Annotated in this window: 49 protein-coding genes, 1 tRNA gene and 4 pseudogenes (1 of these 54 only partly in view); 28 read left to right on the plus strand and 26 right to left on the minus strand. The window is 46.3% G+C overall.

Annotation, left to right across the window (positions count from 1 at the left end):
* Nucleotides 1–470 precede the first annotated feature (470 nt).
* From EYB58_RS21505 to EYB58_RS24945, 3 genes and pseudogenes are all read right to left on the minus strand, one after another.
* Nucleotides 471–1334 (minus strand): annotated as a pseudogene (locus EYB58_RS21505) (IS1634 family transposase); the annotation flags it as partial.
* 18 nt (nucleotides 1335–1352) lie between these two features.
* Nucleotides 1353–2492, minus strand: coding sequence for a transposase (locus EYB58_RS24330; RefSeq protein WP_242637443.1), 1140 nt, complete (start codon nucleotides 2490–2492; stop codon nucleotides 1353–1355).
* 531 nt (nucleotides 2493–3023) lie between these two features.
* Nucleotides 3024–3158 (minus strand): SUMF1/EgtB/PvdO family nonheme iron enzyme, encoded by a 135-nt coding sequence (locus EYB58_RS24945; protein WP_111960683.1) that lies wholly within the window; start codon nucleotides 3156–3158, stop codon nucleotides 3024–3026.
* A gap of 98 nt (nucleotides 3159–3256) precedes the next feature.
* On the opposite strand from EYB58_RS24945, the gene EYB58_RS21520 reads away from it, so the two are divergent.
* The 3 genes from EYB58_RS21520 to EYB58_RS21530 all read left to right on the plus strand — a co-directional run bounded on the left by EYB58_RS21520 (nucleotide 3257) and on the right by EYB58_RS21530 (nucleotide 7275).
* Complete coding sequence (locus EYB58_RS21520; protein WP_131072133.1) at nucleotides 3257–3469, plus strand: hypothetical protein; 213 nt, start codon at nucleotides 3257–3259, stop codon at nucleotides 3467–3469.
* Nucleotides 3470–3694: 225 nt separating this feature from the next.
* Nucleotides 3695–6715, plus strand: a complete 3021-nt coding sequence (locus EYB58_RS21525; protein ID WP_111960676.1) for an eCIS core domain-containing protein — start codon at nucleotides 3695–3697, stop codon at nucleotides 6713–6715.
* On the plus strand, nucleotides 6712–7275 hold the full coding sequence (locus EYB58_RS21530) for a hypothetical protein (protein WP_111960674.1): 564 nt from the start codon (nucleotides 6712–6714) through the stop codon (nucleotides 7273–7275). Before EYB58_RS21525 ends, EYB58_RS21530 begins: the two co-directional genes overlap by 4 nt.
* A gap of 113 nt (nucleotides 7276–7388) precedes the next feature.
* Here EYB58_RS21530 and EYB58_RS21535 read toward each other — a convergent pair whose 3' ends face one another.
* The 4 genes from EYB58_RS21535 to EYB58_RS21550 all read right to left on the minus strand — a co-directional run bounded on the left by EYB58_RS21535 (nucleotide 7389) and on the right by EYB58_RS21550 (nucleotide 10463).
* Nucleotides 7389–8156, minus strand: a complete 768-nt coding sequence (locus EYB58_RS21535) for a sulfite exporter TauE/SafE family protein (protein ID WP_207309103.1) — start codon at nucleotides 8154–8156, stop codon at nucleotides 7389–7391.
* Between the two features lie 90 nt (nucleotides 8157–8246).
* Complete coding sequence (locus EYB58_RS21540) at nucleotides 8247–9374, minus strand: sodium ion-translocating decarboxylase subunit beta (protein ID WP_111960672.1); 1128 nt, start codon at nucleotides 9372–9374, stop codon at nucleotides 8247–8249.
* 63 nt (nucleotides 9375–9437) lie between these two features.
* Entirely contained in the window at nucleotides 9438–9902 is a 465-nt protein-coding gene (locus tag EYB58_RS21545) for an OadG family protein (RefSeq protein WP_111960670.1), read from the minus strand.
* Nucleotides 9903–10022: 120 nt separating this feature from the next.
* The gene (locus tag EYB58_RS21550; protein ID WP_111960668.1) at nucleotides 10023–10463 is read right to left on the minus strand and encodes a Crp/Fnr family transcriptional regulator; all 441 of its coding nucleotides are present in this window, start codon (nucleotides 10461–10463) and stop codon (nucleotides 10023–10025) included.
* Between the two features lie 409 nt (nucleotides 10464–10872).
* Here EYB58_RS21550 and proV point away from each other — a divergent pair, with 409 nt between their 5' ends.
* The 12 genes from proV to EYB58_RS21605 all read left to right on the plus strand — a co-directional run bounded on the left by proV (nucleotide 10873) and on the right by EYB58_RS21605 (nucleotide 23005).
* A complete protein-coding gene (gene proV / locus EYB58_RS21555) occupies nucleotides 10873–12132 on the plus strand; it encodes a glycine betaine/L-proline ABC transporter ATP-binding protein ProV (RefSeq protein WP_111959234.1) in 1260 nt (419 codons plus the stop codon).
* 14 nt (nucleotides 12133–12146) lie between these two features.
* A complete protein-coding gene (locus EYB58_RS21560; protein ID WP_111959236.1) occupies nucleotides 12147–12977 on the plus strand; it encodes an ABC transporter permease in 831 nt (276 codons plus the stop codon).
* A 182-nt stretch (nucleotides 12978–13159) separates the two neighbouring features.
* Nucleotides 13160–14194, plus strand: a complete 1035-nt coding sequence (gene proX / locus EYB58_RS21565; protein ID WP_111959238.1) for a glycine betaine/L-proline ABC transporter substrate-binding protein ProX — start codon at nucleotides 13160–13162, stop codon at nucleotides 14192–14194.
* A 174-nt stretch (nucleotides 14195–14368) separates the two neighbouring features.
* Nucleotides 14369–14695, plus strand: coding sequence for a hypothetical protein (locus tag EYB58_RS21570; protein WP_111959240.1), 327 nt, complete (start codon nucleotides 14369–14371; stop codon nucleotides 14693–14695).
* A gap of 286 nt (nucleotides 14696–14981) precedes the next feature.
* Nucleotides 14982–16217 (plus strand): BMP family ABC transporter substrate-binding protein, encoded by a 1236-nt coding sequence (locus EYB58_RS21575; RefSeq protein ID WP_111959242.1) that lies wholly within the window; start codon nucleotides 14982–14984, stop codon nucleotides 16215–16217.
* A gap of 6 nt (nucleotides 16218–16223) precedes the next feature.
* Nucleotides 16224–17771 (plus strand): ABC transporter ATP-binding protein, encoded by a 1548-nt coding sequence (locus EYB58_RS21580; RefSeq protein WP_111959244.1) that lies wholly within the window; start codon nucleotides 16224–16226, stop codon nucleotides 17769–17771.
* Between the two features lie 21 nt (nucleotides 17772–17792).
* Complete coding sequence (locus tag EYB58_RS21585) at nucleotides 17793–18872, plus strand: ABC transporter permease (RefSeq protein ID WP_111959247.1); 1080 nt, start codon at nucleotides 17793–17795, stop codon at nucleotides 18870–18872.
* An 85-nt stretch (nucleotides 18873–18957) separates the two neighbouring features.
* Nucleotides 18958–19878, plus strand: coding sequence for an ABC transporter permease (locus tag EYB58_RS21590; RefSeq protein WP_111959249.1), 921 nt, complete (start codon nucleotides 18958–18960; stop codon nucleotides 19876–19878).
* Between the two features lie 94 nt (nucleotides 19879–19972).
* Nucleotides 19973–20518, plus strand: a complete 546-nt coding sequence (locus tag EYB58_RS21595) for a DUF3334 family protein (protein ID WP_111959251.1) — start codon at nucleotides 19973–19975, stop codon at nucleotides 20516–20518.
* Nucleotides 20519–20550: 32 nt separating this feature from the next.
* Nucleotides 20551–21960 carry a M48 family metallopeptidase gene (locus tag EYB58_RS21600; protein WP_111959253.1) on the plus strand — a complete coding sequence of 470 codons (1410 nt, stop codon included), beginning with the start codon at nucleotides 20551–20553 and terminating at the stop codon, nucleotides 21958–21960.
* A gap of 386 nt (nucleotides 21961–22346) precedes the next feature.
* Entirely contained in the window at nucleotides 22347–22490 is a 144-nt protein-coding gene (locus tag EYB58_RS23405; RefSeq protein WP_165477791.1) for a hypothetical protein, read from the plus strand.
* A gap of 149 nt (nucleotides 22491–22639) precedes the next feature.
* Nucleotides 22640–23005 carry a pyridoxamine 5'-phosphate oxidase family protein gene (locus EYB58_RS21605; RefSeq protein WP_111959255.1) on the plus strand — a complete coding sequence of 122 codons (366 nt, stop codon included), beginning with the start codon at nucleotides 22640–22642 and terminating at the stop codon, nucleotides 23003–23005.
* 213 nt (nucleotides 23006–23218) lie between these two features.
* Here the strand turns inward: EYB58_RS21605 and fusA are convergent, their stop codons facing one another.
* Nucleotides 23219–25252, minus strand: coding sequence for an elongation factor G (gene fusA / locus EYB58_RS21610; RefSeq protein ID WP_111959294.1), 2034 nt, complete (start codon nucleotides 25250–25252; stop codon nucleotides 23219–23221).
* A gap of 202 nt (nucleotides 25253–25454) precedes the next feature.
* On the opposite strand from fusA, the gene EYB58_RS21615 reads away from it, so the two are divergent.
* The 5 genes from EYB58_RS21615 to EYB58_RS21635 are packed head-to-tail and all read left to right on the plus strand — an operon-like array spanning nucleotide 25455 to nucleotide 29740.
* Nucleotides 25455–25826, plus strand: a complete 372-nt coding sequence (locus tag EYB58_RS21615) for a DnaJ family domain-containing protein (RefSeq protein WP_111959257.1) — start codon at nucleotides 25455–25457, stop codon at nucleotides 25824–25826.
* On the plus strand, nucleotides 25823–26314 hold the full coding sequence (locus EYB58_RS21620) for an SHOCT domain-containing protein (RefSeq protein WP_111959259.1): 492 nt from the start codon (nucleotides 25823–25825) through the stop codon (nucleotides 26312–26314). The genes EYB58_RS21615 and EYB58_RS21620 overlap by 4 nt, the downstream gene beginning before the upstream one ends.
* Nucleotides 26315–26343: 29 nt before the next feature.
* Nucleotides 26344–27303 (plus strand): D-alanine--D-alanine ligase family protein, encoded by a 960-nt coding sequence (locus EYB58_RS21625; protein WP_111959261.1) that lies wholly within the window; start codon nucleotides 26344–26346, stop codon nucleotides 27301–27303.
* Nucleotides 27300–29063, plus strand: a complete 1764-nt coding sequence (purD, locus tag EYB58_RS21630) for a phosphoribosylamine--glycine ligase (RefSeq protein WP_111959263.1) — start codon at nucleotides 27300–27302, stop codon at nucleotides 29061–29063. Before EYB58_RS21625 ends, purD begins: the two co-directional genes overlap by 4 nt.
* A 35-nt stretch (nucleotides 29064–29098) precedes the next feature.
* Nucleotides 29099–29740, plus strand: coding sequence for an L-threonylcarbamoyladenylate synthase (locus EYB58_RS21635; RefSeq protein ID WP_111959265.1), 642 nt, complete (start codon nucleotides 29099–29101; stop codon nucleotides 29738–29740).
* Nucleotides 29741–30230: 490 nt separating this feature from the next.
* Here the strand turns inward: EYB58_RS21635 and EYB58_RS21640 are convergent, their stop codons facing one another.
* A complete protein-coding gene (locus EYB58_RS21640) occupies nucleotides 30231–30824 on the minus strand; it encodes a toxin-antitoxin system YwqK family antitoxin (RefSeq protein WP_111959267.1) in 594 nt (197 codons plus the stop codon).
* Nucleotides 30825–30912: 88 nt separating this feature from the next.
* Nucleotides 30913–31407, minus strand: a complete 495-nt coding sequence (locus EYB58_RS21645) for a hypothetical protein (RefSeq protein ID WP_111959269.1) — start codon at nucleotides 31405–31407, stop codon at nucleotides 30913–30915.
* Between the two features lie 340 nt (nucleotides 31408–31747).
* Here EYB58_RS21645 and EYB58_RS21650 point away from each other — a divergent pair, with 340 nt between their 5' ends.
* Nucleotides 31748–32164, plus strand: coding sequence for a transposase (locus EYB58_RS21650; protein WP_111959271.1), 417 nt, complete (start codon nucleotides 31748–31750; stop codon nucleotides 32162–32164).
* Between the two features lie 616 nt (nucleotides 32165–32780).
* On the opposite strand, the gene EYB58_RS21655 is transcribed toward EYB58_RS21650, so the two are convergent.
* The 6 genes and pseudogenes from EYB58_RS21655 to iscB form a co-directional block, all read right to left on the minus strand.
* On the minus strand, nucleotides 32781–33785 hold the full coding sequence (locus tag EYB58_RS21655; protein WP_111959273.1) for a phosphotransferase: 1005 nt from the start codon (nucleotides 33783–33785) through the stop codon (nucleotides 32781–32783).
* Nucleotides 33769–33969, minus strand: coding sequence for a hypothetical protein (locus EYB58_RS21660; protein WP_111959275.1), 201 nt, complete (start codon nucleotides 33967–33969; stop codon nucleotides 33769–33771). Before EYB58_RS21660 ends, EYB58_RS21655 begins: the two co-directional genes overlap by 17 nt.
* Before the next feature lie 3 nt (nucleotides 33970–33972).
* Entirely contained in the window at nucleotides 33973–34227 is a 255-nt protein-coding gene (locus tag EYB58_RS21665) for a hypothetical protein (protein WP_111959277.1), read from the minus strand.
* Nucleotides 34228–34549: 322 nt separating this feature from the next.
* Nucleotides 34550–35095 carry a rhomboid family intramembrane serine protease gene (locus tag EYB58_RS21670; RefSeq protein ID WP_111959296.1) on the minus strand — a complete coding sequence of 182 codons (546 nt, stop codon included), beginning with the start codon at nucleotides 35093–35095 and terminating at the stop codon, nucleotides 34550–34552.
* Between the two features lie 89 nt (nucleotides 35096–35184).
* Complete coding sequence (locus EYB58_RS23665; protein ID WP_207309104.1) at nucleotides 35185–35649, minus strand: hypothetical protein; 465 nt, start codon at nucleotides 35647–35649, stop codon at nucleotides 35185–35187.
* 51 nt (nucleotides 35650–35700) lie between these two features.
* Nucleotides 35701–36477, minus strand: a pseudogene (gene iscB / locus EYB58_RS23670) (RNA-guided endonuclease IscB).
* Nucleotides 36478–37118: 641 nt separating this feature from the next.
* On the opposite strand from iscB, the gene EYB58_RS21680 reads away from it, so the two are divergent.
* The 3 genes from EYB58_RS21680 to EYB58_RS21690 are packed head-to-tail and all read left to right on the plus strand — an operon-like array spanning nucleotide 37119 to nucleotide 41121.
* The gene (locus tag EYB58_RS21680; protein WP_170299820.1) at nucleotides 37119–38603 is read left to right on the plus strand and encodes an HD domain-containing phosphohydrolase; all 1485 of its coding nucleotides are present in this window, start codon (nucleotides 37119–37121) and stop codon (nucleotides 38601–38603) included.
* Nucleotides 38596–39519, plus strand: a complete 924-nt coding sequence (locus tag EYB58_RS21685) for a DUF362 domain-containing protein (protein WP_111959280.1) — start codon at nucleotides 38596–38598, stop codon at nucleotides 39517–39519. Before EYB58_RS21680 ends, EYB58_RS21685 begins: the two co-directional genes overlap by 8 nt.
* On the plus strand, nucleotides 39520–41121 hold the full coding sequence (locus EYB58_RS21690) for a 4Fe-4S binding protein (protein WP_111959282.1): 1602 nt from the start codon (nucleotides 39520–39522) through the stop codon (nucleotides 41119–41121).
* Here the strand turns inward: EYB58_RS21690 and EYB58_RS21695 are convergent.
* The 8 genes from EYB58_RS21695 to EYB58_RS21735 form a co-directional block, all read right to left on the minus strand.
* Nucleotides 41101–41994 carry a cation diffusion facilitator family transporter gene (locus EYB58_RS21695; protein ID WP_111959283.1) on the minus strand — a complete coding sequence of 298 codons (894 nt, stop codon included), beginning with the start codon at nucleotides 41992–41994 and terminating at the stop codon, nucleotides 41101–41103. The genes EYB58_RS21690 and EYB58_RS21695 overlap by 21 nt on opposite strands.
* An 87-nt stretch (nucleotides 41995–42081) precedes the next feature.
* Nucleotides 42082–42885 carry a DUF3108 domain-containing protein gene (locus tag EYB58_RS21700; protein WP_111959300.1) on the minus strand — a complete coding sequence of 268 codons (804 nt, stop codon included), beginning with the start codon at nucleotides 42883–42885 and terminating at the stop codon, nucleotides 42082–42084.
* Nucleotides 42886–42910: 25 nt separating this feature from the next.
* Entirely contained in the window at nucleotides 42911–45010 is a 2100-nt protein-coding gene (locus tag EYB58_RS21705; protein WP_242637479.1) for a DNA translocase FtsK, read from the minus strand.
* A gap of 812 nt (nucleotides 45011–45822) precedes the next feature.
* Nucleotides 45823–47163: an N-acetylmuramoyl-L-alanine amidase gene (locus EYB58_RS21715; RefSeq protein ID WP_111959289.1), complete on the minus strand. Its 1341-nt coding sequence runs from the start codon at nucleotides 47161–47163 to the stop codon at nucleotides 45823–45825.
* A 180-nt stretch (nucleotides 47164–47343) separates the two neighbouring features.
* Nucleotides 47344–49329: a CHASE2 domain-containing protein gene (locus EYB58_RS21720; protein WP_242637480.1), complete on the minus strand. Its 1986-nt coding sequence runs from the start codon at nucleotides 49327–49329 to the stop codon at nucleotides 47344–47346.
* Between the two features lie 21 nt (nucleotides 49330–49350).
* Nucleotides 49351–49941, minus strand: coding sequence for an OmpA family protein (locus EYB58_RS21725; protein WP_111959290.1), 591 nt, complete (start codon nucleotides 49939–49941; stop codon nucleotides 49351–49353).
* A gap of 14 nt (nucleotides 49942–49955) precedes the next feature.
* Nucleotides 49956–50396 carry a FecR family protein gene (locus tag EYB58_RS21730; RefSeq protein WP_111959292.1) on the minus strand — a complete coding sequence of 147 codons (441 nt, stop codon included), beginning with the start codon at nucleotides 50394–50396 and terminating at the stop codon, nucleotides 49956–49958.
* 323 nt (nucleotides 50397–50719) lie between these two features.
* On the minus strand, nucleotides 50720–51097 hold the full coding sequence (locus EYB58_RS21735; RefSeq protein WP_111959293.1) for a pyridoxamine 5'-phosphate oxidase family protein: 378 nt from the start codon (nucleotides 51095–51097) through the stop codon (nucleotides 50720–50722).
* 245 nt (nucleotides 51098–51342) lie between these two features.
* Between EYB58_RS21735 and EYB58_RS21740 the strand changes: the two genes are divergently transcribed.
* The 4 genes and pseudogenes from EYB58_RS21740 to EYB58_RS24955 all read left to right on the plus strand — a co-directional run bounded on the left by EYB58_RS21740 (nucleotide 51343) and on the right by EYB58_RS24955 (nucleotide 55637).
* Nucleotides 51343–51429 (plus strand) — tRNA-Leu (locus tag EYB58_RS21740).
* Nucleotides 51430–52253: 824 nt separating this feature from the next.
* Entirely contained in the window at nucleotides 52254–53870 is a 1617-nt protein-coding gene (locus tag EYB58_RS21745) for an integrase catalytic domain-containing protein (protein WP_111960835.1), read from the plus strand.
* Between the two features lie 1398 nt (nucleotides 53871–55268).
* Nucleotides 55269–55454 (plus strand): annotated as a pseudogene (tnpA, locus tag EYB58_RS24950) (IS200/IS605 family transposase).
* 78 nt (nucleotides 55455–55532) lie between these two features.
* Nucleotides 55533–55637, plus strand: a complete 105-nt coding sequence (locus EYB58_RS24955) for a transposase (RefSeq protein ID WP_423201848.1) — start codon at nucleotides 55533–55535, stop codon at nucleotides 55635–55637.
* A gap of 184 nt (nucleotides 55638–55821) precedes the next feature.
* Here EYB58_RS24955 and EYB58_RS21760 read toward each other — a convergent pair whose 3' ends face one another.
* On the minus strand, nucleotides 55822–56832 hold the full coding sequence (locus EYB58_RS21760) for a virulence RhuM family protein/type II toxin-antitoxin system death-on-curing family toxin (RefSeq protein ID WP_111958877.1): 1011 nt from the start codon (nucleotides 56830–56832) through the stop codon (nucleotides 55822–55824).
* An 89-nt stretch (nucleotides 56833–56921) separates the two neighbouring features.
* Nucleotides 56922–57671 (minus strand): annotated as a pseudogene (locus EYB58_RS24960) (IS4 family transposase) (its annotated part continues 119 nt past the right edge of the window); the annotation flags it as partial.

Genomic DNA, 57671 nt, shown 5'->3' on the forward strand with positions numbered 1-57671 from the left:
GCCCTATGGGCCAGGTCAGAGTGCAGTGGCTTTGCCATCTGTACGACTCAATGTTACTCAATGATCAAGTTGTCCTCACAACGAAGATCAAGGAATAACAAATGAGTCGATTTCGAAAACTATCACAAACGATATGGCATTGCCAATATCACATTGTTTGGGTACCAACTATACCCCTTTTAGGGGCAACCGAAAGCCTGGCCCTCTGGGCCAGGATTCTTTACTCAAAAAATCTTATAGTTTAAGACAGAATCCTTTCTTTTGCTCGTCCCTCGGTCCCTTGCCCGGCATCCGGCCGATGCCTCAGCCTGACCAGTCTTGAGGCCCTCGGGCAAAACGCAGGCCGAAGTAGTTGAAGCGCACGTCATGGTGCCAGTAGCGGCGGAAGACGCGATAGGCACTATTACCATCCTCCCAGCCCAACTTTTCGACTATAGATTGTAGAATGTTGTAATCACAAGGATTATCACTCACGCATCTCTTGTTATGACACTACTTTTGTTTAAAATTGTTTTAATCACCTCGCCTGGATGTAAACTTATCTCCAAAGCTTTATAAATTTTTTGTTGTCTGGGTTCTGGGCGTGTACTTTTTCTGATATGGAGGGTTTGGCCATCCTTGCATTGCATTGAAACAGTCACCCGATTTTGGCCTTCGAGCTGATTTCTTAATTGAGCCCAGCTACTGGTAATCTGTGATTTTTTAAGCCGATATCGAACGCTGTGAACCAGATGATAGGCCAGAACACTTATAAAAAGATGCCCGGTGACACGTTCAGTCACCTGATGGAATACCGGCCGAATGCCCAATTCCGATTTCAATGAACGAAATACGGCTTCCAGGTCGGTCAACATTGTATAGGTATGCCACAGCGTTTTCTCGTCCAGATCTTTATGGGACGTTCTCAGGCAATATACACCCGGCAGGTCCTTCCGAGTGCCCTGGTCAGTTCGGCGTTGCCAGTTCAGTTGGACGACGTTGCCGGTCTGTTCATCTTTGACGACATCAATCTGGTATTGACCTGAGACCCGTGAATACCTTTGCTTAAGGCGGTCGATTTTTTCCAGAATTTTATCGTATTTTTTCATGCGCCGTTTGATATGAAGACCTGATGCCAGATACGTGAGAGCCTCCTCAAAGTCTGAGATAAAACGTTCATGGATTGACCGCTTTTTTTCTTCGCGCTTTGCAGAGTGACAGTACAACAGCACCTCATTGCTTTCAGGGTCAATCACCTTTTGTACCTTGACACTACCGTTTTTATCCTGTTTGACGACCACGGACTCTTCCTCGAAAAAGTCCCTGTGGCGCTTGCGGCTGACAACGATATATTGATATCTCTTTTCTTCTGATTATAACGGATTTGGGGGACCCGTCCGTAAGCCTCCCAATGAACCCGAAATCAAAAGGTTCTGAAGCCAGTTTTCGTGGTACTGAAATCCGTTAATTCTTTCAAAAGAACTCACATGGCCTTTGTGCTTTACCGTCCATGGATTGAGCGGGGCAAAATTTTGGATAAGCGCCCAGGCACGTATGCTGAGATTGGCAGATTTCATAGTGCCGTGAAAATATTTGGTACTGAATAAATGACGATCCATCCGTTGCATCAGCCGGTCAACCATGTTGCTCGTTCTATGTGCGCCAGGAAAATCATAGGCTTGGGAAAACTGTGGAAGATTATCCCTAAGCTTCTTGATTTTAACTGAAATGACGTCTGGAACTTCATTCTCCGTATTTCGACACCATTCGGAAAGCCTCCGAACTCTTTGTGAGAATGATCTTTTGGACTCTGCCCTGAAGCAATCCCATAATCTGGTAGCCGCATCCAGGAAATGCTCCTTGTATTTTTTGCGTGAGCGATCACGTATGCCAATAAAAATGTGCAAAAAGCAGGATAGCACGGCTATCTTGGGAAACAGCTTTTTCCAGGCCTTCTGCGTTGACCGCCATCCGTCGGTATTGACAGTATCCGGCTGATATTCCGGATTAATGCATTCAGCCTCCTCTTTAAAAACACCGTATGCTTTTTGAAGATCTTTACCGGATGCTGTTTCCGAAACACTGGCTCCTAAAATACAGTTATTTCCGACCGTCGTGGCAATATAGGTCTTTTCTCCCAAAAGGCGGGTATGTTTTTCATCAGCAGAAAGGTGCTGGGGTAATTTCTCTGGGGACTTGATAGTGGTTCCTACGAGGCTGTACCGGCCAATAGTTGCTTCAAGACGATACCAATACATGGGATTTTTCCCGAAACAGTGGCTCAGAGCCCAAAATGGAACAGCAAACTTACGCAAAAATAACGGTTTTTCAACATCTTTCACAAATCCAGTCATATACGGCATGGCAAAAGACGGCCTTATTGTGTAACTGACACCAGCTATGACTATCCTTCTGATTTTTAATTTCAGTTTTTTTGAGACTCTGATCTCCTTCATTGTGTATCCGCAGGCGATTTCAGGCGGAAAAATATTAGGATGCTCCTTGATTACCATGTCTAATATTATCCGAAATTGGATGGCATGTTTAATGATGCTGTAATATTGTGCTTGACAAACGTGCATACAAATAGTTCGATTCAGTCGGGGAGCGATGTTAGAGGCAGGAGTCATAATTTTCCTTAGTTGTTATAGTTGCTGTTCGCACTTCAACCATAACTCAGGAAATGAATTTTTTCAGCCTATTTCATCGCTCCCCGACTCAGTCCCCCAAATCCGTTATAATCAGCTTTTCTTTAATCCACTTGATATTATCTTCAGACGCAATCGCTGCATCCATAACAATTGTGGTTTTTGGGGTAACAAACATATTCGATGATATCCGTCCGGCGTCCATGGTGCTAATTATTTTAGATAGGGTGCCAGCCTCACTAACATTGCCCTCAAAGACTTTGCTACATCTTGGAAAACCGCTACTGTCAAGCACCAGGGCCAAGATTACCAGAGGACAATCAGAGCGTTCGAACTCACTGAATTTATGGTAATAAATTTTTCGTAGGGCCATAAAATATGGACCGAATAGTTGCTTTAAAGCCTTTTTTTCGAAAAGATGGGCCAGGCACTCCCGTCATCCGAGGCGCCATTATAACTATCATGCCAACAGTTTTGGCACCACTCCCAGACATTGCCGTGTATCTGGTACAGGCCCCAGGAATATTGTATATATAACCTTTTGTACTTAAATGTTTAATAATTTTTCATGGGATTATATTGTCATCCTTCATACTTTTCTTGACAAAAAGGAAGTTCCTATCCTAAATATGAAAGAATCCTCGGTGGGAGGGGTAGAGCATCCCGATGAGATGACCCATGACTACGATCCGTCGTTGCCTGGGTTCGAAGATATCTTGGACAAAAATCCGAAGCATGTATATTTCATGGATGAAAGCGACGCCATGATTTCGAAAAGCCGGGAATCGTTGGAGGCATTTTCAGATTTTTTAAGCATGAACGCACTGCCCTTTCCCTATTGAGGTGGTCGGTTTCAGCAATGAGAAAGAAAATGCTCAAAGGCTTTCGAGGCTTTCCGACAGACAGGCGGATGCGGTGTCTGACATTATATCAATTCGGTTTCTTTTCCTCCTCCCTGCATGTTCATAGTGTTGACGGGGCTGGCACCGGCCCTCAATGGCGAAATGTTGAAATCGATGCGGAATAATTCAAACAATAGCCCAATGGCCCGTTGACGGAAAAAAAATATGCAGAAAACACTTCAAAATACGAACAATGAGCAAAAAACCGATACGGCTGTTCCAGCTCCCAGGGAAAACAGCAAGGATACCCATGCCGAACGGACCTATCAGGCCGGAGTGCCGTTGTTCCTTCAACGTTTTGCCGCTTCATCATCTCTTCCGCAGTTTCAGAGGGATGTAGTGGAAAAAAAAAAGCGAGAAAAGGAAACGCCGGAAGTTCTGCCAAAACTGACAGTAGGTACTTCCGATGACGAGTATGAACGGGAAGCGGACCGGGTGGCGGACACGGTGATGCGGATGTCGGATATGAATGGCATTCATCCATCGCAAACACCAAATCCCGGCCTTCAAGCCCATGCCGTTAATCCAAAACTCTCGCCCCTTATCCGGCGTAAAGCCGACGAGGCAAACCCGAAATATCACACTGCAGTTGAGTCGGATATCCAAAGCTTATGGGGCCGAGGTCAATCTCTGTCACCGGACACTCAAGAATTTTTTGAAACCCGTTTTGCTGCTGATTTCAGCCAGGTACGAGTGCATACAGGCTTGCAGGCGGAGAATGTCACACAGGCAATTCATGCACGTGCCTTCACCCACGGAAACAATATAGTCTTCGGGGCGGGGGAATATGCACCGAGGACAAACTCGGGCAAGGTTCTGTTGGCACATGAATTAACCCATGTCGTTCAGCAGCGCCATCGAAAACCAGCCGGGCAAATACAGCGCATGCCAGGTGAACTGCAGCAGCAAATCCGAAGAATTATTGCAGATGAGGATACGGCAGCGATTAATTCGATTTCAGCAGAATTACTTAATGCCACATCACCGGGGCAACGCGCGGGAATGGTAAGAATACTGACGAATCAGTTGTGGGTCGGAAGCGGCAGCGAGGCCACAATTGTTCGATTGATTGGCCATAACCGCCAGCATCGCCAAGTCATTGAGGTGCTAAATATGATTGGTTATTGCCGGCGTGTAGTTGATGCCGTGGATGATGACGAATTGAGCATGACATTGCGTGTTTACGGAATGGATGCCGGCACACCGACAGCTCCGCGCGGTGATGAATCGGTTGCAACGGCCATTGAGTCTGACCAGTCCTCACAGATCATGCAACTTGAAATGACCAGTATCCGCAATGCCGGCGATTCACAACGGCTTGGGATGCTGAGAATCCTGTTGGGCATGTCATGGTCCAATGCCGCGGAGGAAGGCCGCATAATAGATATTCTCGGGACGTCGCAGGGCTTGGGTAGTGTGATGCATGATCTGTCCTCGGTTGGTTTAAAACAGTCACTTTTTAACCATATCGATTCACAGGTTAATAAAAACCGCCTAACAACGTTACTGGCCCGCTTAGACGATCCAACCATAAACGAGGATTTGCGCGTATTTAACCAAAGTTTTTGGGAAAATTTGGGAGAAGGCATCCTCGGAGGCCTCTCGCTTGCCTTGAGTCAATTTTCATTGGGCGCCATAATCATGGGAATGCTGCACCCAATCATTCATCCGATTGACAGCATCGGTAATATCCTCGATCAATTCCTCGGCATATTTCAGGATTTCAGTATCGACAGGCTCCTTACTTTTTGTCGGGATATTTGCGGGTTTGTCGGCATGTGGCTACTTGTGGCGACAGGCATTGCATGGGGTGTTGCCGGTTTGGCGGCGGCTGGTGTCATTACTCTGCCCGCTTCTGTGCCGATTGCGGCAATCGCGACCGGTTTAACGGCCTGGGCCGCCACGGTAGGTATTTGTTTTATTGCTTTTGCGATTATCAAGACCGTCTGGGATTTAATTCAAGCCGGTTCGGCGACAACCGCACGCGGGCTGGAACGTGAAGAAGAGCATATCGCAGAAGATGTCACTTTGTTGGCAGTTGTAGCGATGTTTGCCGGTTTGGTACGAGGGCTCAAAGCTATAATTCGATCTGTACGCGGACCGGCTGTGGAGCCTGAAGCGGCGGAGCCGGGGCGTTTGAATGAAGCGGCAGAGCAGGTGCGTGACGGCCAAGCTGAAGCACAGCGTACAGCCGAGCAAATCCGAGATACATCCACCGAAGCCCGCGAAACCCAAGCCCGACCACCCGAACGCTCTTTGTTTGATAGAAACGCTCTACCCGAAGACATGCAGCAGGCTTACGATGGCCTGAATAGTGATTTGGCTCGCGCCGAATTCGAGCGACTGGCTCAACGATTTGCCAATGACCAAGTGCCTTACGAACGCTTGCGTAGGGCAGTTAAGGGTATGCGCCGAAATGGCGGCGATTTACAAGGGCGTCTGGAAACCGCTGCGCGCCGTGCAACGGCAGAGCCCCCAGTAGAAACGCCTCGCGGGGAAGTAGAGGCCGCCCGGGAAGTAAAGCATGATGCCGAGGGTTTGCGCGAACAGTTGCAGCAGAACACTGAAATCGAAGGGACTGATCGGCTTATCGACCGATTGAATCAGATGATAGACGGCCCTCTACGACGCATGACCGGTGATGAACGCGGGCATGCGCCAGATGTTGCGACGCCGGAACGCGTTCAAGGTGCACGCAACAATATTGAGTCCATACGTGCAGAGTGGCGTGCAGCGCAAGAAGCGACCGGTGTTGAAGCCGTATCCCGTGATGTACCCTATACAAACGAAGCTGGCACCCAGACGCATGTGGATGTCGATGTGGTCGCTGAAAACGGTCGCACCTGGATTGAAGTAAAAAACAAAGCGCCATTTGGTTTGCGTCACCCGGAAACAGCGCCCCGGCATAGAGGTGCCCTGCATAGGGGTTGGATAGACCTGGCTAATCAGGTACGCCGTCTGCAACGAGCGGCCCGGCAAAATCAGGTGGACGGCCAACCGCCGAGAATCCGCGTCCGTTTCCCAAAAGGGGTCTCCTTTGGTGTCCGAACAATGTTAAGAATAATGGGGGTCGAGGTTGAAGCTGCGCGGGTGGTCGACATTGGAGATTTGCCAAGTGGCGAACTGATTCCCCAGGGGCCGATTCCGGATGAAACGTTAGAAGAGACGGAGGGACAAATGGAATGAGTCAAGAGAACATCGGCGGCTGGGTCTTAATTCCACGCACGAGAACAGAAAGTTCCGAACTGATAATGAACAGATTGATCGAAATCTTCCGGCCGCAATGTGCAAAAATTGATCAAACTGCGACATCTGCCTGGACCCTATATCTTTATTCGGGATTGAATTTATTTGTCATGACCCGACAATCTGACTTCAAAGCCCCGCATAGGGCTATAACGTTCCGGTTCTGGCGGGATGAATTTATGCGTCTAACAAAACAGGCAGGCTGGGCTGATTTCCGTAAAATATGGTTTGAAGTTTGTCGAGCACTACAGGTTGAATACGGTTATATAGCGCTTTGGGACTATGAAGCACAGGAATCCTTTTTATCAAAAGAAATCGAGTCGGCATTATACTATGGTGATGCCATGGCCCTGATCAACAACACTTTTGCATTGGTCTATCTTGATGTCAATTGGTCGCGTGATTTAAGACCGCGTCCATCGTTGGATAAAGATAGGAAGTGGTTTGAATTTGACGATGGTGCAGCGGGAATAAGCCTGATAACAGACGAACAAACGTAATTGGCAGCAAAGCACCACTTGCTGCCAATTAATTCAAATCGCTGGCTGGGGGTCACAGAGACCTGACCTTTCCTTTCTCCGTTTGCCTACCACTATATCTGTTATTGTGCGGATCAGGTAAAAAACAGCAGCTTAAGCGCAAAGACCAGCACCGTGAGATTGACTACCTTCTTAATCCAGTCATGGCCTTTGGTAATGGCAAGTTTTGGCCCCAGTGCCCCGCCAATGGAGTTGCCCGCAGCAAGGCTTAGACCTATAAAATAGTTCACTTCGCCGTGATAGATAAAAACCCCTAAGGCAACGGCCGTATACACAAAAATCACAAAGACTTTAACCGCGTTAATGCGCACCAGATCCATGCCATGGGCAAGCAATACGGCAATGATGATAAACCCCACGCCGGCCTGGACAAATCCTCCGTATACACCCACAAAGAAAAAAGAAAACGCCAGCACAATTTTGCGCAATGTGCTGAATTGGATATCCTGTCGGCGTAGCCGTTTCATGGGATCCACAACCGTAAAGATCAAAACGCAGAGCATGATACCGGCCAGGACCCGATTAAACAAGGCATCGTCCATGCTGATGGCAAGACTTGCCCCAAACCAGCTACCGATGAGCGCTGGCGGGGTGCACAGCAATACCAGGTCAACCGGGAAATAACCGCGCTTCTTAAATCCCCGTATGGCAAAAAGATTCTGGCAGAAAATTGCGATCCGATTGGTGCCGTTGGCCATGGCACTGGGAAGCCCCATAAAAATAAGCAAGGGCAGGGTCAACAAAGATCCGCCGCCTGCCAGGACATTGAGTATTCCTGCCACAATGCCCACCACAAAAAGAAGGGGTATTTGCCATAACTGCATCAAGCTTAAATGTTCCATACCCATGTTTCCCCTGGGACACTACAGTTGTGGGTTGAATATGGGTGTAGATACACCAGGCCAGCCCTTGGCTTTTATAAAATATCCGGGTTAAATCATCAGGCTCCAAAGCACGCCTGCGGCAATGGCCGAGCCAATAACGCCCGAAACATTAGGAGCCATGGCATGCATGAGCAAAAAATTTGAAGGATCTTCCCGCTGCCCCACAACATGTACTACCCGGGCGGAATCCGGCACAGCCGAAACACCTGCAGCACCGAGTAGTGGATTGATCTTTTTTTTCAAAAACAAATTCATGAACTTGGCAAATAACAGTCCGCAGGCAGTTGCAATGCCAAAGGAGAGCGCACCTAAGACAAAAATTTTCACGGAATTCTGTGTCAAAAATACATCCCCTTGTGTGGATGCCCCCACGGTAAGGCCCAAAAGAATGGTGGCAATATCAATCAATGCCGTTCGTGCTGTAACAGCCAGACGTTCCGTAACCACAGCCTCTTTAAGAAGATTGCCAAAACACAGCAGGCCCAAAAGTGGCAGGGCTGCAGGTGCCAGAAAACAGCAAAGCAAAAAGGCGATGACGGGGAATATTATTTTTTCACGCTTGGTGACGTGGCGCGGATCTTCCATGCGGATAAGTCGTTCCTGACGCGTGGTTAATAGTCTCATGATGGGCGGCTGGATTACCGGCACAAGGGCCATGTAACTGTAAGCCGCAACGGCAATGGGCCCGATAAGATGTGGGGCCAGTTTGGCTGTCAGAAAAATGGCCGTGGGTCCGTCGGCCCCGCCGATGATACCGATGGCTGCTGCCTCCTTAGGCAGAAAACCTAAAGCCAGGGCTCCCAGAAAAGTAATAAAGATACCGGCCTGGGCCGCAGCACCCAAAAGCATGAGGACCGGTCGTGCCAGAAGTGTTGAAAAATCCGTCATGGCACCGATGCCAAGAAATATCAAAGGCGGGTAAATGCCCTGGGTTACCCCAAAATACAGGTAGTGCAAAACAGAATTACTTTCATAAATGCCAAGGCCCAACCCCTTGAAAATAGGAATATTCCCCACGAGCATGCCAAATCCGATGGGAACCAGCAACAAAGGCTCATAATCCTTTGCAATGCCCAGGTATATAAAAATCATACCAACGATGATCATGATAATGTTTCGGTAGTCGCACAGATAAAACCCGGTGTTCTGAAAAAATTCTAAAAATAAAGTATCCATTGATTTCGGTTTCTTTCAATTTCCCATGGTCATCAAAAAATTAACGGCCAGTCTTAATTAAACTTAAGAAGTGGTACGGATGAATATATCCTCATCCCATGTAAAATACCCCTGTTTATCGGCACACAGAATGCCGGATTTAATCAGGAGGTTTATATTGGCATGGGGGTCATTAAGACCGGAAAGTTCGGCCATACGCAAAAACTTTGGCAAAGAAATCGCATCATCCATGGTCTGAGCCAAAAGGTTATATTGCCGGCATATCTGTTTTTGAGCCTCGGTGAGAACCATGTACTTTTTAGGAGTACCCGCCTTGGCAGCAGATCCAGACTTTGAAGCAAACAATTTTTTTATTCTTCCGGGGTTATCATACAAGGCCACCAGCTTATGAAGCTGGGAAATCAGGGCGGACAGGGCAACAAGCCCTGTGAACACAATAGTGACACCCACAATAGAAATTGCCCACCCGTTGTGGGCGTTTATGGCCTCAAGTCCATAAAGAACGCCAACAGCGTCAACTCCATTCAAGATACACCTCTTTTTTATTAATTTTTAATATGAAATAACCTGTTGAATTACTTTTTCATTTTCTTGTGGGTTGGCCCTGGATGTTGATAGGCCAGGTCAGCCCATAGCAGTTATTAAGTCTTAGATAACGCCTGTTTCGGCAAGATTTGAACAAAAGGGGGCTTTTTCCCTACAGAACTGTTGCCATCCATCCATAATTGTGGCCGCCACGTGGGTGTCAGGATCGGTCAAATCAAGGATATTTCGGCAGGGCACAACCCAAACCGCTCCTTTTTCCAGCACCGTAATTGTGGCCGTATTTGTGCCGGACAGGCTCACCATTGAAAATCCTGCAAAATCCCCTCGGCTGTTAAGCACCACAGCCCGGCCTTCGTCCATACTCACAAGCAGTGCCCCTTCTTCCAAAAGAAAAAAAAACTGAGCATAATGACCAGCGCAGGCCAAAAGTTCACCAGGCAGAACAGACCTCCTTGAAAAAAACGGTACAAGACTTTCAATCTCCTGGGTATCAAGGCCTTTAAAAATAATAGATTCTGATAAGCATGCTGCAGAACTGTCCATACGCCTCCTTAAATTATCATTGGAGTTTGAAGCAAGCCACTTTTGAAAATAAATATTCAAACATATTTTATAAATTCTGTCGAGCGCAAAAAATCTGATTCAAGACAATCATATGTAAAAGTATTGTCGGAGACTTAATATTCATATCGCACAAATACGGACCCCTAATTTATTTAGATCCGGAAAATATTCAAACAAGAGAAGACATTCAAAAATAATACAAAGTATTCTCAATATTAAATTATTGTTATTTTTTTTCTTTTCTGAAAATCTTCGTTTAATTTAAATTAGTTACAAGTTCAAGCACATTCTAATATTTGACAAAACACATCGAATACTATATATATAATAAATAAAAGAGACACTTAAATATAGCGCGAGCTCTTTAGCTCAGAAAGAAGAACTATCTATGGATCAAATCATTATTAAGAATATATTTAAAATATTCGGCCCGGATCCCAAAAAAGCACTATCCCTTATTGATCAGGGTTTGACAAAAGAAGAAGTCCTTGAAAAAACCGGCATGACCGTTGGCGTAAACAATGCGGATTTTTCTATTAAACGCGGAGAAATTTTTGTGGTCATGGGCCTGTCCGGATCAGGTAAATCCACGCTGGTCAGGATGTTCAACCGGCTGATTGAACCATCGGCAGGAGAAATTCATATTAACGGCCGGAACATTACGGCCATGGAAAATAAGGACCTTGTAAAATTTAGACTTAAACATATGAGCATGGTGTTTCAATCCTTTGCCCTGATGCCCCATCTCACAGTCCTCGAAAATGCCGCATTCGGTCTTGAATTGGCCGGGGAGTCCAAAGCCATTCGGAGAGAACGGGCTGCAGAAGCCTTAAGCCAGGTAGGCCTGGAAGGCTGGGAAGACCAGTATCCCAAACAACTTTCCGGGGGCATGCAGCAGCGCGTCGGCCTGGCCAGGGCGTTGGCCGCAGACCCGGATATCATGCTTATGGACGAAGCGTTTTCCGCCCTGGACCCATTGATCCGCACGGAGATGCAGGATGAACTGCTCAAACTCCAGGAAGACAGTGACAGGACCATTGTTTTTATTTCCCATGACCTGGATGAGGCCCTTCGTATTGGCGACCGCATCGCCATCATGGAAGGGGGACGTGTTGTCCAGGTGGGCACGCCCGAAGAAATTCTCCAGAACCCGGCCGACGATTATGTCCGGGCCTTTTTCAGAGGTGTGGATCCCACAAATGTTATTTCAGCCGGAGAAATTGTCAACACCAATTACCCCACAATTATTAAGACCAAAAAAGGCGACATCCGCACCTCCTTAGAGCTGTTAAATGCCAGGGATTTCAACCATGGATATGTACTTAATGCCAAACGCCAATTTTTAGGGATTATATCCATAGACTCCCTTCAGGAGGCCGTTGAAAAAGGCCGGTCCGGAGAACCACTTGAGACCTGTTATCTGCCGGAAGTCAACCCGGCCAATATCAATGACAACATGCAGGATATTCTTCCTGAAGTGGCTTCCAAGGGTTTTCCCATCCCGGTACTTGATGACAACAATGTATTTAAAGGTGTGGTATCAAAAAACAGGTTCTTGAAAACCCTTCATAAATCAGAAGTTAACGGCCATAATGGATCCGAAAACGAATATGACGAACCGGCCCAACCCCTTCAAATCGCTCTTTAGCAGGAAAATCAATTATGTTTGACGAAAAAGTACTCCCCATAGATATATGGATCACCGCGTTTGTTGACTGGCTGGTCAATAATTACCGTGATATATTTCAGATGATAAAATGGCCAGTTGAACAAATTTTAACCGGATTGGACATTGGCCTTAACGCCGTCCCCCCCATCATTATAATAGGTCTTCTGGCTTTCTGTGCATGGCGCTTTTCAGGATGGGGTTTAGCTGTTTTCAGCATTGTGGCAATGGTCTTTATCGGACTGATCGGGTTCTGGGCAGACACCATGACCACCCTCGCCATGGTTTTAGCCTCGGTTTTGTTTTCCACCATTGTCGGGGTTCCCGTCGGTATTGCCGCCGGGCGCAGTGACCGGGTGGAAACCATTGCCAGACCTTTTTTAGATGCCATGCAAACCACCCCGTCCTTTGTATACCTGGTTCCCATTGTCATGCTTTTTTCCGTGGGTAATGTGGCCGGGGTTCTTGCCACCATTATTTTTGCCATGCCCCCCATAGTCCGCTTAACAAGTCTTGGTATCCGAGGGGTACATCCGGAACTGGTGGAAGCGGCCACCGCCTTTGGTGCCACCCGTAGCCAGGTACTGTTCAAGGTTCAGATTCCTCTGGCCATGCCCACCATACTGGCAGGGCTGAACCAGACCATTATGATGGCCCTTGCCATGGTGGTGATTGCCGCCTTGATCGGGGCCGGCGGTTTGGGGTCTCCTGTAATTCAAGGACTGAATACACTGGATATAGGCCTTGCTGTGATGGCGGGTTTAAGCATTGTTCTGGTGGCAGTGGTGCTGGATAGAATTACCCAGTCCATGGCCGGTAAAAATTAGTGTTTGGACAGAAAGTCACCCATCTGCGGCGTTGCACCTGGGCAACTTTGTGAGCATATGCTCCTCTATCGAGTTGTCCAAACACGGTCTTTTGTTCAGGTAAGAATTAAAGAAAGGAATGGGCGGAGCTGTTCGGGCTGGTCATCCCAAACGATAGATTTAACAAAAATAAAGGAAAAATTATGAGCGTCGCAAAAAACATTTGCTTTTTTCTATTCGCAGTTTTCATGATCACAGCCACCCCAGGCTGGGCATCTTCAGACAAACCCGGAGAAGGCATCACCCTTAAACCGGCACGTGCCACCTGGAACACAGGCTATTTCCAGGAAGCGATTGTCAGCCGGGCCTTGACCGAGTTGGGTTATAAAGTAAACAAAGCCAAAGACCTGAAAAACCCGATTTTTTACAAAGCATTGACCTTTGGTGATTTAGACTATTGGTGCAATGGCTGGTTTCCCATGCATAACAGCCAGCTGCCCAAAAACTTTAACGACCAAGCCCAAAAAATCGGATATGTGGCTAAGTCAGGTGGACTTCAGGGATATCTGGTATCTAAAGATGCGGTTGAAAAATACAACATCAAGTCATTGGACGACTTTAAACGCGAAGAGGTTAAAAAGGCCTTTGATAAAAACCATGACGGCAAAGCCGATTTAACCGCCTGCCCTCCGGGCTGGGGGTGTGAAAAAGTAATTGCCCATCACTTAAAGGTTTATGATCTGGAAGATGACATCAATCCGGTAAAAGCCTCTTATGAAGCAGGCATGGCATCTGCCATCGGCGCATACAAAGCCGGTGAACCCATTTTCTTTTATACCTGGACCCCGAACTGGACCGTATATAAACTCAAACCGGGGAAAGACGTGATGTGGGTCAACGTACCAAAAATCCTGCCCACCGAAGCCCAGGCCGTGGCCGTGGACAGAATGACTCAGTCCGGTGTTGAGGGCGCAGTGACGGATCCTGTGAAACTGGGATTTGTTGTTTCAGATATCCGTATTGTGGCCAACAACAAATTTTTGGCGGACAACCCTGCTGCCAAAAAATTTCTTGAACTATTCACCCTTCCCCTTGCAGATATCAATGAGCAGAACACCCGCATGAATGCGGGTGAAAAATCCGCCAAAGATATCCAAAAGCATGTCACTGAGTGGATTGCTAAAAATCAGGCCCAATGGAACGACTGGCTTGCCCAGGCCCGGGACGCTGCAAAATAGACCGTTTTTTTTCGACAGATAAGCCCCCCCCTGCAGGGATACTCCACTGCAGGGGGGGGGGGGCTTATTTTTTGGTGTTCGTATCCTATGTTTAAATAGTTGACGGAAGACCTGTAATAGTCGTATGCTCCTAAAATATTCATTAACCCCCAACTACAAATAAAGGAGAGAACGATGAAAATCAAGATGAGTGTACTGATTGTCAGTGTTGTTTTTCTTTTCGCAATGATCTTTGCCGGCTGCGGAAACCAGGACAAGCCGAAACAAGCACCTGAAGCTGAAACTCAAGCGGTTGAGGAAATCGAAACCCAAGCACCTGAAGCTGAAACCCAAGCAGTTGAGGAAGTTGAAACTCAAGCACCTGAAGCTGAAACCCAAGCAGCTGAGGAAGTGGAGACTCAAGCAGCTGAGCTTGGAAACCAAGTCGTTGACGAAGTTAAAACCCAAGCAGCTGAAAAGGCTGCGGAGGCAAAAGAAGCCTCGGCTGCAGAAAAAAACTGAAAGCCGATTCTATCTATGACGCTTCGGGGTGATTACGGGTGGGTCCATACCCACGAACCGGGCAAAAAAAGAAATTGCTAAAAATCAGGCCCAATGGAACGATTGGCCAGCCCCTAACCGCTGCAAAAGAGACTTGCTTTTTTTCACGACAGTTAAGCCCCCTATCTGCAGGGGGCTTATTTTTTGGTGTTCGTATCTTGTATTTAAATAGTTGACGGCAAACCTGTAGCTATCGTATGATTCTGAAAATTTCTTGATACCCATATTATAAATATTGGAGATAACGATGAAAATCAAAATGAGTGTGATGATTGCCGGTTTTGTTTTTCTTTTCGCAATGATTCTTGCCGGGTGTGGAGAGCAGGACAAACCGAAACAAGCCTATAAAGTCCCTGAAAAAGCAGCGAAGCAGCAGGAAGCACCGACTGCAGGAAAAAAGCTGAAAGCCGGTTTTCTCTATGTGGGACCTGTGGGTGATTACGGGTGGTCCCATGCCCATGACTTAGGTAAAAGGCATGTTGAATCCCTGTACCCCTGGTTAGAAACTGTTATTGTGGAATCCGTTGCCGAATCCGATTCCTTGCGAATTATGGATCGTCTTGTCCAACAGCAAAAATGCGATGTGATATTCACTACCAGTTTCGGTTACATGGATGACACTGTTAAAGCCGCAGAAAAATATCCCGATACAAAATTCATGCACTGCTCCGGGTTCAAGCAAAGTGCCAACCTGGGTACTTATTTTGGCGATCTGTATCAGATGTACTACCTCAACGGTATGATGGCAGGGGCGTTGACCAAGTCCAATAAACTTGGTTATGTTGCGGCCTTCCCCATTCCGGAACTGATCCGTCACATTGACGCCTATGCCCTCGGCGCCAAGGCCGTCAACCCCGATGCCACCGTAAACGTAAAATGGATTTATGCCTGGTATGGTCCGGATAAAGCCAAGGAGGCGGCCGAAGCACTTATTGCTGAAGGCTGTGACGCACTGGCGTTCACCGAGGATACCCCGTCGGTCATTGAAGTGGGTCAGTCCCATTGTGAAAAAGGCAAACAAATTTACACATTTTCCCATTATTCCCCCATGCAGGCCTATGGCAAAGATTCCGTGGTTTCCGGACAGCGCATGGACTGGGGCGGAATGTATGCCAGAATCCTGAAAGATATTTATGAAGGCAACTGGGATCCAAGCCGGGACATCTGGTGGCTGGCCAAGGAAAAGGCTGCCATTCTGGGCGGCAGCCCTGATGACGCCATCAACCCTGAGTTTATTGAACCCTTACAGCAGGCCATGATTAAGACTGAACAATATGGTGAAATCAGCGCCTATGACCTGGTCATGAAACGTTATGAGCAGATGAAACAGGGCGTTGACGTATTTGATCCGTTCATGGGTCCTATTTCAGACAATAAGGGTGAGATCAAAATCAAGGCCGGGGAACGTGCCTCTAAGCAAGACCTGCTTTCCATGATGTATTATGTGGACAATGTAGAAGGTGAAATCCCCAACAGTAATTAATGTCTGATGATTAAAATACAACGCCTTGAAATGAAGGATATTTGCAAGTCGTTCCAGGGTGTCCATGCCAACAAGGATATCAACCTTGAAGTCAATTCCGGGGAAATCCTGGGATTGCTCGGGGAGAACGGGGCCGGTAAGACGACACTGATGAATATTCTTTATGGCATTTACCAGCCGGATTCGGGCAGCATCCTGATCAACGACAAGCCTGTTCGGATATCAAATCCGCTGGAATCCATCAATCTTGGCATTGGGATGGTTCACCAGCACTTCATGCTAATCCAGAATCATTCCGTAATTGAAAACATTGCCTTAGGGTATAAGGCCACCCCGTTTCTATTTCCCCAGAAAGTGTTGCGTAAAAAAATAAAAGCATTTTCAAGCCAGTTTGACTTCCAGATTGATCTTGATCAAAAGGTATGGCAGCTTTCCGCCGGAGAGCAGCAGCGGGTTGAAATAATAAAAACCCTTTTAAACGGGGCAGACCTGCTCATCCTGGACGAACCCACATCCGTTCTGACTCCACAAGAGATCAAAGAGCTCATTGAAATTCTTCGCAGGATGAAGGCCGACGGTCACAGTGTTATTTTTATCTCCCACAAACTCGATGAAATCATGGATATCTGTGACCGGGTTAGCGTACTGCGCAAGGGACGGATTGTGGGTGGCGCCCGGACCAAAGATACGGACAAAATGGGGCTCGCCCGGATGATGGTGGGCAAGGATGTCACCCTTACCACGTTCAGGGAAAAACTACCCAGGGGAGACCGGGTTCTCAGTGTACAGAATATCCATGTCACCGGGGACAAAGGACTTGCCGCAGTTAAAAACGTATCCTTTGAGCTATACAAAAATCAAATCTTCGGTGTGGCTGGTGTGGCCGGAAACGGACAACGGGAGCTGGCCGAGGCCATCACCGGCATCCGGGCCATTGACTCTGGAAAAGTGCTGATTAACGACCGGGACATTACCAACCTGTCACCCCGAAAAATATATGACAACGGGGTATCCCACGTCCCCGAGGAACGCATCCGTTTCGGCATTGCACCGGGCCTTTTCCTGTATGACAATGCCATTTTAAAACAGCATCATCTCAAAAAATTTTCCAAGCGGTATTTTCTTAATTATGAAAGCGTCAAGTTGCACGCAAAATCCATCATAACCGAATTCCGGGTGGCCACACACTCCATTAACAACCAGATCAGAAATCTTTCCGGCGGCAACATCCAGAAACTGATCCTGGGCCGGGAAATCAGTGAGCAACCCCAGTTACTGGTGGCCTCTCACCCCACCTACGGGCTTGATGTGGGCGCCACCCACTTCCTGCGTGAGCACTTGCTGAAACTGTGTCGCCAGGGCAGCTGTGTGCTGCTGTTTTCAGAGGACCTGGATGAAATTTTTGAGCTGTGCGACCGTGTGGCCGTGATTTTTGCAGGTGAGTTCATGGGCATTCTGGAGACGGACGATGAGCGCGTCAATGATATCGGACTGATGATGGCCGGCTCAAAACGCATTGACACAAAGCCGGTTAAAGCAGATCGTGCAAATTAACTAAAACGGCAGCTATTTTCTATGATACGGATTACCACAAGCGACCGCTACAATATCACCCCTTTGAGGTCCTTTATGACCAATGTCGTCGCCCTTGGGGCAGGGATTGTGGCCATCAGCTTTATTTTCCTCGCCTCAGGCGTTAACCCGTTGTATGCGGTCTCCCAAATTTTTATTGAATCCTTTGGGTCTGTTTACGGCATCAAGGAAACCATTACCAAGGCCATTCCCTTGATCCTCATCGGCGCAGGCCTTACCCTTGCGTTCAGGGCCAAATTTTGGAATATCGGAGCCGAGGGGCAGCTGCTCATGGGCGCTATTTTTGCCACATGGACGGCCCAGCATCTGGGCAGTGCCCTGCCCTCTGCAGTTATTGTTCCTTTAATATTTACAGCCGGTTTCATCGGCGGCGCATTATGGGGTATAATCCCGGCCATACTAAAAATTAAATATGCCATCAACGAAGTCATCACTACGCTGATGCTCAACTATATCTGCGCAGAATTTTTGACTATGCTCATTGTGGGACCATGGAAGGGAAAAACCCGGTTCGGATTTCCGGGCACGGATGCCCTGCCCGATGCTGCCATTTTAGGTGTACTGCCGGGATCGCGTATTCATTATGCCACCCTGATCCTGGCCATTGTCTGTTCGGTGGGGCTGTGTATTTTAATTTATAAAACCCGATTCGGATATGAAGCCCGGGTGGTGGGAGAAAACCCGGATGCCGGTAAATATGCGGGTATTGATTTTCTTAGAACAAGTCTCATTCTCATGGCCATTTCAGGGGGACTTGCCGGTTTTGCCGGTGTGGGTGAGGTGGCAGGCATCCACCATTACTTAGGGTATCCGGCCTCGGTATCATCGGGATATGGATTCACCGCCATCATTGTGGCATGGCTGGCCAAGCTGAACCCCTTGTTTGCCATTGTGTCGGGTCTGTTTTTTGCCGGCATTATCGTGGGCGGAGACGCTATCCAGATCTCCTTGGGACTGCCTGCGGCCACAGTTGAAATTGTCAACGGTCTCCTGCTCATCTTTCTAATCATGGGGGATTACTTTTTACATAACAAGATTCAGGTCCGCTCATCCCGAGCATAACAGCGAATAGCTGATAGCTATCAAATATCATCCCGCCCGAAGGGCGATAATTTAAAAATTTATTTGGACTTACAGATAAAACATCATGGAAGAAATTATCATCTCAACAATTCAAAGAACCATGGTGGCAGGCACTCCACTGCTTTTGGCCACAACCGGCGAAATCATCTGCGAAAGGGCCGGCATCCTTAACCTTGGCGTAGAAGGCGTCATGGCCGTCGGTGCCGTCACTGCCTTTATTGTTACCATGACTACTGGGCATCCCTGGCTTGGTGTACTGGCTGCCATGGCAGCAGGCTTTGCCGTCTCCCTGATTCATGCCTTTACGTCGGTCACGCTGCAGGCCAATCAGGTGGTTTCAGGTCTTGCGTTAACCATGCTGGGTTTAGGATTGTCCGGGATGATGGGGAAACCTTATGTGGGAAGGCCCCTGGCTATTAAAATGGATGATCTGGCCATCCCCTTGCTATCGGATCTGCCCTGGATCGGCAAAGCCCTTTTCTACCAGAGTCCCTTTCTTTACCTGGCCATTGTTTTGGCCATCGCCGCTTGGTTTTTCCTGGAGCGTACCCGCATGGGCATTCAGATCAGATCCACCGGAGAAAACCCCAAGGCCACGGAAACCCAGGGAATTAACGTCTCCTTGATTCGATATGCCTGCGTTCTGATGGGGGGTGTGTTCTCCGCCCTTGCCGGTGCCCATCTGTCCATTTCCTACTCATCTTCCTGGGTGGAAGGTATGACTGCCGGTCGGGGGTGGATTGCCATTGCCCTGACCATATTTGCCCTGTGGAATCCGGGTCGGGCCATTTTTGCCTCATTTATCTTTGGCGGCATTTTTGTACTCCAATATCTGCTCCAGCCCCTGGGAATTTCCCCAAATTTTCTTGCCATGCTGCCCTACCTATCCACACTGGTCATCCTTCTGGCCATCTCCTTTAGAGACCCAAGACGGCTCAACGCCCCGGCCTGGTTAGGTGCGGCTTATAAACGAGGTGAACGATAAAAATTTGACTTTTCAATCTATTTTGTCCATAATTTTAAAATTGTCAAAACATCACCCAACCGGATAACCCGACGCGATACAGGAAGGAACCACAATGGAAATCTCAAACAATCAGTCCATTGACAGCATTGCCAAAATTTTCCTGAACACCACCCAGAAAATGCTTGCAAACAGCACAGGCAAAGAAATAAATTACGCCAACACCATCCAAAAAATAACCAGGGTGTCCATGATGCCGGACCTGACCTGCTTTGTTCAGTTCTACGGAGACTATATGGGCCTTGTGATTTTCAATTTCAGTGATGAGGCGGCCTTTGAGATTTACAGGCAATACATGATCAACATGGGCATGCCCGAAGATGAACTGGCCCTCTCTATTTCCGACCCTGAAGTGGCAGATACCATTGGGGAAATCACAAACCAGCTCATGGGGCAGCTAATAAAATCCGTGGAAGAAAAATACGACCTGAATGCCAGTTACGGCCAGCCCAAGGCATTGACCATAAGTTCGGCCATCTCCTTGTCCATTAACGATACGTACACGGAAAACCGCCGACTCTCCTTTAGAATCGATAACTATATCTTCCGCATTGAAATAGCCATGGAGGATTCTGAATTTATTGATGCATCCGGCCTCTGACAAAACCGTCCCCAAAAGCGTTATGAGTAAATATGAGACGATTTAAACAGGCTATAAGCCTCATTATATGCATTGTACTATTATTCCCTGGCAGCACCTTTGCCATCTCCATTCCCGATGAACTCAAGCTTGGCAAAGAATATTTACAACAGCTGAAAAACAAAGGCGTAATTCTTCATGATCCCGTCGCCCAGAAGATGATCGATATTGTGGGTAACGCCATTGTCAAACCATTGCCGCCCCAGCCTTTCCATTTTGATTTTTTCATGATCAATGACGATTCCTTTAATGCCTTTGCCACGCCGGCTGCCAATATTTTTGTGCATCGGGGATTAATTGCATCTCTGGATAATATGGACGAACTTGCAGGCATTCTGGCCCATGAAATCGGCCATGCCGTGGGCAGGCATGTGTCCCAGTCCATTGACCGATCCAAAATAGTGGCGACAGGCAGCTTGGCCGGGATGCTGGCCGGAATCCTGGTGGGTGCCGCAGCCGGCAGTTCAGAAGCGGGCCAGGCCCTGACCATTGGCTCCATGGCTGCCGGACAGTCGGCCATGCTGACTTATACCCGGGAAAATGAAACCGAGGCAGATCAAAAGGCCGTTCTTTTTCTTGAGAAAACAGGATATTCGCCAAAAGGAATACTGGACAGCCTGCTGAAAATCAGGCAGACCGATTACCAAGGAATTGAAAATATTCCCGATTACTTTAAAACCCACCCGGGCACAGCAACCAGGGTATCCCATTTATCCGGCATTCTTGCAGATTACAAACCACCTGTTAACAGCCCCCTACCACCAAAAAATTTTGACTATAATATGGTTAAATACCGGGTGATCGGACTTTACGGAGACACGGACACGTACATCCCAAAAATAGAAATTGCCCTGCAAAACGATCCTGACAATGTGGCCTTTCACTATGGTTTAGGCCTTTTATACGGCCGGGACACACGAATGAATGAAGGAATTGAACAACTCAATAAAGCCCTGGCAAAAGATCCGTTTGAGCCCATGATCCTTTTGGAATTAGGTCGGCTGTACATCCGCAACACTGAATACACTCGTGCCATAACGATTCTGGACAGTATGGCAGATGATCCACTGCTGGGGGATTGGGCCATCCTCAATCGCTCTGTTGCCCAGATCCAAACCGGCAATCTGCCGGCAGCCCAAAGGGGACTTGAACATGTCCTTGGCAACAGCAAACCCGGATTTGAAGAAGCCAACTACCACATGGCCGAAATCATGTCCAGACAATCAAAACAGGCCCTGTCCAACTACTATCTCGGGGTGTATTATGCCCGGATTCATGACGAACGAAATGCGGCCCGCCAGCTTGAGCGTGCCCTTGACACCCTGGATGACGAAAAGATGCGGGAAAAGGTCGAAAAAGAACTGGAAAACCTAAAAAGAACGGGCAAAAAAAGTGCGCATTAGGCCAATCCCATATAACTTACCTTCAGTTTAATTATTTTTTATCGAGTATCTCTCTTATATTTCATAACTATATCTATTCTTGAGAATGGTTTATTTGTGAAATTCAAACCTTCGCCCAATAAGCCCCCTATGGGCAATTACATGACTCGTATATCCTTACATATACAGGCATTTTATGTTTGGGCTACTTTAAAAATTGTTTGGCCAGCTCACGTCCGTTAATTGACGGCATCACAACATCGGTTATCAGCAAGTCTTTTTCCCGGTTTTGAATAAAAATATTTTCTAAACCTTGAAAAAAGTAAGTGGGGACTTATAATATTGACTAAAGACAAGACATAGTCTTTTAAACAAAAAAAGATTACAATCATAAATGAGGTGATAAAATGACTGAAAAAAAAGTTGAAGATTACGTTGAAAACGATCAGGATAAAAACGAAGGTCATGTAGATACCCGCCACCACAACTTTGAATGCGAGAACCCCGACAAACATTTAGGATGCGATCCTGGAATTGATGTAGCCGGGTAGCGCACTTCATATCTAAACTTCAGGGCGGTAAAATTGCCGCCCTGATTTTTGGGATACAGTCATCGGGGTAGGCGACTAAAACATACCTGACAGCCTCCACACGATCCGTTCATCACTTTTAATAAAAACTACATATGGAGATTTTGAACATGTCATTGAAAGATTATTTTGAATCCACTGCCGGAACAGGTATATTGTCCACCGCCAACGACCGTGGACAGGTTAACGCTGCCATCTACTCACGGCCCCATTTTCTTGATGACGAAGTGGCATTTATTATGCGCGACAGACTGTCCCATAAAAATCTTGAATCCAATCCGTCAGCGGTTTATCTTTTTACAGAACAGTCGCCTGAATACCAGGGTAAACGACTGTATATGACCAAAGTCAGAGAAAAGAAAAATTCACCGCTGATTGAATCTCTCAAACGTAGAAAACGCGATACAGACCCAAGCGAAGATCAGTTTCTTGTGTATTTCAAAATTGACCGGGAGCGCCCTTTAATAGGCGGATAGACTTGAAACAACAAGCAACTCACAAAACCAACACGGCATTGCAGATGCCTGTGCAACAAAGAGGTATATAACAATGTCGTGTAAACGCTAAAGCAGCCTAACCTAAGGAACGGGTTTTAAAGAACTTACCCATTTTGCTATATCTGGGGTGCGGGCGTCTCGCCCGCGCTCTCCCAGGTTAAATTAGCTCGAACGTATTCCTAATAAATTGTATCACACGGTATCAAAACTTTTAAACTGCATGGTAAAGGTGCCCCGGCCCTGGGTGGCCGAACGGAGGGCTGTGGAGTAGCCAAACATTCTTGACAGAGGAACCACGGCTTTAATGACCTGGATGTTGGATTTCGAGTTTATGGATTCCACCCTGCCCCCCCTGGCATTGAGATCTGCAATGGCGTCTCCCATATTGGCATCCGGTACAAACACTTCCACATCCATAATGGGTTCAAGCAGGGCCATTTTGGCATTTTTTAGCGCCTCTTTTACGGCCATGGCCGCACAGACCCCAAAACCCAGCTCCGAAGTCTTTCCTTCCTCGCTGAATCCGTCAGCCAGCACTATTTCAACATCCACGATGGGGTACCCTTTAAGGAACCCGCCATCCAGACTCTCCCTGATTCCGGTCTCAATATTCGGAATATACTGGGGTGCAATTTTTTCTTCGGGTACAAGAGACTTAAAGGCAACCCCCTGACCCCGGCCCAGAGGATTAAGTCCCACCGTAACGTTTGCATAGTGGGATTTACCTTGAATCTCCCGCTCAAATACGGCCTGACCGGTTGCAGGTGCTGTAACGATTTCCCGGTAAACCACCTGGGGTTTGCCCACATTCACACTGGTGTTGAACTCTTTGACCATCCTTGAAATAATAATTTCAAGGTGAAGCTCACCCATGCCCGACAAAATGGTCTGGCCGGTCTCCTCATCCTTGCTCACTTTAAGGGTGGGGTCCTCAATCATAAATTTTGCCAGCACATCATCAAGCTTTTCCTGATCTGCATGGGTTTTGGGCTCAATGGCAATGGAGATAACCGGCAGTGCATATTCCATTTTTTCCAGAAACACGGGATGGTCCGGATTACAAAGGGTATCTCCGGTACCGGAGTCTTTAAGTCCCACAATACCGATAATGTCGCCGGCGGAGGCCTCATCCAATCGCTCGCGCTTGTTGGCGTGCATTCTTAAAATTCTGGACAATTTTTCCTTGCGGTTCAGGGTAGGGTTAAACACATCCCCACCCGAAGCAATCTTTCCTGAATAGATCCGGGCAAAAGAGAGTTTGCGGCCCTCAATCATGGAGACCTTGAAGATAAGGGCCGCCAGAGGGCCGTTTTTTTCCGGCTTGAATTCAAGGATCTCATTGGTTTCAGGGTGCTCACCTTTGACCGGGGGAACGTCCTTGGGGCTTGGCAGGTAATAGTCAATGGCGTCTAAAAGCGGCTGGACCCCTTTATTTCTTAGGGCAGATCCGCAAAGCACAGGCACCATGTCCCGGCGAATGGTGGCGGCCCGAATGGCGGCTCGAAGCTCATCCACTGAGATCTCTTCTTCACCCAGGTATTTTTCCATGATGGCATCATCAAGTTCAGACACCGCTTCAAGCAGTTTATCCCGATATTCTTCGGCCAGTTCCCGGAACTCATCTTCAATGGGCCCGGCGGTGTATTCAGCACCCAGGCTCTCATCATTCCAGGCAATCTGCTCCATGGTCAAAAGATCAATAACGCCCTGGAAACGGTCCTCGGCCCCGATGGGCACCTGGATTATCACAGGATTGGCAGACAGCTTCTCCTTGATGGAATCACAGGCGGCAAAAAAATCAGCGCCGGTGCGATCCATTTTATTGATAAAGGCCATTCTCGGGACCTTGTACCGGTCTGCCTGGCGCCAGACAGTTTCAGACTGGGGTTCCACCCCGCCCACGGCGCAAAACACACCAATGGCGCCGTCCAGAACCCGCAAAGCCCGTTCCACCTCCACGGTGAAATCAACATGGCCCGGGGTATCTATAATCTGAATGCTGGCCCCTTTCCACTGGCAATAGGTCACGGCCGAAGTAATGGTAATCCCCCGGTCCTGCTCATCCTGCATCCAGTCCATGGTGGCCTCGCCGTCATGGACTTCGCCTATCTTATGGGACCTTCCCGTGTAATAAAGAATGCGCTCCGTCACTGTGGTCTTGCCCGCATCAATGTGGGCCATAATCCCGATGTTTCTAATCTTTGATATATTTTTTGGCTTGCTCATAGGTATCATATCTATATTAATAATAAGCTCAATAATTCGCATAGTGGTGATACAGTATTGCCCTTTAGGTGTCAAGAAAATAGCTTGCAAAACACAGCCTGGTTTAATAGAATTGGTGTCTTGATGCAGATTTGTGCAAGGCCTGCATTACGCAGCAACCAATCCATCGGAGGCGTCCATTAAGGTATTATGGTCATCTGTTATGATTCCCGGATTTGAATCCATAGTTGAAGAACGTATAAAAGCTGCCCAGAAACAGGGCCGGTTTGACAAACTTGAGGGCCAGGGCAAACCTTTAGTATTTGAGGACAGCCATGTCCCCGATGAGCTTCGCATGGCCCATAAGATCCTGAAAAACTCAGGGTTTCTGCCCCCTGAAGTTGAAATCAGAAAGCAGATGACCCATGTACGGGAACTTATGGACCAGGCCGAACAGGCATCTGCGGATCAGGCAAAGCTGCACAGAAAACTAAATTACCTGATGGCCAAGCTTGATGCGGTCCGTTCAACCGGACCCGTTAGTACCCTGGCCCGGGACCAATACAGAACTTCATTATTGAGAAAAATCAAATGAGTATACGCAAAAAAGATAAAGACGGATTATTTAAAAATATTTTTGTTGCCTATTTTATACTGCTGCTCCACGTTTTTCTTCTGGCCGGCATCGGCCTTACCGTGGTGCTGTTCAAGGGCGTTTACCACTATCTTCCATGGATCATGGCCGGTATTGCCATCCTGGTGCTCGCCATTGCCTGGTTCATTTACGTTAGAATGAGAAATACCTCTTCTTCTCTAAGCGAGGTGCTGGGCACCCCGGAATTTCAAGACAGGGCTGTTGAGATACGACTACTTGGCGGCCTTGCGTCATTTGAAATTAAAGCCAAAGAGCAGCCCTTGCTGCCGAGCCACACCAGCCTTTCCCCCTATTCAGATGCCCGACTCATCGAAAGTGCGGGTGACAGGGCGGAACGAAAAATGCTGGAACTTAACGGGCTGTATGAAAAGGACCTGATCTCCAAAGAAGAATTCGAAAAAGCCCGTCAGAACATCATCCAGGGCTGATCGTCCAATCAATACCAAAGGAAAGATGTATGAAAAAAATCAGGTTGGCGCTGTTGTCAGGCGGGGTATCCACAGAGCGGGAAGTCTCTTTAAACAGTGGAAATCAGGTGTTTGAGGCCCTTGATAAAAAAAAATACGATATTAAACGGTATGATCCCAAATTTGATCTGGCAAAACTTGTAACAGATGCACCGGATATTGATGCGGCCCTGATTATTCTCCATGGACCCTTTGGGGAAGATGGTACGGTTCAAGGACTTTTAGATCTTTTAAACATTCCTTATCAGGGGGCAGGTGTTTTGGGATCAGCCGTTGCCATGAACAAACTGATTGCCAAAAGACTTTACCGCCAAGCCGGTATCCCAACACCCGACTATTTATCCATTTGCACCCACGCGCCGGTCCCGGATCCTGACAGGTTAAAGGCCCTTGGACTTCCCCTTGTGGTCAAACCGGTCTGCGCCGGTTCTTCGGTGGGCATGAGCATTGTATCGGATAAAAACGATCTGTCACAAGCCATTGACAAAGGGTTTCAAAACGATGACACCTTGATCCTTGAGCAATATATCAAGGGCACGGAACTGACCTGCGGGGTTTTGGGCAACCAGGACCTTGAGGCCCTGCCTGTCATTGAAATAGTCCCTGGTGACGGCCATGAATTTTTTGATTACCATGCCAAATACGTGGCAGGAGCAACCAATGAAATATGCCCGGCGCGCATTGATGAACACACCACAAGGAAGGTACAAAAATTAGCTATTGAAGCCCACAGGGCCCTATTCCTTAAAGGCTATTCCAGAACAGACATGCTGCTTTTGGACGGTGAACTGCATGTCCTTGAAACCAACACCATCCCCGGCATGACAGCCACCAGTCTTTACCCCCAGTCCGCAGCCAAGGCGGGCTATGAATTTGGCGTCCTCATGGACAAACTCATTGAACTTGCCATAGAAGAAAATAAAAGAACGAATTTAAGGAGAGCCCGATGAAAATTCTTGTAGTCGGCAGCGGCGGCCGGGAGCATACCCTGGTTTGGAAAATCGCCAAAAGCCCGCTTGTAGATAAAATATACTGTGCCCCGGGAAATGCCGGCACCGCCACCCTGGCCGAAAATGTAAATATCAGTGCTGAAGATATTGACGCCCTGGTAACTTTTGCGGAAAAAAACCAAATTGATTTGACTGTTGTGGGTCCCGAAGGGCCTCTGGTAGCGGGCATTGCAGATATTTTTGAGCAAAAAGGACTGGCCGTGTTCGGTCCATCCGGCGCCGCAGCACAGCTTGAAGGCTCAAAAGTCTTTTCCAAAAATCATATGCTCAAGTACGCGATCCCGTGTGCGGCAGGCAAAGCCTTTACCGATCCTGAGCGGGCCAAGCTTTATGCAAAAGCGTTGGGTGCACCCTGCGTTGTCAAGGCGGACGGGCTTGCTGCGGGCAAGGGAGTCATTGTCTGTACAAGCCTTGAAGAGGCAAACACCGCCATTGACGACATGCTGGAAGGCAACAAATTCGGTGATGCCGGCGCCGTGGTGGTAGTGGAAGAGTGTCTTAAAGGCGAAGAAGCCTCCTTTATTGTCTTTACAGACGGCAACACGGTGCTTGCTCTGCCTGAATCCCAAGACCACAAACGCATATTTGATGATGACAAAGGTCCCAATACCGGCGGCATGGGCGCATACTCTCCGGCACCTGTTTTAGATCACCTGCTGCGCACAAAGGCCATGGAAGAGGTGATGATCCCGGCGGTGAAAGGTATGGCCAAGGAAGGCACGCCCTTTAAAGGGGTACTCTATGCCGGATTAATGGTAGACAAAGACAACATCAAGGTGTTGGAATTCAACACCCGTCTTGGGGATCCTGAAACCCAACCCATACTTATGCGTCTGAAAAACGACATAGTGCCTTTGATGGAAGCCTGCTGCAACGGCACCCTGCACAACCATACAATTAATATCGATCCACGAGCGGCCATGTGTGTGGTCATTGCTGCCGGGGGATACCCGGGGCCTTACGAGAAGGGCTATGAAATCACAGGGATTGATCAAGCCAACCGCGTCAAAGACACTGTGGTATTCCATGCCGGCACTGCCATGAACAACGACAAAGTAGTGGCATCCGGAGGCCGGGTGCTTGGGGTGACATCCCTGGGTGATACGGTTGAAGACGCCATTAATACGGCCTATGAAGCCTGTGACAAAATCAATTTTAAAGACTGCTTTAAAAGAACGGATATTGGGGCCAAAGCATTAAAGCGCATGGCCATCCCGCCCCAGGTGGGTGTGATTATGGGATCCGACTCTGATTTTTCGGTGATGAAAAGCGCCCTGGTCATGCTCAAAAAATTCGACATCCCCTACTATGTCACTGTGGCCTCTGCCCACAGGACCCCGGACAAGGCCGTGAAGCTGGCAACCCAGGCCCGGGAACAGGGGGTCAAGGTGCTCATTTGCGGCGCAGGGCATGCGGCACATCTAGCCGGTGTCATTGCCGCCCACACCACCCTGCCTGTTTTGGGTGTTCCCATTGACTCCAGTGCCCTTCAAGGCATGGATGCGCTTCTGGCAACGGTGCAGATGCCCCCCGGCATTCCGGTTTCCACCATGGCCATTGGTAAATCCGGGGCCCAGAATGCCGGCATCACAGCGGCCCAGATCATCGGGGTTTCTGATCCGATGGTGGCGGAGAAACTGGCTGCATTTAAAAAGGAAATGGCCGATAAGGTGGAACAAAAAGCGGCATCTTTTGCTTGATCCTGCTTTAGGCTTTCTTCAAAAAAAATCAAAAAATGGTCCAAAATAAAACCATCCGGGTGGACAAAGACCACCCGGATCCTGATATCATAAACCAGGCCGCCGGCATTCTTAAAACCGGCGGCCTGATTATTTTTCCGGCTGCCTGCCTTTACGGGGTGGCGGCCAACGCCCTGTCCGCCGATGCCGTTGAAAAGGTATTCCAGCTCAAACAGCGCCCCCGCAAAAATCCGATTCTGGTACTGATAAAAAATACGGACCAGCTTGACGGCCTTGTTAAAACGATTCCGGACAAGGCCCGGATACTCATGAACCAATTCTGGCCCGGCGGCTTGACCCTGATCTTTGATGTGACAGACAGTATTAACCCCAAACTTACCGCGGGATGCAGAAAACTGGGCATCCGCCTGCCCGGACACCCTGTGGCCAAGGCTTTGGTCAACAGTGTTGACTTTCCTGTCACCGGCACCAGCGCCAACCTGTCCGGCCGGCCCGGATGCACCAAAACAGATATGCTATGTCCCGAAATTATAGAAAAAGTCGACCTGGTTCTGGACGCAGGTCCGGTTAAAGGCGGTGCCGGTTCAACGGTTGTTGATATAACCTGCACACCGCCCAGAATCCTGCGCCAGGGAGCGACCCCCGCCAAAGACATTTATGCATGCCTGAAAAATTGATCTAAGAGCCTGTTTGGTAATTAGGTGAGATTACCGTTTGATAATTTTGGTGTCATGTTCGGGTTAAAATCATATGGTACAAAGAATTTACCGTTGGGAGTGCTCAATTTGCCAGGAGCACAAAATACCCAACTTTACATAACCTTCTCTCCTTTTTAACCGGACTGTCCATTATGGATGGTCCGGTTTTATTTTGGCCAAAACAAAAAAAGCCGAGCCATTGCTGACCCAGCCTTTTTAAAATCATATGAAGTTTAGATTTAGCTTTTTCTTCTGGATAAGGGTACCGTCCAGATTCGTGCGTAAATGCACTCTAATAGAATCCCCTGATCTTAACTTTTAGTATAAAGTTAAGATTAGGGGGGGGGGGGCTTGCCGAAATCCAAAGAACTGGCAGATGAAGTCAACGCCTTTTTGGGAAGGCGGCTTGATGACACATAATACCATGATTGTTCACCTTGTTATCAATCATCATCAGATCTCTGATGGCCTATTCTATATCACCACCATCATTTATTTTTAGAAGATGGGCCTTTGTCATTTTCCTCTTGGTCTTACCATCTTCTGAAAAAATAAAACCCGAAACTACTTTGCCTTGTTCAAAAGTCATATCTTTGTGAATAGGACCTGACTTATAAAATATTTTATAAGCGCCATTTAGCTTGCCATCTACAAGTTGAAAACTGCGCTCCAAATTACCATTTTTATGATATACTTTTTGAAGGCCGTGTTTTACGCCATTTTTATATGGCATATTAAAATGTAACTTACCTGACTCAAAATAAAATTTATAATCACCTACGGTCTTCCCATCTTTATATTTTCCTTCACCTTTTAAATAGCCCGATGGAAAATACTGTTCAGCAGGGCCATGAAGCCTGCCATTTTTATATGACACGATGGATTCTAATTCACCTGAATCATAGTACATGTAATAAGTACCATTTAAAGGTTGTTTTGAAGCCTTATCGTACAAAAAATCATCTACAAATAAAACTTTACTATAATCAAGAATTTTACGCTCATCACAAATACCAGTCGCAGAAACAAATAGCACAAGAACCCCAACTAAAAACTTTTTCAATAATTTAACTCCTTCGGTAGTAATTCAATACTCTCCTCATGACCTACCAGATCTCAAAGCAAGTCTGAGCTTATAGATTTGTTATCTGTTATTTTTTATATTTACATTCACCTGTTACTCGGTCGTCTGCCATTGAAAAGCCACATTCAAATTCTATAAACTCATGATCTATGTCACCATATTCATGAACTTCTGAAAAATATTCTCTTTTTTCTATTGGTGACTTACAATGGGGACAGAAATACTCAGATGCGATTTCTTTAATTTCAGATAGTTGGTTTTCTAACTGTTCTAATTTCTCTTCTTTTTCACTGATTGTCTTTTGAGTGTATTCTTTATCTTCTGACAATCTCGATAGTTCATCTTGAAAAATATTGATTCGCTCTGAAAGTCTTTTTGCAAGTTTATCAGGGGTGTTGTTTTGTGCGATTTCGATTTGTTTTGAAAGGAAATCGTTCTTTTCTTTTAACAACTCAATTGTTGCATCTTTTTGTTTAACCAAGAGCCTATATAATGAGAACAAGGCGATTAAAAAAGAAAAAATGGTCGCTAATTGTGTATAAAATATGGTGTCTATAGTCATTGTGATGCTATTTCATCCAGATAAAGGTAGAGCGTTCAGAGGCCTTCGAGCTAAGCAAGGGCGTCAAGGATTTTATTTTAATTGTTCTTTTCTGCATAAAACATCATCTATACAAAAATCCTTCACCGTTAGGATTTGTTTTCAATTCCGGCATATATTTCATATTTATAATATTTTTCCATATACTAAATAAGACTGTAGTCATAACTGCATCCGTTTTATGATGTTCAAGGTCGATGTTAACAACATCTAACCCGAATAATTCATAAAAAAGAGGCAAAATCCTCTAAAATAGTTTATAATTCAGTTGCTTACACTCAACTATAAAGAGAGTTTTGCCATGACTGAATGTACCACGAACCACATAGAATTCACAAGATGTAACGGGCGTAAAATTCAAGCAAATTTTAAGGGCGGAGAAATTACTTCAGATGCCGGTGTTCTGCTTTTGAAGCAAGCAGATAAAATGATCGGATTGACAAAACGTATCTCGATCAACGATTCTCGTTGTAAAGGTAATATTGACCATAAAGCTGGCGATATGCTTCGCCAAAGGATTTATGGACTTGCCCTGGGGTATGAAGATTTGAATGACCATAGTTCTCTGCGTAAAGATACAGTTATCCAGACTGCTATCGGCAGCAGTAAGGATCTGGCCAGTAGTTCCACTTTATGCCGGTTTGAAAACTCGGCAGATCGCCAACTCTGCTGGGAAATCAATAAGGCGTTTGTCGAGATCTTCCATATTGATCGTTGATTTCGGGTCTTAATTTCAGGTCGGGCCGCACCAACAGATTGAAATAATAATAAATACCCTATAAAAACGCCCTGATTTAGTATCTATTTCCCACTTTTCCAGACCAAAAAGAACGATATAAAATAAATTGGAAAGATAAAACAACATTTTCAACGATCAAAATGCTGACGGGCAAGCCGCAGATTTTTAAATGTTAAATGCAAAGAATTGAGCTATCGCAGAGCGACACATATGTCTATTATGTGTCGCCGAGAACATTGTGAATAAAGGCGTTGACTACTTATTATATTGATAATGTCAGTTCAAATATTATTAACGTATAAATAGATCCCGGATTAAATTATTCCGAGCCGCGACATGTAATTGTGCCTAAAAAAGTGGCTTATTGGAAATAATGTTACATGGTTTTGAATGATCTCATTTGACAAAACTTTCAATGGAATAATTTTTATAGTCCATATTTTCCATTACAAATTTTTCCACGCATTTTTTCTATAATTTTACGATAAAACTATAGATTGCTAATTATTACAGCACCATAAAGTTGAAATAGTTTTACCGTTCCGATGTATCTCGTCCATAAAAGGGCTATTCTTCTTAACCGGGGGGTTGCCGGCTACTGGCCGCCGGTCGGCCCCTTGTTCCAAATGCTTCTCAACTCGTCCATGTGGGTCATCAGGATTTCCATATACCGGGCTTCCAGATCCAGCATCTCGGTATCGTTATTCCGGAGCCATTCAGACAGCCAGGCAAAGCGCAGGGCCAAGATATACTCCGGGAACAAGTTCCAGCCTTTTGGGGAAATGATGTTGGCATTTTTTAACTCCCTGACAAAGGTCATGACCATGGGCATACCCAGGCCTTCAGGGTCTTCGATGCCAGCGCAGCCCACCAGGTTGGCGGCATCAAAAATTTCGGGCTTGAATCCGGAGAACTCCCAGTCAATTACCGCTTTGATTCGGTTTCCGTTCCAGATCACATTGAGCGGGTGAAGGTCCCCGTGGCAGAAAGAGGTCGGAATCGTATCGTGCTCGGGCATAAACCGGATTTCAAGAAATTTGACAAAGGGCAGATAATGGGCATGGACCCCTGGATTGTTGTCTTTAACCTGGTCCATCAGAACGGAAATATAATCCGGCAGGGAAAATAATGTCCCGGGAACAATGGATTGGATACCCATGGAAGCTTTATGAAGCCGAATTAGAAAATCGGCAAAATTTGCGCCCATCTCCCCGGATGATAGGTAATCGGGCCGTTTGAGTTCTGTGCTGTCCAGGAAGGCAGAAACCTGAAAGCAGCTGTCCTCGTAAAAGGGCAGGCTTTGTCCGGATTGGTTCGGTTTGCAGGCCAAGGCCTGAGTCAGCCCGTTTTGATTGAGGAAATCCACGGCCCGGGCAACGGTATGGCGATGGTCGAATTTGTCCCGGGTATATTTCTCCAACAAAAAGAGCGATCCGTTTTTATCCTGGATCACGGCCCGTTCAATGGTCCTTTCCGGACTGCCCTGGATGTGGCAATCATCCCGGAGGCAGTGAAAATCAATGCCCCATTGTTTAAAAAGCCAGTGGGTGAACTCCCTGGACTGAGATTCACCAGGCCGGAAATCAGATAATTCGTGCAATCTGCTCTTCCATGGCGTCTTTGGGCATGGCCCCGGCTACCTGGTCGATGACCTGCCCGCTTTTCTCCAACAGCAGGGTGGGCAAGCATTTTCCGCACTTAAGGCCCTCATCCATGCGGGCTTCAAGCACCCGGTTCTTGGCACCGCATCCTGTGCATTTTATTATCAAACTGTCGTTGGTCATTTATTATATCTCGTCTTCCCCCTGAAGGATTATTTGAGGTTTTTTTACCACACCTTCACGTAGCTGAGAAACCATTTTGTGAACATCACCACGGTTAAGGTTTAACTTTTTGGCAATCAGGTCGTTTACAAATATTTCGATTGTAATAAAATTTTCCAGAAAAACAAACGGCCTTAGGCCCATAATCAAAATAAACCCTCCCATATGGTTTGCCTTTTCATCCGTCTTCTTCGTTGTGACAATGAGCACATATTTCAATATGCTCCCATTACCACGCCTTGAATACGAATGAAAATTTTAAACCATATTTTGGAAGGTTTTATTCCGATCATGGGCCTTACTGGACCAGCGGGAGTATTTGAACAGAAACTTACGGTTTCATACTCACGGGGCCATCTCAAAGCGTAAATTCCTGTGTTGGGTTGTGTACCTTTGTTTAAAGGAACCCTTAAAGCCGGACTATTGACATAAAATTTGGGGGAATTGGGGGCATTTTCATGGGATTGCAGCCGATTTATCAAGTACCAAACAGGCTCTTAGACTCTGCAACGCGTCAAATGGGTATTTTCCCGGCTAAATATTATCTATTCTTACCCCTTAAAAATCCAAACCCCGCCCCAAAAAGTCCTCCCGCCAGATGGCCAAAGTGGGAAATCTGATCGACCTTCAAAACTTGGGTCAATTCAGATCCAATATAAATCACGGCCACCAGAATAAAAGCCAAAGGAATTTCCCCATCTCTGAAATTTGAAAAGGAACTGAGTAGAATCATCATAAACACAAGACCGCTGCCCCCCACAAGGGAGGTATGAAAAACCACCGCACTGATCAACGCGGTTGCCGCAGCCGTTATCACCATCATTTCAAAAAGCAGCCATGAGCCGTATTTTTCTTCCAGAAGCGGCCCTAACAAAAGAATCATGATCAGGTTACCCTTGAAATGAGTCCATCCGGCATGGGCCAGGACATATGTAAAAAGTCTTGCATAAAATACGGGATCAGAAAACGCCGGCCGGGAAGGGGATGCCAGGCTTATCCCCAGAAAATTTGAGATAGGCAGGGCAAGACAAACAAGGGCCAAGAGGGCATAGGTCAGGACCACAGGTGAATTGTATCTGATTTTCATAAAATGCGGCAAGGAAACCCCTGAGTCTTTAGCTCAGGGGAGGAATTGCCGCCCTCCTTATAATAATTTAGTAGCCCAGACACCGGACGTTAGCACGTTGTATTGTAGGAATAACCGTCAGATGCGTGAAGCAACCTGCAGTATTTCCAGCTAGTGCCCTGCACTGTTTTGTCTACTGTTTTAATGTTAAACGATCCGCTTTTTCTGACAGTGACACGCCCGATGTACGTTCCGACCTTTTTGCCGGAAGTGACAACCGCCTTGACTATGTCGCCCGTCTGAAAGCCTTTGACTTTTTTCTCAGTTGACTTTGCTGTTGTTCGGGGGAATCCGAACTTGTTCACTCTGCACATCTGTCTTGAGCCATGAGCGTCTGCCTTTACAATCAACACGGCCTTGTCGATCTGAAAAATCTTTTCAGATATGCTTTTCCCTACACAGGCGGCATCGAGCCAATGCGTTTTGTGAAGTTCCCTGGTCGTCCGATTGAATTTTGTCAGACCGCCGGAGCCTGTTTCAACCGGCAGTCCGGTTTTCTTCAGGGTACGGAACAAGTCCCATCTGGTGGCATTGACGGCTCCCGCATCCTTGAGTGGTACTTTGGACTACTTTTGAATTCGCTTCAACAGTTTCGGTTTCCTTGAAAGGAACTGTTCGAGCGGCTTGTCCCCCTTCTTTCTGTTGCACTCCGTACAGGCCAGTGTCAGATTGCTGACTCTGTTTGAACCACCTTTCGATTTTGGAACGATATGTTCAATCTCCAATGGGATATCTGTTTTTCCGCAGTAGGCACACTGTCTATCCCACTTTTCCAGAAGGTATTCCCGTACCTCATAGCCCATGAGTTCCCCCTGCTGATACTCGACACCGGATATTTCAGGATTCTGTATCTTCTGCATGTCAAACCGAACCAACTCCATTGAAATTGCCTGAATATTGCAAAATCGGCACAACCGGTTGACCCAGGTTTCGATATTGTGAACCCGACTTTTTAATGAAGGTGGCAGCCATCCTTCCGGCCTGGTCCTGTTCTCAAAGCGCGGTTTCCTGTATCGCGTTTGCCGATTTCTCCGGGATCTTCTGATTGCTCTTCTCGATTCCAGATTGTTTTTGATCTGTTGGCCTTGATGTCCCAGTTCCATGGCAAAAACAATTTCTCAGGTATCGTCTTTAATAACGGCAATTCCAGTGTCTCTACTGCCCGGATCAATCTTGATCCGCAATGGATTTGATTCCACGTCTAAGACTTTCTCTTTCAAAATGATCGTGAAAGGGAACTGTCTGAAAACCGCAGCTTTCCCTTCTGTCAAAAGCAGTCTTGCCTTTGCCGGATGTACCGGATTCTGAGGTTTTCTGTTTGTATCCAGAACAAATACGCTCAATTTTAAAATCCTCTTGTTTCCAAGATAATGTTTGCCTCGTCAATGTTATGATCGGGTTTGGCGCAAGCAGCACCTGCTTAACCCCTTAAACCTGTTTAACCACTTGCCGTAGAGCCTGGAGCTGGCAAGCACCCCAGGGTACCTATTTCCGATCTAACGTAGTGCTCGAAGCACTTAGACTGGTCAACTTTGGGGCCTTTTCAAGCCCCTAGGTCTTCAGCCGAGGGGTAGTTGACTTTCGCTCCCTGAACTTTTGAATAACAGCCATTGACTAACCTGGTTTGTTGGCAACCCAGCTCAAGTCACCACAAAACATGAAAGTAATTTAATAGCTTATTGTAAATGTCATATAAACCTAAAAAATGAAAAAACACTTATAAAACCAAAAAAAAAGCCATATGATTGCCTTTGTATCCGGCCGTATCAAGATCGGCTAAGGTGACGGATAAAGGAATGAAAAGAGCCGATTTATGAGGTTGTTGGACAAAATATGCCGATCTGGCTGTTCTTGTCCGGTGTCGAACGAATTTCACTTGCTGGACGCGACTGGTTTCAATCTTCAATATCGGCATTTTTCATTGATATTTGCTAAAATCTGGGAGAAAATAGGGTTTACATTCATCTTTAATTTGGTGAAGACAATGGCACGAAGAACAATTCATTATATAGTGGCGTTCGTGATCCTCGGAATATATGGCGGCCAGGTCTGTCCATTTCTGGAGTCCCTGACCATCCTTCAACTACTGGCACCTATCTTCGTGACCATGGCGCTGTTCTATCTGCTGCAGGTCATGGTCTTTAATAAAGCCATAGAGAAAACGCTTCTCAAAAAGCAGTCCATCCGGGTGTTTCAATTCGATCTGGGATCCTTTTTTCTTTCCGGCATTATCATCATGCTATTCAACACCGTCTATTACAGTTTTCCCCTGGGAAGCGGGTTGAAGATTGTTTTCGCTTTATTCCTGATGGGATTTTTTGCAGCCATTGATCTCAGTCTTGAGAAGGAGTGGGTTCTAAATCGCCGTTTGGAAGCCTCGGGGGACTGGATTGAACCGGACCTGCAGTTCTTCTCCCATCCCAAGAAACTGGTTTTGTTCAGCTCTGCCTGTATGCTCCTGGCAGCCGGAATCATGTTCCTGGTGATTAACAAGGACCTGGAGTGGATGGCCAAAATCGGCAACGAAATTCCGGTGGCGGACGCCCAGCGATATATCATGACCGAAGTGGGATTCGTGGTGGGGGTGATCCTGCTCTATATGTTCACCGTGATATACGCCTATTCCAGGAATTTTCGAAATTTTCTGGACAAGGAGACAGTTGTTCTCCAGGAAGCCACAGGCGGAAATTTCGCTGTTCATGTCCCGATCAGCAGCAACGATGAGTTTGGTGTGATGGCAAAGCACACCAACCTGATGGTGGAGGGATTAAAGCACAGCACGGAAGAGCTGGCGAAGACAAGGGATGTTACGATTCTGTCGCTGGCCTCGCTGGCTGAGACCCGGGACAATGAGACCGGAAGCCACATTCTCCGGACCCAGCGCTATGTCAAGGCCCTTGCAAAGCATTTACAGGGTCATCCCGATTTTCGAAGCAAACTGAATGATGATACAGTGGACCTGTTGTATAAATCGGCCCCGCTACATGATATCGGCAAAGTCGGTATTCCTGACAATATTCTGCTCAAGCCGGGAAAATTGACGGATGAGGAGTTTCAGATCATGAAGTCGCATACAACCCTGGGCGGTGAAACGCTAAGAATCACGGAAGAGCGTCTGGGTAGCAGTTCATTTCTCAATCTCGCCACAGAAATAGCCCTAACCCATCACGAACGATGGGACGGCACTGGTTATCCAAAAGGAATTGCCGGCGATAAGACACCCATTTCCGGCAGACTGATGGCGGTGGCAGATGTGTATGACGCCTTGATCAACAAGCGGGTGTATAAGGAAGCTTTCAGTCATGACAAGGCAAAGGAAATTATTCTGGAATGGCGTGAAAAGAATTTTGACCCCCGTGTTGTTGATGCATTTATTGAAATTGAAAAACAATTTATTGAGATCGCCGCCCAATTCCAGGATAATGTTCCTGCAATAGACTTTAAAATAAGGAGGACTTATCATGAATAGACGGGATTTTTTTAAAAAGGCCATCACTAGCGGGATTGCTGCAGGCTCCTTTCTCGCCTTTCCCAAGGCCAACCGATTCTGGAGCACACCTTCCAACGCGTCTTCACTCCCGTATGACCTGGTGGCGGTGAGGGGGGGTGAACCGGACACCATGTTTGATGCAGCCATAAATGCCCTGGGCGGGATAGGCACCTTTGTCCCCCGGGGCAGCCGGGTTCTGGTCAAGCCCAATATCGGCTGGGATGTACCGCCAGAGCGGGCCGGTAACACCCACCCTGCCCTTGTGGGGGCTATTATTGCCCAGTGCCTTGACGCAGGAGCATCTAAGGTCTCCGTGTTCGATCATACCTGCGACAACTGGCGCAGATGCTATAAAAACAGCGGTATTGACGCGGCCGTAAAAAAGGCGGGCGGAGAAATGATTTCCGGCGACAGCCAAGGATATTACAAAACGGTTACCGTCCCATCAGGTCTGCGCCTGAAAGAAGCCGAAGTGCACCAGGCCCTATTGGACGCAGACGTGTTCATCAATGTACCGATCCTAAAGCACCACAGCTCTACCATGCTCACCATCGGCATGAAAAATCTCATGGGCGTGGTCTGGGACCGGTGGTTCTGGCACCGCAACGACCTTCACCAATGTATCGCAGATTTTTCCTCTTTTCGTAAACCGGATCTCACGGTGGTGGATGCCTACAACGTGATGAAGCGCAACGGTCCCAGAGGCGTCGGTGTCAATGACGTGGTCTCGATGAAGGCCCAGGTGGTCTCCAGGGATCCTGTGGCTGCGGATGCCGCCGCAACAAAACTGTTCGGTATGGAGCCGGGTGATATCCGCCATATTAAGATTGCCTCACAGATGAATCTTGGGCAGATGAACCTTAAACACCTTGCCATCAACAGAATCAAATTATAGATGAACCCGCTCGTCCTCAAGCCGTTGCGCGTATGCCTTGCCCTTGCCTTTTTCATGGGCACAACCCTGCTCTTTCTTGATATCTGGAATACGGGCATCCGGATGTTTGCCGACAAACTGCTCTTTTTACAGTTCATCCCATCATTGCTTAAATTTATGAATCATGCAGCCGTCGGTGCTGCCGGGTTCATGGTGGTGCTTGGGATCACGCTTATATTTGGTCGAATCTATTGTTCGGCTATCTGCCCCCTGGGTATATTCCAGGATGTGATATCAAGGGTATTTTCAAAAAGTGCATCCCCAGGCAAGAAGACAAAAAGCCCGGGATTCAGGTACAGCCCACCCCGCAATATGCTGCGGTATAGCATACTTTTGGCAACCCTCCTCTTTTTTGCGGCAGGCGCCACGCTTATGCTCAATCTGCTGGATCCATTCAGCAGTTTCGGCAGGATGATGACTCATCTTTTCCAGCCCGTTGTCATCTTTTTAAACAACGTAAGCGTTTCCCTGGAAGAAACATTAGGGAATCACGTGCTGTTCCGGATCAGACTGCAGGCTGTTGCACCACTTTCCTTTAGCATTGCCCTGGCAAGCGTTATCCTTGTGGGCTGGATGAGCGCCCGGCACGGGCGCCTTTACTGCAACACCCTTTGCCCGGTGGGAACCCTGCTGGGCCTGATCTCAAAATTCTCCATAGTCCGGGTAGGCATCCATGCCAATTTTTGCCGGTCCTGCGGAGAATGTCGGCGGGTCTGCAAAGCAGAATGCATTGATGTCAAAACAAAACAAGTGGATGTCAGCCGCTGCGTTGGTTGCTTTAACTGCCTTTCCGCCTGTCCGGACCAGGCCATGGTATACCAGTCGCGTTTTAGGAGGAATCTGCAGCCCCGCATCCACAAAAACGCCGGCCAAAACCGCCGCAGCTTCATATTGACCCTGGCGACCGGCAGCCTTGGTATGGCTGCCGGCAGGGTCAATGCCACACCCAACTCTCCGCCAAGACAGGCCCGGCCCACCACCATTGTCGAGAATAAAACCTGCCCACTCTCACCGCCGGGCTCCGGGGGTATTGAAAGATACACATCCATTTGCACCGCCTGTCACCTTTGCGTATCAGCCTGCCCCTCGAATATTTTAACCCCTTCGGTATTTGCCTTTGGTGTTTCCAACATGATGCAACCCCAGATGAATTTTAACAGGGGACATTGCGATTTTGACTGCACCGTCTGTTCAAACATCTGTCCAAGCGGTGCCATCCTGGCCCTGACAACCGTGCAAAAGCAACAGACCCAGGTGGGCGTGGCCAAATTTATCAAAGAGAATTGCGTGGTCTATACGGACAACACCAATTGCGGGGCCTGCTCCGAGCACTGCCCGACCAAGGCCGTTACCATGGTACCCTATATTAATGCCGCGGGCCGCAGTCTTGTGATTCCCAAGATGAATGAAGCCATCTGCGTGGGATGCGGCGGATGTGAACACGCCTGTCCTACCCTGCCTTATAAAGCCATCTATGTGGATGGAAACCTGGTGCACAAAACGGCTGAAAAATCCCAGGAAAAAAAACCGGAACAAGATACCTCACAGGACTTTCCTTTTTAGATCTGAAGGGTCAATATGTACCCGGACATCACTGACTTTATCCATGTGCACCCGGATCATCTCCCGGACCGACTCGCCTATGTCATAGGCCATTTGCACAGTAATCTTTGGATCCACCACAATGTCCAGATCCACAAGAAAAACAGCCCCGCTTTGGCGCATCCGTATTCCATGCACGTTGTTCACCCCGTTGACGGCGAGCGCAAGCTTTGTCACTTCCTGAACTTTGTTCTCACCCACAGATTCGTCCATGATCTGTGCCACCGCGTCCATGGCAATATCATAACTCATCTTGAATATGAACAGGGCCACCACAATACCGGCCACAGGATCCAGAACAGGATATTTTAACTTGGCACCAATAATACCGATCAAAGCGGCAATGGACGAAAAGGCGTCTGACCTGTTATCCATGGCGTTGGCAATGGTTGACGGGCTGTTGGTTTTCACTCCGGCCCTGTATGTGAACTGAAACATCAGCTCGTTGACTATAACTGACAAGATTGCCGCATATATGGCTGCATTTCCCGGGGTATCGAGACATCCATGCCGGATTGTTGTGATGGCAGTTCTGATAATCTCGACACCTGCCGCGGCCAGCATGCCCACCACCACCAGGGTAGAAATCACCTCCGCTCTGCCGTGGCCGTAAGGATGTTCTTTATCCGGGGGTTTCTGGGCAATTTTCAGGCTGATATAAACAAACACGGATGCAAAAATGTCCGAAGCAGAATGTACGGCATCCGCAACCATAGCACTAGAGTTTGACACAATGCCTGCCCAACCCTTCAGAACCGTTAATCCAAAGTTCCCCGCAAACCCAACAACCGCCCAGTATCGGGCAGTCTGAAAATCTTTATCATTTAATGTCAATTCTTGGCTTTGCCCCCTTTAATTATCTGCTCCTGAAAAAGCCGGTTGGGAACCCATGCATGCATGTCATAATGTCGCTATCCGCTGTTATCGCACAGAAACAAGCTCACCAATGATTGAACCGACAATCACTTTAGACTGGATACGGACCGGAAGACGCCTTTCATCCGAGGTAATCCATAAACGCAAAGTGGGCTTATCGCTTATTTCAAACACACCGCCAAAATGGATAAGCTCAGGCTCAATCACATAGGTATCATAGGTGGTATTAAAGCAAGTGATGGTCTCTTTTCCCAGAACCTTTGCCCGGCCCATAAAAGATCTTTTCCCGTCAGTGATGGGAAATTTGATCTCCTTTTTGGTGCCTAAATCCATACAACGTAATTTATAAAATGCCGCAAGGGGATCAAATGTACCGGGAGGAATCGTTATAGGCTTTTTGCCGGCATTGAAATTTGAATACCTGGCTATACGTTTTTCCCAGTCAAACTGCACCAGGATATCGCGTGGTTCACTCCCTGTCTCTTTTTTGCCATAACGAATTGAATGGCCAAGGGCAAGGTCCGTATAAGAGTCAAGCTTGGCACGAACTTCATAGACGACATCCACCAATGGAGAGGTTTCCACCTTCAATGAAAAGTGTCGGCAAGGTTGTTGGTCGAGCTTTGTCACGGGGAGAACATAAAAGGACGCAACGCCGGCCTCAACCGTCTCCCAACGAATCTGATATACAAGCTGTTCTCCCGGAGAGAAGGGCAGTGTCTTTTTTGACGTTTTTTTATCCGCCGCCTCTACCGAGAAACCGCACAACAATGACAAAAACAGCAGTATTAAAAAAAAAGAACGGACAGTAACAAGCTTGGGCAACGCCCGCATCTGCGGTAATGTCATATTATTCATTAATAAGGGTTTCAAATCAGTCAATATTCCCAATCACCTGGCGGGGCCTGACACCGTCGGAAGAGGCGACGATCCCCTGTTTTTCCATAAGATCAATGATGCGTGCGGCCCGGTTGTAACCAATCCTTAAGGCCCGTTGCACCCCGGATATGGATGCCTGGCGTGTGGATATAACAAAGTCCAGGGCCTGCTGGTACTTTTCATCATACTCATCATCGTCAAATACCACTGCGTGCTGGGGTTCTTCTTTTTCCGTGATAACATCCGTAATGTATTCGGGTTTTCCCTGGGCCTTGACAAATGCTGTGATGGCGCTCAATTCCCGCTCGGACAGATATGTGCCATGGACCCGTTTAAGCCGTGCCGTACCCGGGGGCACAAAAAGCATGTCGCCCCGGCCCAGAAGGGTTTCCGCACCATTGGCGTCAATGATGGTCCTGGAGTCGGTCTTGGAAGACACCTGAAAGGAAATCCGGGTGGGAAAATTGGCCTTGATAATGCCGGTGAGCACATCCACGGAAGGTCGCTGGGTGGCCAGAATCATATGGATGCCTGCAGCCCTGGCCATCTGGGCAATGCGGGTCAAGGAAAATTCAATATCCTTGCTGGCGGTCATCATCAGATCTGCCAGCTCGTCAATAATCACCACAATATAGGGGAAGGGGGTAAATTCCTCGTCCATATCCGACAGGTCAGTGGTCCGGATTTTATCGTTATACTGCTCTATGTTCCGCACATGAAGCTGGGCCAGCTTCTCATACCGCTGTTCCATTTCCCTGACCACCCATTGAAGGGCAATATTGGCCTTTTTCATGTCTGTGATCACAGGCGTAATCAGATGCGGAATATCGTTGAACAATGAAAGTTCAATGCGCTTGGGATCAATCATAATGAACTTAACCCGGTCTGGGGTGGATTTATACAAAATGCTGCAGATCATGGCGTTAAGCGCCACGCTTTTGCCGGTTCCCGTTGCCCCGGCAATAAGCAGATGGGGCATTCTTTCAAGTCCCACCACCACGGGTTTTCCAATGATATCCTTGCCCAGGCAGATGGGTGCAGGAGAATTGATTTCATCAAAATCGGAAACGCCCACGATATCCCTGAAAGGGACAACACACATGGCTGGATTAGGAATCTCAATGCCAATGACATCCTTGCCCGGAATGGGCGCCACGATACGGATACTCAATGCACTTAATGCCAGGGCCAGATCATCGGCCAGATTCACGATCTTGCTGATCTTGATCCCCGGGGCGGGCTTGTACTCAAAGGTGGTGATCACAGGACCCGGCAGCACCTCCATGACTTCGCCCTTGATGCCGAAGTATCCCAGTTTCTGCTCCAGCAGCTCAGCATCACGTCTGATAGCTTCATGGTCTACAACGGTTTGCTGACCGCCCTTTTCAAGAAAATCCAGGGAAGGCAGGCCGCTCGCGCCACCACAATTGTCCTGAACATTTCCCCGGGGTAAGGACTTGTTTACCGGCTTAGTTGAATCCGGCCGGACAGAATCTGTAAGTTTTACCTTTTTTTCCGGTGTCTCCAAAATGTTATGCTGGACATCTCTGGCCTTTTTCAAGGTATCCAGGACCTGTGTTACCAAAGGCCCGGGGGTAACTTTTTTTTGCACTGTTTTTTCATCGGGTTTCTCTTGGTCAGACGCTTTCCTATGAATATCGGTTACTTCGGATGTAGGCAACGAAGGCGCACTAAACTCAAGGGTCAAATCGAAGATATCATTATCTTGGTTGACTGGCGGCTTTTTTTCATCGAATTTTACAGGTGTTGGCTCTGGAGAGTCAGGCGCATCAACAGGATTGCCGGGACGAATTTTAAGAGTTTCATGGGCTCTAAGCAGTTCATCATATCTGTTTTGAAGTTTGACATACTTGTCTGCCAGGTTCAGATTAGCCAACAACAGCTTGACGTATGGAGTGGGCTTATTTTGTCGGCCAAGAGCATTGTCGGCTTTTTCCATTTCACCGGTCATCGTCTTTGCAATACGTTCGGCATCACCCTTCCCGGTCTCCCCGCTGATCTGAAATTTATACTCTCCGCATTCGGTTCTCAAACACAAAAAATTTTTTTCTAAACTGTAATTCTTATTTTCCACGCTAAATAACACTTTCCTGGGATAATACGCATGAACATCGACCAACACGGACACAACCGGTCAGCCCTTATCTACTCTTTTAAAAATCCAACCCGTTGCCATTAATCTTTCATTAAAACACACCTATCACGACCGCACAGGTTATATCATAACCTATACTGGGATTCCAGGCAGTTCAAACATTTTGCGTTTTTCCTTTAAAACAAAAACTTGCCCTAACGGGATTTGAGTTTTCCCATATCAATCGTTCTTCGGGTGTGATATTGGTCCTGATAAAATACATCATAGATACCCCTTTGATAAAATCAGAATTAACGACTTTATTATTATGAAAAAAAATACTTTTCAAATTCAATCCCTTGATAATGATAACAAAAAACTAAAACTGTCGCCGTTTGGCCGTCTGTTCCGAATTTTTGCCTCATGGTTCGGATTTACCGGCCTTTATGCAGCTTTTTCGGTCTGTCCCTTCTGTGGGCAACAGGGGTGCCCTGTGGGTATGGCATCGGCTGGCACGGTAGGGGCTTTTTTGGCCTTATGCCTCCAGGACTGGAAGCGGCTTTTCGCATATATCAAAAATCGTTTTATGGCATTGCGTAAACCATGAGATAAAGCGGCTCAGGAAAAAACGATTTTCAGTTAGGCTTGGGATCAGATTAAAATCGTCCAAATATAACTTAAGATTTTAAGTTGTATTCAAGGCGCGTTACTGTAATCATATTGTTCCTGATGTCCAGTGACGCAACGCAGAAGACGGCTTAAAAGGCAAGTCATATGGACGGTTTTATTTTGCGTGCGAGCCTTACCGGCCATTAACCGGCAATTGGCAGGTAAACACCTGTTCCTTTGGGCAAATCGCTGAAATTCGGAACCCTGTTACCCGGAACCGGCCCCCGGCCCGGAATATGGTAAATGGTTCCCGGATCTTTGAACTTTGCACCGGCAATCCTATAGGCAGTTTTAGATTTTGTAACGTTAAAGGGGCCCTTATACCCCACCAGCAGACGGGTGCCTGGCGGCAGATCATCCCAGTCCGAAATCACGCGCCCGTTTAAAATCCGACCAGAGGGAAGAAAATAAATGGTGGAGGCAGCATGGTAAGCCCCGCCCGCATGGGACCAGGCCGTCATCCGCCCGGAAATAATTTTTATGATGCTTTTAGTCTGTTCACGAACTTGTTCCGTCTCCTGGTTGAGCAGCACCTTTGTACCCGCAGGCACACGGTCCCAGCCCCAATTTAAAGCGACCCTGTCACCGGCCAGGGTTTTTCCGCCGGGCAGAACGTAGACTGTGTTCGGGGCATCATAATCTTCACCGGCAATGGCCCAAGCAGAATTCTGTTTTGAAATCACATCAGACACCAGGGATTGGGGCACTTTTTTCTCGGTAGAAACAACAGCACCGGGGACAGGATAAAAAACCTGGGCCAGCATGGGATCCGGTGTAAGGCGACCAGCCTTGACATCAGGATCAAACGGCCAGGTTGGCCCGAGCCCTGCCCGGGTTCTGTCAAAATTTTTCGCACATCGTTTACGCCCCCTGTGATTTTTGGAAAACCATCGATTGGGTCTGCCGTATGCAATCTGGCTGTGGGTCAAAATATCTTTATCCTGAAGGCCATAGGCCCGTTTAAGGATAAACAACAACACCCCCGCAGATGCGTACTGGCTGGTGGTCAGGGGAGCATAGTGGTAGCCGATAAATTCAATGCCCACCGAAATATCGCTAACATTGGAGACCCCGTCCCACATGGACAGGCCGGCATGATCCGCCCTGTATTTTTTATCCAGAATTCTGTAAACCGTCCCGTTCCTGGCAACAACATAATTGGCATGCCCGCCGGGTGTGGTACGGCCGTTTTCAAACCGCTTTCCCCTGGAAACCACCCGTAAAGTACTTTTCAGTCCCAACTCGGACGTATGCACGATGATCAGCCGGGTTTTGGGACGCACCTTTTTTTTAAATCGCGGATTAATCCGGGAACGATAATCAATAATACGATTCTGGAAACGGACAAGGTCCGAACGGGAATAGGTTTCTGCAGCCCGGCCCGGGGCCGTTGTCAACAGCATGACAACCAGTATCAGGGCAATGAACGGCACCAAGGCGGAACCCTTTGAGAAAGGAAATTTTACATAAGGTTCAATATTCATAGGCTAAAATTATATCAACACAGGTCCGATATTGCAAAGGCCCTCCGTATAAAAAATAAAAAAAGAAAGATTTTGTATCCAACATTTATAAAAAAGTCCCAATAAGTTATTAAGTTACTTTCATGTTTTTTTATGTGTTGAGTCTGGGGATCGATAGACCAGGCCAACCCATGGCTGTTATCATAAATCTTTATGCCTGGCTGCGATTAATTTAATCGTATCTTCTATAGCGAAAAATCCATCTATAAATTGGGGATCAAACATGGACCCTCTCCCCACAAGGATGATGTTCATCGCTTTTTCATGGGAGAAGGCAGGTTTATAACATCGTTTACTAATCAGCGCATCATAAACATCACAAATGGCCATGATTCTGCCACAAAGTGGAATGTTTTCGCCACAAAGACCGTCCGGGTACCCCTTACCGTCCCACCGTTCATGATGCGAGCCGGCAATCAGTGCGCCCATTTTTAAAAAATAATTACCCTGATCATTCCTTCCGGTTCTTTGAAGCGTATCTCTTCCAATAGAAGAATGGGTTTTCATAATTTCAAATTCTTCATCAGTCAATTTACCGGGCTTTAATAAAATTCTGTCCGGGATACCGACTTTACCGATATCATGGAGCGGTGAAGCGTGGTAAAGCGTCTCAATATAATCATCCGTCAAAATATCCGGGAATAATCCGGACTTTTTTAAATGAACGACCAAGGCCCTTGCATACTTTTGGGTTCGCACAATATGCTGTCCGGTTTCCGGGTCACGTGTTTCAACAAGGCCAACAATGGTTTTTATGGTAAATTGCTGGGCTTGAGCCAATTTTTTAAACCAGGCGAAAGAGGCTTTCCTGGCGCCTGTAAAACGCACAAAAGAGGTAAAAACAAATGTAAAAACCGTTAAAATAAATGGCAGCACAGGAGAAATAAACACGGATATTTTAATAAAACAAAGCAAGCTTGATATCAACAAAATACTGCCCCAAACCATGGTTCCTGCTAAAAGAACCATAGGAGAGGCTGAAAAAAAAAGCAGAAACATCATGAGAATGCCGGTGAACATTAAGCCCCCGGAAATAAAAGCGTGTGACCAGATGGGTTTAATCACCTGACGATTTTCATAAATACTGCTTAATATGGCTGCATGGATTTCCAACCCCGGGTAGCTTGGGTCAAAAACAGTATGATGGATATCATTCAAACCGGTTGCAGAAGACCCGATAAAAAGAATTTTACCCTGGATGTCAGCCGGGGAATAGTTCTGATTTAAAATATCAGCAGCACCGATAAATTTATGAGCTCTGCCCGGACCGGAGAATCTCATATGGAGATATCCGTCCCGTGTTATTGGTATCTTGTATTTATCTGCTTTTATATAAAGACCAAAAAAATTTTCTAATACTTCTAATTTCTTAACATTGTGGGCTTTTAAAAAAGTCGAAAGAGATAGATTCGTAAACGTTTGACCTTTCAATGAAATCAAAAGGGGCGTAGATCTTAACAAACCATCCATATCCGATTGACTGTTAAGGAATCCGGTATACTTAAGCGCCGTTTCAATTTGCGGGGTATTGGTCAGAACGCCTTCAGCCTGATTGGCGTTTAAACACCCTGATTTATCAACAACATCGAAAGGAACGCGTAAAGGGGATGCTTTTTTGTTGAAATGATCAAAATAAAAATACCTGGCACCTACGATATCAGCCTGCCTGAAAATATGCGCCAGGTATAAATCGTTATCCTGCATTGCAGGCGGGACCCCTGTAAATCCAAGATTAAGGGCGAAATCTTTCCGGAATTGCAGTTGAATATTTTTCAGTGAGCTGCGGTCCGGTTCAGGAAGCAGTATATCAAGCCCCATGGCGGCAGGTTGATTGTCGAACAACTCTTTGACAAGTTTAGCCAGCAAGTATCTGGGCCATGGCCACTGCCCGACGGCTGATAAGCTGGTTTCATCAATATCGATAATGGTGATCCGGCTTGATACGTTTCCCGCTGCGGTGGTTTGAAGCAACAAGTCATAAAAAAAATTATCGGCGTTTTTAAATACGGCGCGTTGGGTATATGCGCCTATACACAGAACCAGTGTTATGAATAAAACAACCGTAAGTTGCCACCATTGTGACATACTGCTCCGGAAAGCGTTTTCAAAATCGGCTTCGGCTTTCAAAAAGACTCCGCGTCTATGCGTCTACTTGACCATTATTTCAACTCTTCTATTTTTTTCTTCTGATACATCGTCACCCGTAATCACTAAAGGATCATTTTCACCGTGGGAGGTAACCGACATATTTATCAAATTGATATTTGCATCTTTTATAATTTTTTCCACGACTTTGGCCCGGTCCAGGGCCAGCTTATAGTTATAATCTGCCTTACCCTTGGAATCAGAGTGGCCAATAATACTGATCTCAGAGGGTTCCCGCTCTTTAGCTAATCTAAGTACATTGTCAATTAACGCGGCAGACCCAGGTTGCAAACGATCCGAGTCAAATTCAAAATAAAGAAGAATAGAGACCGGTTTTAACGGTTCTGTCTGAAAAAGCGTTTTATATTCATTCTCAACTTTATTCTTTTCAATTATTTTTGTATCAATTTTTGATTGTGCTTTGCCGACCGTTGCGCAGCTATACGGTTTTTCCAGCGTTATGGAGGACGTGTCATTTGCTACAATGACAGCACCTGCTTTATTATCCTGTTCAGGCAAAAGGATTACAGTGGTTTTCGCGCCACAGGAAAAAAGCAAAAGAATGCCCGGAAAAAAAAGAATGTAGCGAATCATGTTATGTGCCTTTCTTAATCTACCTGAATAATAAAATGCGTTCCCCTGGTGCCGACAATGGCATTTGGCGTCTCTAAAGAGACTTTATCCGACGAAAGTTTTCCAATTCTGCCTGAATTATAAATGGCTTTTCCCTTTTTAAGATAAAGGTCAAAGGCATATGCATTTGCTTCAGGGTCAAATATATAGTCCTTGATGTTACATTCCGTATTCTGGCCTACGGCAATAGTTGTACCGTCCGTAAATATAATGCCGGCTGAGCTGTCAGCTTTTGTAATTAATACATCTGATTTAAAAATCGGATTCCCTTCAGCCATCGCAACGATCGTTTCGCCCCGTTTAATTGAAACATCGCCGGAAACTTTTTTAAAAAATGCAACCTTTCCATCTTGAGCGAATGCCATTGCACAACATCCAACCATAAAAATCATAACAATCGTTATAAGATTTTTCATGAATTCCCCGCACTAATTTAGGTCAAAAGTGATGAATATATTTAATCTACAGTTGTTATTTTTAAAATGCAATTTTAAAATGAAAATTCAATGGAATGTATTTCCCATTTTTTTCAAAATATATCTGCAGAGAAGATGCAATGAATATGAACAGTTGTTGCTGCGGCCACAGTACATATCGCCACAAGTATTCAGATGATTGTTGCTGCCGAAGAGACGTCGGCCACCATAAAAGACGAAAACAGGGCCGAAAAAATCCAGTTTCAGCGCACAGGCGCTGAAACTGGATTCGCTTTGTTAGGGGTACGGACACCATTAAATTGCTATAATAATTTCTCAGCGCCTTTATAAACCTCTTCAACCTTTAGTGCGGCGGCACCGTGGCCTGGGTGTTTTTCAGGATTCCACGTTTTCATATCGTCAAACACAGGCCCCTGGGTATGGTACTCAAGGATGCCTTTGACCTGATAGGATGTGTTATCCGAAGTAATGAATAAAATACAGGCCTTGGATCCGGCTTTAATGTTTTCCATGGTTTTGGAAAAATAGTTGTTGGCCACAACCAGAGTCTGCTCATCATATTTGCTCACGCAGGTCGCATAAATGGCATTGGGTACGCCATCCTTGTTCACGGTGGATAATATAACAGGGCCTTTGTGGCTGTCCCATGCTTTGCTGGTTTCTTCAGGTAATTCAGGCATATTTAATCTCCTTTGGTTTAAATTTGTTTGCCTAACCCGGCAAACTGTTCACATGAAATAGATGTACAACGCCGTATTTATAGCACATACCGTGCCTGCCATCCCCCGATCGCTTTTTTTAGGCGCCGGAAATCGAAAGCACCCTGACAAAAACTTAAAAGTCGGCATCGGAAAAAAATATTAAATTTAGGAGGGAAATTTGGGATTGACAAGCAGGCACAATTCCATTAAAAAAAGGGCTCTAAGCCGGAGTGGTGGAATTGGTAGACGCAGAGGACTCAAAATCCTCCGGGCGCAAGCCCTTGCGAGTTCAAGTCTCGCCTCCGGTACCAAAATAAAAACAAGGGGTTAGCCAAACTGGTTAACTCCTTTGTTGTTTGAGCATTAAAAAAAGTAAGCATGTTGTAAGCAGTAATTTTTTTTTGTTTCTTCTGCATCATGCACCCCATTTACCTGTGGGCTTGATCAACCGGACCAAGCCGTCCATAGCTTCAAATCCATAATCAAACATAGCCTGTGCAATTGAATCTCGCTGCCCCCTGTCATGTCAACCATCTTATCCAGATATTCTCACTGCACTGGCGCCAACTTCACCACCAACGTATCTACCGGCGCATGCTCTCCAAGCCGCTTGCAAAGGACACGTTCAACAGCCTCCTGAACAGCTTGGGATCGTTCAGCGTCAAGCTCGATGTCTCCATAATTCGTTTGGATACACTGCATTGAAGATGTCTATTTTGCATGAGGTTTGCAGGCGCTTAACGCTGCTTTTCCGGTAACGTGGCTTATGTGCGGATAGCAACAGGGGGGATGTATTTTCGATTTCGGCGGGCCGTCATAAAACTTAATAGAAGCTTAAATCCACACCAATGACACGCTCAAGGCATTGCATCAAAGTTGGGTACTTCAATTTACTAAAATCATACCCCGGTTGGATTAATTCGGCGGGCCAGACGTATCCCATAAATTCGACCCTACCTATTGGCATGCGTTTAACAAAGCGGTTGATTCTACTCTGCAACTGATGAACGTCAATTATAATTCCCGCCCGCATTGAATCGCACAAAATGTAACCGCACTGTATCTATTGCCTCACGAATAATGTTACCCAAAACAGATTATAAAAATATGTGGAGGGTAGATTGTGAGGTCACTAATGAGTTTTCAAGCAAAAAGAGAATTGTTGGCAAATGTTGCTCCCCGATATAGGGAAGAAAATAAGAAGCACAAATCAGTTATTTTGAACGAATTCATTTTAGCAACTGGATACTCGCGTAAATATGCAATCCGGTTACTGTCTTTAAAAGAGTTACCGGTTGTGAGAAGAATTAAAAAGCCACGGCCAAGAATTTATAACAGTGACGTTCAAGAAGCATTGAAAATTGCCTGGGCGGCTTCAAACTATATCGCCTCAAAAAGGCTTGCCCCGTTTTTGAAGGATCTGGTGCCGACTTTGGAACGTTACGGACACCTTGAACTTAACGACGAAACCCGTTCTCAACTTATTTCAATAAGCCCCGCAACGATTGACCGAATTTTAAAACCAATAAGAAACAATGGCCTGAATATGAGTACAACCAAACCCGGAAAACTTCTTAAACATCAGATTCCGATAAGAACATTTACTGATTGGGAGGAAGATGAGCCTGGTTTTTTTGAGGCTGACCTGGTAGCACATTGTGGCTGGAGCATGGAAGGAGAATTTCTTTATACATTGGTTTTGACAGATATCGCCACAGGTTGGGTCGAGTGTATTGCTCTACCATACCGCAGTGGTTCTGCTGTTATTCATGCTTTGGATAAAGCCCAGGAATTGATACCTTTTCCAATATTAGGGATTGATACTGATAACGGAACTGAGTTCATCAATACTGAATTGATCCGTTATTGCGAAAAAGAAAAGATAACTTTTACCAGGGGAAGAGCATATAAGAAAAACGATCAGTGTTATGTTGAGCAGAAAAACGGAATAGTTGTAAGGCAGATAGTCGGGTACGATCGTTTTGAAGGTCACCATGCTTATATGCAACTCTCTGAGTTATATCGGGCAGTACGCCTTTATGTGAATTTCTTCCAACCTTCAATGAAGCTGAAAAAAAAATGGCGAGATAACAGCAAAATAAAGAAAACATATGATGCTGCACAAACCCCATTTCAAAGGTTGAAACAAGCCGTCCAGATCCAAAAGGAAACAAATGAAAAGCTGGAATTGGTAAACTATTCTTTGGATCCGGTTCTTCTGTTAAAGCAAATTCAGTTTTTACAGGATGCGCTGTGGAAACATGTAACTTTGGCGAAACAACCTTCCTCCGGTAAAAATGAAGATAGGCAGCCTCTATACGGTTTTAAATTACCATTAACTACGGAAGAGCCTACTGAAAAAAACAATGACAATTTGATTTTAGAACCTGGCATTATAAAAAGGAGGCAGTATAGGAAAACGGAAAAACCGCGTGCCAAGCACTGGTGGCGAACCAGGAAGGATCCTTTTGAAGATGCTTGGGATGAGGTCTGTTCATGGTTGGAGAATGATCCTGAAAAGACCGCCAAATCAATGCTTTCAAAACTTCAGGAAAAATATCCAGGACAATACACAAAGGGGCAGCTGAGGACTTTACAGCGGCGGGTCAAAGCCTGGAGGGAAAAAGCCATTATTACATATGATGATAATCTTTTAAAACGTAATCCTTTGGCTGAAGATACCAGAATCGGGGACCTCAAAGCTATAACAGTGGATACCCAAAAAATGGAAAAGGGAAAGCTTACTGTATAATAACGGTACGTTTGGAACTATATAAACAATGTCAGTGCTATGGTGCTAAAATAATGAAAAAAAAAGATGATGATATTCATCCTGTACCATCAGAAAGCATCATCGTAACACATGACAGGGCCGGCTTAGTGGAAAATCCCCTTTAATATCAAAGGGATGATAAACTGTCATTTTTTATGCAAAAATCACCTATTTTTTTTGTAAAGCGTATTACAGTTATCTAAAGCGCTGAATTGGCGACACTCTTGAAGCATTTATATTAAAAAGGAGAGGATATGCGTGGCGGATATAGAGGAAAACTAAAACCGAAGTTGCCGGCACATCTAAAGCGAGTTCGCGTGAACGCTCGAATTCAGCAGTAGATGCTTGATGAGCTCAAAAGAAGAGGTGAGGTTGGGATAGTTTTGGAATCTATATTGATTGAAGCCGGTTTTAAGTATCAACCAGAAAAATGAAGAAAGACTGATACCCTTGGCAGCCCTACGGAATATTTGTTTCGCACTATGGTGCGACCCCTTCAGGGGGACCCTACCGGGGGTTTCAGATTTAGAATCTGAAAGCAACTGGACTCCGCTGCGCTCCGGATTAGGCCCAGGTCAAAACAGAAAGGCTTGGTTTAATATGCTTTTTACCTTCAAATACCAGCCCCTTTTTTAAGGGAGCACTACACGAGTCAATGTTTTTTTCGGTTTCCAAAAATCTTTTTCCCTTGGCCGCTTACAAATGCCATGGTTTAACCAAAATCATACTTCACCGAAAAAAGCCCTGGAAGGAAAAAAAGATTTTCGGACCCTCCGAAAAAAACATTGACTCGCTCCGCTTATCCCTTTTTAGGGGCGTGGGATTTGAAGGAAAAAAGCTGCTGAAACACGAGATAGCGGGATAGAAATCAAAATAGCAAGGGTAATCTGGCAAGAAAGAAGGTCGTTATCATCAAATTTGACAAAGGATTATAGAAAAATGTAACTTAAAAAAAGTCAAAATCGGTCTTGACATTGGGTCCACTTCATATCAACCTGAAAATACAAAAAGGCAACGTAATAAAAAAGTTTGATTTTAATACAGAAGTCAGTATGTTAAAAATTGAATAATAACCCAGAAATAATACCCTCTTGTCGGTAACATTATTCGTGAGGCAACAAATCAGGTATGGTATGATTTATTCATGAGGCAATACGAGGGGAAAAAATAATTGTCGTTGATCACTGCAACATAAATTCATCTCCTGCAATGATCCTGATTGCTTTAAATTAAACCTCTGGCTATGCCAGAGCGACTCTAAAAGTCCGACAATTCCAGCGTGATTAAAAAAAGTGATATAGCTTCATCCTCAGGAACGTCCCTAAGGGGGGAGAGGAAGAAGCTATGAAAAATTGGCAAACATTATAACGCGTTAAATTGGACTGTAAGTATCACATAGTTTTTGTGACCAAATATAGACATAAAACCATATATGGGAATATACGAAGAGGGATTGGGCCTATTATCAGGTAATTATGCGATCAAAAAGCACTTGAGTTACATGAAGGGCACGCAATGCCTGATCATGTCCATCTTTGTTTTGAGTGTCCCTCCCAAATTTAGTGTTTCCAACACGATAGGCTTTATCAAGGGCAAAAGTGCAATACGGATACATAGAGAGAGCTGCTTCATACCAAGCGGATGACAGGTTTAAGCTTTTGGGCAAAAGGTTACTGTGTCGATACCGTAGGACTTGATGAGGAACTTATCAAACGTTATATCCGTGATCAAGATAAAAATAGTTAAGAACATAAAATTTAACCAATAGCCCCCATCAGGGGCTTTCCTATCACAACGCCCCCTTCGAGGGGGCTTCCTCATACTACCCGCTATGCGGGTATAGCAGGTGATTTAAAATCCCCAGGAAAGGCGGCCAGGAAACCGCCTGTTCGGTCCGGGTAATTAAGCCGGACCTATCCTAGGGAAAGGATTAGGTGGTTTTTGATTTAGATTCACAAAGTAAATTCATGATCAGTTTTATTATCGTTTCCTTTTGGTTCGGGACTGATTCTGCCACTAGCAACGTTAATGCAGCCAGACCGGTATCATTAATCACTGGTTGCCCGGCAGTATCCAATAACCGTCCGTTCCGATGTAGGAAGTCCACAAACAAAAAAGCCCCACTTCGTTTATTGCCGTCAATGAACGGATGATTTTTAACAACAAAATATAGAAGATGTGCGGCCTTACTTTCAACGGTAGGATAGGCAGGCTCTCCAAATACGGTTTGATCCAGGTTCCCAAATATTCCGGCAATACTGTCAGCCCTGGAAGATTTTGCAAAAAAATTTGTTGCCTCTCCCCGAGCGATCAACTGTGTTTTCAATTCTCCCAAAGCGGCTATGGCATCGATCGGGCTTGGCAGGTTCCCACCTGTATGCCCCTTGGGGTCTTTTAAAAGACCTTCATCATACTGCTGGAGCCAGAGAAATGTTTGAGTATACCGCCCCATGATATCTACCAGGCCACGCCCCATATCAGATGCAAGGCCAGGTGTCTGAGCAGCTTTTCTGATCAGGTGCAGTGCCTGTTCAAGTTCAGCAGCATTTTCTTGAAATCGCTGTCGGTTTATTGTGTATCCTTTTACCAGGTATTCTTTGAGGCGATGAGTAGCCCAGATACGAAACTGGGTGGCAATTTTGCTTTTCACCCGATATCCTACGGATAAAACCATATCCAGATTGTAGTGATCAAGATTGCGTTTTACCTGTCGCTGCCCTTCATTTTGAACTGTTCGGATTTTCCGAATAGTTGCCTCCCGATGCAATTCTCCTTCGTCATAAATGTGCTTAACATGCTCGTTTATGGTGGGTGTGGTAACCTGGAACAATCCTGACATTTGCTTTTGAGTCAGCCACAATGTATCGCTTTCAAGGCGTACTTGAATTTGGGTCTGGCCATTGTCTGCTTGATAGATTTCAATCTGCCCGGTTTCATTCATTGTCTAAGCCTTTTTCCTATTGGTCATAGGAATGACATTATCAGCGCTTGCAATTATAGCCTGTTCACTCAACTTTCGGAGGAGTAAATTTATACCCCCAATAATTCCTCGGAACCACTTGAAAAGCCAAAATACTTAAGAGCTTGACCCATCACCTGATCAAGCAGCTCCTGTACCATACGCCCGCTAAAATCAAACAGTCGCCGAATATTTACCAAAGCTAAACGCATGATCCGCTCCAAAGAAACCATAAAAGATAGATTGTTCATCTCATCATTACAGGCCCTGAAAAGTTCCCCGAATGACCTTTGATCCACACATTGCCGCTGATAAAGGCTGAGCATGTTATATCTGGCAATAACAAGAGATGTATGAGCGATCAGGCCATCGCAGTTCCTAATTTGTATTCCTTTGACCAATTTCAGGTGTTACTTGCACATTTTGAAAAAGACTTCGATATCCCAGCGTTTGCCGTACAGACGAATGATTTCTTCATTAGGGAGGGACAGATCTGTCGACAGAAGTGCCAGTCAGCCAGGTTTTTTATCACAAGAAACAAAAATAATTTTTGCCTGCTTGCCGTTGGAAAGAGCAACAATCGCTTGGGCTTTGAACTTTGCTCGTCCTCGTTTTTTCTTCTATTTCCCATAGAGGTCGGACAGCTAAGCTTTTTGCCTTGATATTCATAACACCATTTTGGATGATCTTTCAGCATGCATATGACGTGTATGTGTTCGCGCAAATCTGCTATTACTGATGGCATCGAAAACCAACTGTCCATTAAGACGTGCTTAGCCCGGACACCCTTATCAAGGGCTTTTTCTACCATCGGTACGAGA

Origin of the sequence: Desulfobacter hydrogenophilus (assembly GCF_004319545.1) — a bacterium.
GTDB lineage: Bacteria > Desulfobacterota > Desulfobacteria > Desulfobacterales > Desulfobacteraceae > Desulfobacter > Desulfobacter hydrogenophilus.

What these genes read in the sequence shown, in the direction of transcription:
- EYB58_RS21550 (WP_111960668.1), bottom strand. Translation starts at nt 10,463, where the DNA reads ATGGACAGTTCTGCAGCATGCTTATCAGAATCTATTATTTTTAAAGGC.
- EYB58_RS21745 (WP_111960835.1), top strand. Translation starts at nt 52,254, where the DNA reads ATGAGTTTTCAAGCAAAAAGAGAATTGTTGGCAAATGTTGCTCCCCGA.
- EYB58_RS21645 (WP_111959269.1), bottom strand. Translation starts at nt 31,407, where the DNA reads ATGACTATAGACACCATATTTTATACACAATTAGCGACCATTTTTTCT.
- EYB58_RS24955 (WP_423201848.1), top strand. Translation starts at nt 55,533, where the DNA reads ATGACAGGTTTAAGCTTTTGGGCAAAAGGTTACTGTGTCGATACCGTA.
- EYB58_RS21575 (WP_111959242.1), top strand. Translation starts at nt 14,982, where the DNA reads ATGAAAATCAAAATGAGTGTGATGATTGCCGGTTTTGTTTTTCTTTTC.
- EYB58_RS21585 (WP_111959247.1), top strand. Translation starts at nt 17,793, where the DNA reads ATGATACGGATTACCACAAGCGACCGCTACAATATCACCCCTTTGAGG.
- EYB58_RS21670 (WP_111959296.1), bottom strand. Translation starts at nt 35,095, where the DNA reads ATGAAAATCAGATACAATTCACCTGTGGTCCTGACCTATGCCCTCTTG.
- EYB58_RS21580 (WP_111959244.1), top strand. Translation starts at nt 16,224, where the DNA reads ATGATTAAAATACAACGCCTTGAAATGAAGGATATTTGCAAGTCGTTC.
- EYB58_RS21700 (WP_111959300.1), bottom strand. Translation starts at nt 42,885, where the DNA reads ATGACATTACCGCAGATGCGGGCGTTGCCCAAGCTTGTTACTGTCCGT.
- EYB58_RS21525 (WP_111960676.1), top strand. Translation starts at nt 3,695, where the DNA reads ATGCAGAAAACACTTCAAAATACGAACAATGAGCAAAAAACCGATACG.
- EYB58_RS21660 (WP_111959275.1), bottom strand. Translation starts at nt 33,969, where the DNA reads ATGACCAACGACAGTTTGATAATAAAATGCACAGGATGCGGTGCCAAG.
- EYB58_RS21570 (WP_111959240.1), top strand. Translation starts at nt 14,369, where the DNA reads ATGAAAATCAAGATGAGTGTACTGATTGTCAGTGTTGTTTTTCTTTTC.
- EYB58_RS21715 (WP_111959289.1), bottom strand. Translation starts at nt 47,163, where the DNA reads ATGAATATTGAACCTTATGTAAAATTTCCTTTCTCAAAGGGTTCCGCC.
- EYB58_RS21535 (WP_207309103.1), bottom strand. Translation starts at nt 8,156, where the DNA reads ATGGAACATTTAAGCTTGATGCAGTTATGGCAAATACCCCTTCTTTTT.
- EYB58_RS21600 (WP_111959253.1), top strand. Translation starts at nt 20,551, where the DNA reads ATGAGACGATTTAAACAGGCTATAAGCCTCATTATATGCATTGTACTA.
- EYB58_RS21620 (WP_111959259.1), top strand. Translation starts at nt 25,823, where the DNA reads ATGAGTATACGCAAAAAAGATAAAGACGGATTATTTAAAAATATTTTT.
- EYB58_RS21650 (WP_111959271.1), top strand. Translation starts at nt 31,748, where the DNA reads ATGACTGAATGTACCACGAACCACATAGAATTCACAAGATGTAACGGG.
- EYB58_RS21540 (WP_111960672.1), bottom strand. Translation starts at nt 9,374, where the DNA reads ATGGATACTTTATTTTTAGAATTTTTTCAGAACACCGGGTTTTATCTG.
- EYB58_RS21635 (WP_111959265.1), top strand. Translation starts at nt 29,099, where the DNA reads ATGGTCCAAAATAAAACCATCCGGGTGGACAAAGACCACCCGGATCCT.
- EYB58_RS21615 (WP_111959257.1), top strand. Translation starts at nt 25,455, where the DNA reads ATGATTCCCGGATTTGAATCCATAGTTGAAGAACGTATAAAAGCTGCC.
- fusA (WP_111959294.1), bottom strand. Translation starts at nt 25,252, where the DNA reads ATGAGCAAGCCAAAAAATATATCAAAGATTAGAAACATCGGGATTATG.
- EYB58_RS21625 (WP_111959261.1), top strand. Translation starts at nt 26,344, where the DNA reads ATGAAAAAAATCAGGTTGGCGCTGTTGTCAGGCGGGGTATCCACAGAG.
- EYB58_RS21760 (WP_111958877.1), bottom strand. Translation starts at nt 56,832, where the DNA reads ATGAATGAAACCGGGCAGATTGAAATCTATCAAGCAGACAATGGCCAG.
- proV (WP_111959234.1), top strand. Translation starts at nt 10,873, where the DNA reads ATGGATCAAATCATTATTAAGAATATATTTAAAATATTCGGCCCGGAT.
- EYB58_RS21690 (WP_111959282.1), top strand. Translation starts at nt 39,520, where the DNA reads ATGAACCCGCTCGTCCTCAAGCCGTTGCGCGTATGCCTTGCCCTTGCC.
- EYB58_RS24330 (WP_242637443.1), bottom strand. Translation starts at nt 2,492, where the DNA reads ATGGTAATCAAGGAGCATCCTAATATTTTTCCGCCTGAAATCGCCTGC.
- EYB58_RS21735 (WP_111959293.1), bottom strand. Translation starts at nt 51,097, where the DNA reads ATGCCTGAATTACCTGAAGAAACCAGCAAAGCATGGGACAGCCACAAA.
- EYB58_RS21685 (WP_111959280.1), top strand. Translation starts at nt 38,596, where the DNA reads ATGAATAGACGGGATTTTTTTAAAAAGGCCATCACTAGCGGGATTGCT.
- EYB58_RS21590 (WP_111959249.1), top strand. Translation starts at nt 18,958, where the DNA reads ATGGAAGAAATTATCATCTCAACAATTCAAAGAACCATGGTGGCAGGC.
- EYB58_RS21725 (WP_111959290.1), bottom strand. Translation starts at nt 49,941, where the DNA reads ATGATTCGCTACATTCTTTTTTTTCCGGGCATTCTTTTGCTTTTTTCC.
- EYB58_RS21560 (WP_111959236.1), top strand. Translation starts at nt 12,147, where the DNA reads ATGTTTGACGAAAAAGTACTCCCCATAGATATATGGATCACCGCGTTT.
- EYB58_RS23405 (WP_165477791.1), top strand. Translation starts at nt 22,347, where the DNA reads ATGACTGAAAAAAAAGTTGAAGATTACGTTGAAAACGATCAGGATAAA.
- EYB58_RS21530 (WP_111960674.1), top strand. Translation starts at nt 6,712, where the DNA reads ATGAGTCAAGAGAACATCGGCGGCTGGGTCTTAATTCCACGCACGAGA.
- EYB58_RS21605 (WP_111959255.1), top strand. Translation starts at nt 22,640, where the DNA reads ATGTCATTGAAAGATTATTTTGAATCCACTGCCGGAACAGGTATATTG.
- proX (WP_111959238.1), top strand. Translation starts at nt 13,160, where the DNA reads ATGAGCGTCGCAAAAAACATTTGCTTTTTTCTATTCGCAGTTTTCATG.
- purD (WP_111959263.1), top strand. Translation starts at nt 27,300, where the DNA reads ATGAAAATTCTTGTAGTCGGCAGCGGCGGCCGGGAGCATACCCTGGTT.
- EYB58_RS21730 (WP_111959292.1), bottom strand. Translation starts at nt 50,396, where the DNA reads ATGAAAAATCTTATAACGATTGTTATGATTTTTATGGTTGGATGTTGT.
- EYB58_RS21680 (WP_170299820.1), top strand. Translation starts at nt 37,119, where the DNA reads ATGGCACGAAGAACAATTCATTATATAGTGGCGTTCGTGATCCTCGGA.
- EYB58_RS21595 (WP_111959251.1), top strand. Translation starts at nt 19,973, where the DNA reads ATGGAAATCTCAAACAATCAGTCCATTGACAGCATTGCCAAAATTTTC.
- EYB58_RS21520 (WP_131072133.1), top strand. Translation starts at nt 3,257, where the DNA reads ATGAAAGAATCCTCGGTGGGAGGGGTAGAGCATCCCGATGAGATGACC.